The organism is Crocinitomix algicola (assembly GCF_001661595.2).
GTDB classification, from domain to species: Bacteria; Bacteroidota; Bacteroidia; order Flavobacteriales_D; family Crocinitomicaceae; genus Crocinitomix; species Crocinitomix algicola.
Genome location: NZ_LYPF02000001.1, coordinates 115343 through 173013 on the forward strand (window position 1 = coordinate 115343; position 57671 = coordinate 173013).

A 57671-nucleotide genomic window follows, 5' to 3' on the forward strand; every position below is an offset into this window, starting at 1 on the left:
TAACGGGAGATTGAAATAGTATTTCTATCTTGTTTTCTCCTAGATTGAGATAGGGTTTGATGTCAAACCTCCACCTGCGGAACATGTTATCTGTACTGTCTATTGTATAATCGTTTATTCGAATTATGGCGTAGGTATCTAATCCTCCAAATACAAGATCAATGTGTTGCCGTGAGAATTGTTCTTGATTAATTGTGAACGATTTACGATAAATCCAGTTTTCATTTTCAATCCAAGATAATTTTTGCTCATTCAGTCCTTCGTAGGGAGGCTCAATTTGTTTGTTAGCAAGTAAATCAAGATGAACGAGTCCAGGGACTTTTGCTGGTTTCCAGTTCAATTTTTTTTCATTAGCAAATTCCCATTCTCCCGTTAAATTAATTGATGATTGACCATTCAGATAAGAACTTGTAAATCCTAATAGAAGCGTTATTAATTTTAACCAATTCATACTTCCTATTTAGATATTTGGTCATGAATTGATTTAATTTTTTCTTCATTTACGCTATATTTTGGCCCCATATCAAGGTCGAAAAGTTCATTTACATTTTTTTTCGCAGTAAAATGAAGAGCGTGGAGTTCACTTTCTTTAAACTTGAGACAGTTTTTAGCATTGATTCCACTTCCAGCCATGATTTCTATCCTATTCTTGGATGCTATTTTCATGGTACGCAATAAATCTATACCTTCCATGGCGGTTTTTTCTCTACCAGAACTAAGAATACGGTTAAAACCAAGGTTGATTATATCTTCCATAGCTTGAATAGGTGCTTCGCATAAATCAATTGCGCGATGAAAAGTGGTACCTAATCCTATATTTAATGCTTCTTCAATTAAAAATAGGTTCTTTTTAATATCAATCTTATTCGCCTCGTTCAATACGCCAAAAACTACACCTTGTGCCCCCATTTCTTTTGCGATCTTAATGTCATTTCGCATAATAAATATTTCATCATCTGTATATGAAAACCCGCCAGCACTTGGTCGAATCATAACATAAACGTCGGCAGTTGAGTTTTCAACAACAGCTTTAATTAAGCCAGCACTAGGTGTTAGGCCGCCTTCGCTTAACGCAGCACATAATTCAACTCTCTTAACGTTGTACTTAGATGCAATTTTTGCACCTTCAACAGAGTCTATACAAATCTCTAAATCCATTAATTCACTATAATTTCATCTATAAACAACCAAGTTGGTTGACCGGCAGCCTCGTGTCCTGCAGGGATTTGGTCTAAGCCTTCAGCCCTTATTTTAATATATTTTGAATTAGAAGCTTTAACTGATTGGTCAATTGGGAAGCTGAACGATTTTATACTTTTTGCATTACTTAAATCGATATTTGAGTTAAAAATTGGTGATAAAGAATGCCAATTTTTTTTATCCTCACTAAGATCGACAGATACCTTTTGCGGGAAAAAGATCCATGAGTTTGCATATTGATAAAAGTTCATGCTTACTTTTTTGATAGCTTTGATATCTTTTATTTCAAGTATTATTTCCACGTTTTGGTCCCAAAATCCTTGCCATGCACCGTCTCGAAAATCTAAACTACCAATTTTACCGTCGGTTAATGCTCGATCTCGATTTGCTGCGTACGCCTCATGATAATTACATTGATAGTTTACTTTGGTGTTTAGTGCTTGATGGTGTTGGTAGGTTTGAATCAATTCATCTCCATATGGAAGGTTCCCTTTAAATGCTTGTACATGCAGCTCACCCGATCTAAATGGAATAGGAGATATGTAGTTTTGGAAAATAGTTGAATCATTTTTCCAAAAGTATTTTAAGCTTAAATCCTCCAAGTTTTTATTTAACGCGATGAAAATATTATCTGAATTGAATATCTCACTTAAAAGAGCTCCAGTAGTCTCTGGTCCGTAATTAATTTTCATTTCATCCAAAATGGGATAGTGCTGTTGAAGACGAAGGTAAAACTCCTCAAATTTTCTGTTTTTAGGATAGGTCCAAAGTACTTCAGCAAGTCCTATCATTCTCGGGAATACTTTACGATCTAATTCTTTTTCATTCTCGACATGTTCGGTCCACATATTACATTCGCCTCCGATTATATTTGATTTTGCTTTTTCAGTTAAATTCGCAGGAATAGGGTCGAAAGAATATATTTTTTTAAGGTCAATTGATTTTAAATCATAATCGAGGTAACAATGACTTGTTGGAGACATAATTGCCTTATGTCCGCTTTCAGCTGCTATTTTTCCTCCGTCCATACCGCGCCATGATTGAACAGTTGCGTTTTGTGAAAGTCCTCCTTCAAGTATCTCGTCCCAACCAATTAACTTTCTATTGTTTATGGCTAAAATTTTCTCAATCCTTTTAATAAAATAAGATTGTAATTCATGCTCGTCTTTCAAGCCTTCTTCCTTCATTTTATGTTGACATTTACTACAATGTTTCCATCGGTATTTGGGAGCTTCATCACCTCCAATATGAATGTATTCAGATGGAAAAATTTCCATCACTTCGTTCAAAATATCTTCAATAAAAAGATAGGTGCTATCGTTTCCTGCACAATAAATTTCTTTAAAAACTCCCCAGTCATTTACGACTTCAATTGGTCCTCCTGTACATGAGTATTGTGGATAAGCTGCAAGCGCTGCTTGAGCATGCCCCGGCATTTCAATTTCTGGAATAATAGTAATGTGTCTTTGTTCGGCGTATTGAACAATTTCGATGAGCTCGTCTTTTGAATAATAACCACCATATTTGTTGTTGTGGGAATCTAAACGCCAAGCACCTATCTCCGTGAGTTTTGGATATTTGTCGATTGGAATGCGCCAACCTTGGTCTTCAGTTAAGTGAAGATGAAGAACATTCATTTTATAGAAGGCCAAAACATCGATGTATTTCTTGATGACATCCTTATCATAAAAATGCCTGCAAACATCTAGCAATAGTCCTCTATGGTTAAATTGAGGATAATCTTTAATGGTTAAACAAGGTAAAAACCATTGTTTTCTTTTTTGTTTCTTGTGAAAATCATTGACAAATAATTGATATAACGTTTGAATTCCGTGCTGTAGTCCCTGGTTTGTGTACGCAGATAAAGTAATTCCTTGTTCAGTAATTGTTAATTCATAATACTCTGGATTAGCAGGCTTTTTATCAGTTGATGATAGCTTTTTTAAACAGAGGAAATTATTCGCATCACATTCTTTGTTGGATACTTTGAGTGGTTGGGTTAAACGTTCTGATATTGTGTTTTTTAAATCGTAAAGTTTTGTTTTGAAAACAGGTGCTGTATGAAGTGTGGTATTAGCATTTAATTCGAAAAATTGCCTTGAAACTTCAAGCTCTTGTGGATAAGGAATTAATGGTAATTTATCTACATCAATTAATTCAACTGAATCTTTATTATTCGAACAGCTTAATAAGAAATTAAAAAACAGAATGAAAGAGAAAAACCTTACCATTCCAACGTATAATTCGCATCAATCAAAAGGTCATTTTTATGATCTTTTAATGCCATATTAAAACCAGCGTATACACTCGAGGAGCCGTAATTTCCATATTTGTCAAGAGCTAAAAATCCAACTTGAAGATTGTCAAGGTTTTGATGTTTGTCCATGATGCGTTTAACGGCTTCTTCACAAGCCTCTTGCGGAGATTTCCCTTGTCGCATTAATTCAACAACAATTGCAGATCCAGCTACCCTTACAACGGCTTCACCAACTCCTGTTGCACAGGCTGCACCGACTTCATTATCAACAAAAAGTCCAGCACCAATGATTGGGGAATCGCCAATACGACCGTTTAATTTATAGGCCATACCACTTGTTGTACATGCCCCAGCTAAATTTCCTTCCTCATCTAAAGCAAGCATGCCAATTGTATCATGATTTTCACTGTTTATCACAGGTTGATATTCTGAATCTTTAAGCCAGTTTTTCCACGCTTCCTTTGCTTTGTCCGTAAGTAAATTCGTTTTTACAAACCCTTTTTCAAGGGCGAAAGTTAAAGCACCCTCTCCAGCAAGCATAACATGAGGAGTTTCTTCCATCACTTTACGAGCAACAGAAATGGGGTTCTCTATATGCTCTAGAAAAGCTACGGCTCCACAATTTGATTCATGATTCATAATACAGGCGTCAAGGGTTACTCTACCGTCCCTATCTGGAAGTCCTCCTAAACCGACGCTCATGTTTTCAGGATCAGATTCTGTCACACGTACACCTTTTTCAACTGCATCTAATGAAGAACCTCCGTTTTTTAAGATATCCCAAGCAGCCTTATTGGCTGCTTGTCCATGATTCCACGTAGAAATAACAATAGGCTTATTTTTACTCGGAGTGGGAGTTGCTCGTTCATAATTATCGTTATTTTGACTTGACGAACAACTTTGTGCGGTAATTAAAGATAAAGATCCTACAGTTCCAAGTTTAATAAATTGTCTTCTCGATTTCATTAGAGCTAAAATAAGTTTATTTATCAATCGATAAAAGTTAATTCAAAAGTATAATGCGAACCAGTGTCATTTGATTCAAAGTTTTTAGTTCCATTTAATTGGTCGGTGAAAACTTCAATTAATTCCATTCCGAACCCCACATCGTTTGCTGAATTTTTCCATTCACCATTATCGCTGTATTCAATATTAAAGCCTTTTTCCGTTTTATAAATTTGTATATTGATTAGGCCATTCTCTTTTTCTTTAAAAGCATATTTAAACGAATTTGAAATCAATTCATTTAATAGAAGTCCAGCTGGAACCATGGTCTTTAAGTCCATGCTTTTCAAACAACAATTTAGTTCGACATCAATTGCTTTATGACCGCTATAAGCAGTTTTTAAATCTTCAATCAGTTCATTCAAGTAATTTTCAATGTTTATGTTTTCAAAGTCATTTTGGCGATATAATTTTTGGTGAATTGAGGACATTACTTGAATTCGGTTTATAGCCTCTTGAAACTGAGATTTAGACTCACTTTTTTCAAGTTCATCTTTTTGCAAGCGGAGAAGACTAACGATGATCTGTAAATTGTTTTTAACCCTATGATGAATTTCTTTAAGTAAAATAATATTTTGATCGTTTTTAGCCTGAACAGTTGAGTGTTGCTTTAACAATTCTTGATGAGAATTATCAAAAGCTTTTTCCCAAACCAATTGAAATTTTTGATAAACATAAAGTAAATAGGCTAAAATGGATAAACACAATGTTATCTCGATGAAGAAATTTATTAATTGTTTTTGAGTGGCAGGCTGGATAATAAGGATGTGCTCATTATAGTGATAGAAAACAAAATATCCAAGGCCAATAATATTTAAGAAAATAAGGCCAAGTCCAAAGTATTGTTTACCACCCCAGAAGCCAACAAAACAGCAAATTATGATCCAAATAAAATCGACATAGTGATTCGTTTCAGGAATAGTCCAGCAAGATAACTGGGTGACAAAGCATCCAGCAAATGCATAGAACATAAATACAAGTTTTGATCTTTTAGTAAAATAGAGATAAACCATGCCTAAAACAACACAACCTACTGTGAGCAGATATGATGTCATAGAGTTAACTTCGTTTTGAATAAAAATAATCTTAAGCAAAAAAACAATTAATACAACGACAGAGCTTTGCCAAGCTAATTTTAATAGTGCTTTTTCACGATAAGATGTAGGAGAAAGATTTGATTCAGAGGAGTTCTGCACTGGCTTTGAAAGTTGGTTTTAATTATCTTCGGAATAAGGAAATCTTAAGTGACGGACTGAGGTTCCGTTGTTCTTAATTTCAAGCAATGATTTTACGCCTATTTCGATGTGTTCTTTTACGAAATTTCGTGATACGGCTGCATCACTTTTACTCGTTTTTACACCTTCAGCAATCATTGGTTGGTCGGAAACAAGAAGGAGTGCACCTGTTGGAATTTTGTTTGAAAATCCTGTAATAAAAAGGGTAGCCGTTTCCATATCTATGGCCATTGCACGTGTTTTCCTGAGATAATCTTTAAATTCTTGATCATGCTCCCATACTCTTCGGTTTGTCGTATAAACGGTACCCGTCCAATAATCCCTTTTAAATTCTCGTATTGTAGTGGATACAGCTCTTTGAAGAGTGAACGCAGGGAGAGCGGGTATTTCGGGTGGAAAATAATCATTTGATGTTCCTTCTCCACGAATTGCAGCAATTGGTAAAATTAAATCTCCAATTGCCGTTTTCTTCTTGAGTCCCCCGCATTTTCCTAAAAATAAACAAGCTTTTGGAGAAACGGCGCTAAGCAAATCCATTATTGTAGCTGCATTTGCACTTCCCATGCTAAAATTGATAAACGTTATTCCATTCGCTGTCGCATTTGGCATTGCTTTATCTAATCCTGCAATTGGAACATTATTCATTTCTGCGAATATTTCAACATACTTATTGAAATTAGTTAGTAAAATATAGTCACCAAAATCACTTAGTTTAGTCCCTGTGTAACGCGTTAACCAGTCTTTTACAATTTCTTCTTTCGTATTCATATTTGCGGAATTGAGATGATTAAATCTAAGGAAAAATTAGTTGAATATCGAATAAAATCAATAGGAAATCCCACAGTTTGCTATTAAGCGTTTGTTGAGATTTTTCAAATTAAATATAAAAGAATTAAAAATCAGATGTTTACATTTGGGTGTTGTCCATGGTAGTAAAAACTAAGGATTTAAATCTCCCTTTTCTGAAAGCAAAATGGCTACTTTACGAGTCGAATCAAATTGTTCAAACAATATTACAAGTATAACGGTTATGGGAACACTCAAAACCATGCCGGTTATTCCCCATATGGCTCCCCAAAGACTTAATGCAAGTATTACAACCAGAGCGCTAACATTTAGAGAGTTCCCCATTATTTTAGGTTCAACAATATTTCCTATGATAACTTGAATTGTTCCAACACAAACAAGGACAAGAATGGCATCGTTTATACTACCAAATTGTAACAATGCCATGAGCGCGGGGAAGATTGTACCAATCAATGATCCAATTGTTGGGATAAAATTTAAAACGAAAATTAGAAATGCCCAGAAAAGAGCGGAATCGACTCCTATAATAAGAAGAACTATGTAGCTAAAAGTACCGGTTAAAATACTGACAAAGGTTTTTAAGGCGATATAACGACTAATCGAATTACCGATTTTATTTAGTGTATTTTCTAATTCAAGACGATGGGCTTGGTTTTTGGATAGGGTTAAGATTTTTTTATTAAATATCGATTCTTCAAGGAGAATAAAAATTAAATATAATGCGATCATAAAGGTACTTCCAAACAACTCGGAAAAAGAAGCTAATAATGAAGATATATGGTCGGTAAGGTTCAAATTCCCCGCTTTGTCTGAAATATATTGTTGCAAGTCAATGTGGTATTTTCGACTGAATTGCTCGTTAAATGCATTGAGGTTTTTTTCGTAGAGCGGCAAGTTAACTTTTAAATCTTGTATGTTGGCGACTAAAACATCTACCATGAATCCTAAAAACACAAATAGAACAATGACTGAGATGATATTAAGTAACCATTTCGGAATTTTTGCGCCAATAAAGGGAATTTTATAGCCTATTTGCCTGATTTCTTTGATTAAAAACCATATCAGGATAGCTAGTATGAGTGGGATAAAGATGTTTTTACCAATAATAAGGATAAATACTATCGAAATTAAAATAATGAATAATGCCGCAACTCTTTTTAGGTCCATATAATTATTGGTATTTAGAGAGAATAGTTAATGCTATTCCTATTTTTTGATAATCAATGCTGCCGTTTAACGCTTCAAATATAGGTTTTAATTGATTCGTATTTTTTAATTTTTTCCGAATTTGTTTAATGGTATTTACTTCATATTCAGTAACAAATTGATTCAAATTTATTGGATAGTTATCCTCATAAAGTTTACATAAATGTCCGACAATAGTCGTGGTTGAAAACCCTCTTTCTTCTGCAATTGCTTCTATTGACAAGCCTTTTTCGTATAGCTCTAATGTAATTAATGTCGTATGTTTTTTAGTTGAGTTTGAGCTGGGTTTTGCCGCTTGAATTAGTTTAATCAACTCATTACCAAAGCGCTCTACTTTTACTTTTCCCATACCTTGTATTGCAAGCAATTCTTCTTTGTTTTTTGGTTGATGAGAAACAAGTTCTTGAAGGGTTGCATCATTAAAAATAACATAGGCAGGAACGCGATTTGTTTTCGCTAATTCTAACCTAAATTCTTTAATTTTCTGACTTAATCCACTCGCTTTTATCGTTTTATTTTGTGATTTTTTCGAGGTTTTAATTTCTTTCTTCTCAATGTAATCAGAAAGTTCTACGTTTTTGGAGTTAAAAAGAACTGCTTTTCCGGCCTCCGTAACTTTAAGTTTGAGGTGATCAGTATAAGCAATCTCAATGTATCCTAAATTTATTATTTGATTGATGAAATGTTGCCATGCCCTAAAAGAATATTGTTTCCCTACACCATATGTTTTAATACGATGATAACCCTTATCCATTAAATCCATAGTTTGTGCTCCCCTGAGGATATTAATCAGTAAATTCGCACCGACCTGTTCCTTGGTTCTAATTATTCCTGAAAGTGCCATTTGACAAATTGTAGTTCCATCAATAAACGCTGGAGGGTTATTACATATATCACAATTCTCGCAAGGCTCTTCTCTATATTCACCAAAATAGGAGAGGAGTATGTTTCTTCTGCAGGAAGTAGCTTCTGCATAGTTTAACATTCTTCGAATTTTTTCGTGATATGTTTCCTTGAAATCCGAATCATCCACAAAATCATTCAACATTTTGACATCCCGGTAATTATAATATAGTATTGTGTCTGAAGGTAAGCCGTCTCGACCGGCACGGCCAATTTCTTGATAATACCCTTCAATATTTTTAGGAAGATTATTGTGGATAATCCAGCGAACATTAGGTTTGTCGATTCCCATTCCGAATGCAATAGTGGCACAGATAACTTGAAAATTATCATTTATAAAACCGTCTTGAATGGCTTCACGACTTGCAGTATCCATACCTGCGTGATAATGTCGAGCATTTATGCCGTTAGAATTTAATAGTGCACTCCACGATTCTGTTTCTTTCCGAGATAAACAATAAATAATTCCACAATCATCAGGTCGATTTAAAATAAAAGTTAGTATTTCTTTTTCCTTTTGCTTTTTAGGAATTTGAGCTCGAACGGCTAAACTTAAATTTTTTCGATTGAACGATGATAGGAATAGTTGGGGTTGGTTTAGACCTAATTGTTTAGAAATATCCTCACGTGTAACTTTATCCGCAGTCGCAGTTAAGGCCATAAATGGAACATTGCTAAAACGTTTTCGAATCGCTTGCAATTGTGCATATTCCGGTCTAAAATCATGTCCCCACATGGATACACAATGAGCCTCGTCTATGGCAACCATTGAAATTGGTAGGTCCTTTAACCACGCGTTAAAAGCATGAATAAGGGTTTCTGGAGCGATGTAAAGCAATTTTATCTTTCCCTTTATGCAATCTTCTATTATAATTCTTTTTTCATAATCCGACTGGGTACTATTGAAGTAGGCCGCATTAATACCATTTGATTTAAGGGCTTCAACTTGATCTCTCATTAAGGATATCAACGGAGATATAACAAGTGTTAGCTTATCGAAGATTAGTGCGGGGATTTGAAAACAAACAGATTTACCGCCTCCGGTAGGCATTATAACGACACTATCTTGCCCGCTAATTGCATGTTCAATAACTTCTGCCTGCATCGGTCGAAAGGAATCGTACCCATACACCTCTTTCAAAATTTCATTCGGTCCTCTCATACTAAAACAAAGTTAAAAAAAAGAGGTAAGCGTCATACTTACCTCTTGAAATTCTGAATGAAGAAATTATCTATTTTACCCAAATTTTTTCAATTTTACTATTGTTTTTATCGCTAACATGCAGAAGATAATACCCAGTGGCCACGTTTTTTAAATCTATTGTTATTAGTGTTTTATTTTCGGATGGGCTTAGGTATTCTTGATGAACAAGTTGCCCAGCTGCATTATGTACATTAACCGTGATCGATTCATCAGAGCCTACGACAAGATATTCAAAATAATTACCGTTGTTCACTTGTTGTTCAATACCAAAAGGAATATTCTTAATGATATTTGCAAAATTCTTTATGGCGATGTAATTATTCTTTATTTCTAATCCGTCTCCTATGTCATTAGCTGCATACAATTGAATGGTATATGTTCCAATATCGTTAAATGAAACTACAGGATTTTGACTTGAGTTACTAGTTCCATCAGCATAGACCCAACCTGTGGCAGGTGTTATTGTCCAATTCCATTCATTTGGATCATTGGTAGACAAGTCGGTAAATGCAATATTTGTAGTGGGAGGAGCAACAAGGATATCGGCGCTAAAGTCTACATCAGGTCCTTCTTCAAATCCACCAGGAATTATATTAACTTTATAATCTTCAGTTTCGCCATACGTCATATCTTCGCATGGGTCATCCACGCCGCTTACATTATCACTGGCTTTTGCCCGTAATAAGTGTTCACCAAGAATCGCATCTTCAGGGATACTTAACATTAAGGTTGCCCCAAAATCAAATGTTTCACCTTCAATAACCTTCTCGTCTTCTTCAAATACAAAATTGTCATTAAAGTCAATCCAAATTGTTGCATACTGAGTTTCCCAGTCTGATGCGATATACAATTCATGATCATCGCCTCTTGATAAGTCCGTCATTAAATGGGTATAATCACCATATCCATCTTCTGAGCATCCTGAAGGGTTGTCAATTGATCCTAACTGAAATTCAACAAAACCATCACCGTAACCACAATACGCTTCAGGTGCACAAAATAAGTTCTCAATTGTTGTAACGGTGGTATCATTCAATAAATCACCGTCTTCAGCTAGCGCAGTATAACTTACAATAACGTGTTCCCCAGTCATTGAAAAATCTCCCGTGGTTGTAAACTCATAGGTAATGATTTCCCCTGGTGCAATTGAGGCATCAACAGTTTCTTCCACAGGTAATTCTTCATTTAAAATATAACCTACTGTAAAGCCAGTTTGAGATTCTGCTCCGAAGTTCTCGATTGAGATTTGTATTGTTTCATCCATTAAACCAGTTCCAGTGGTCGGAGAGTTTATAGCAATCACGCCTAAATCATTGGAAAACTGATGTGTTATCGTTGTTTTTAGGGTGTCGTTACCGTTGAATTCATCAGTATCCAAGTCAGTCCAAATATTGATGTCGTATGTCCCTTCTTCGGATAAATCTGCGAGTGTAGAAAAACTAAAACTTGTTGATTCACCAGCAATCAATGGTCCTGATTCATAAGTTTCTGTAATTATAGCACCATCATTAATTTGGTAGCTAATGGCAAAATCATTTTCATCTGATAGTCCAAAATTGGTTACATTAACCTCAATTTCTTCACTGTCTGTCAAAGTTCCATCTTCGGGTGATAAAAGTGCTGTAATTCCAACATCATGAAGGTAGTCACTCGCTAGTTTGAATGAAAAAATTCGCGTTTTTCTACCGGAAGACAAATATTCACCAGTGTACCAAAATGTTTGATCATCGGTCGGATCAACAGCCATATGGGCATAATCCCCGAATCGGTTAATTCCTGTTTGAATTGATGTACCAGCGACTGCTTCAACTTCTTCAATTGTCATTTCTCCAAGCGGGTCACCAGCATAACGGCCAGTATAAAACAATGAAGCATAAACTTCAGAACCTGCTTTAGAGTATGCTAGACCAATATTTCCTTGATTATCCATTGAAATACTGCCTAACCATCTGTTTTGGTCGTCAGGAGCATAAGTACTTTCTTGGTGAATTTCCCATGTTCCATCAATCTCGCGAAGCTCATACCATCGAATTCCTGCATGATTAGTCATATCAACATCTACGGTATGGTTTAACATGATTGTATTATGAGAACCCCATTCTGTGTATTGTGCGCGGTACATAAATGCGCCAGGAATACCATCAAGTTTCGCACTTGTGCCTGGTTGTTCAATATCGTTCCAAGAAGCATCAAATTGAGAATCGAACGGAGTGGTTAAAAGTGTTTGTACAAGTTCGATATTCGATGTCTCAGGAGCTTCCCAGTTAGTTTCAATTTCCCAAATTTTAATTGCATCATCAGGAATTCCCATCCAAGCATCGTCTTGAAAATAAAAAAGATTTAAATTTTTATCTTCAGAAGGCATTTCGAAATCTGCGTGAGCTGGTAAAACACTATGGAAACCACCTGTTTCGGTTCCTGCCCCTGTTCCCAAGTCAGGTATATCAAAAGCAATCATAGCGGCGGTAGGGTCACCAACAATCATTTTATCTCTTTCAAAAACAAAGCAATCGGATCCGGATTTATTTGCTGTCACGTAATATCCATCATGCCATAACCCATATTTTGGATAATCAGGAAAAGAGGCCATATCGAACGTGTACAACCAATACGCTCCTAATGGGTCAGGTGTCTGTGAAATGGCTACAGCTAGTTGGTTTCCTACACCAAAGGCGCTTAACATCCATTTATCAGCAAAACGGTCGTACATAACAATTGGGTCACCAGCATCAGAACCTACGATAGATGCAAGTGAGTTTGGGCCTGCTAAGATGTCTCCCTCTTTATTGTAAATGATATACTCTGAATTAATCATCTGAACGTAATGGTCGGGACCTGCTGCTCCAGAAGGATCAGGAGGATATGCTCCGTGATCATTACCTTCCCAATTCTGTAGCGGTGATTTTCCGGATAGTTTCCCTGGTTTTCGTTGCCACAGAGGATCTACGCCATGTGGATAAGCTTCTGAATTAGTGTATTTCTGTCGTCGAAAATTGTTGTGAACGACAGGTTCTTTCTTTTCATTGCGATAAGCTAGTGTATTTTCCAAAGACCGTAACTCTGGAGTGACTGTCATTGAAATACATTTTGAAGTGAATTTAAAAGATTCGTTCTTGTTTGTCTGTTGCGCTATTGAAAGAGGGGTAATAAACGCCAAAGTTAAAAATGTAAGTAAAGTTTTTTTCATGGATATGGTTTTATCCAAATATATGAATTTACTCGTCAACTATAAGCTTTAAAAATTAAATGATATTGCGTTCCTAAATTATTGATTAATTTCTTCTCCAGTAATATGGCGTAAAAAGTAAAGCAACAGTAAAGAGTTCTAATCTACCAAATAACATTAAAAATGACAATAACCATTTCCCACCTGGACTAATACTCGAAAACGTATGTGAAGGACCTACTTCTGATATACCGGGTCCAACGTTTCCAAGCGATGTAGCAACGGATGAAATCGCGACTTCAAAATTAGCACCTAAAGCTGTCATAATAATTGAACCTATTACAAAAACCGAAAGGTATAAGAAAATAAAAGCTAAAAGATTGAAAATGATGTGACTGGGAACGGTTTGTTTGTTCAGGTATACTGGGATTACTGCATTGGGATGCAATCGCTTTTTAAACTCTAGTATTCCGTTTTTCATAAGAATTACTACTCTAACAATCTTTATTCCTCCTGAAGTTGATCCCGCGGATGCACCAGAAAAGAGCAAAAGAAAAAATATAAAGGTGGCCAATGATCCCCATTCAGTGAAATCTGCAGATGCATAGCCCGTTGTAGTTATAGTTGATACAACCTGAAAAATTGTTTCTCTAAAAGCAGTAATTAAACTGACTTCTCCCGTATTATAATACACCACCGGCGTCAGAATGATGACTAATAAAAGTACGGCTCCGCTGTACCATTTGAACTCGTCGTTGTGCCAAAATCTTGAAAATTTACCTTTAAATCCGAAATACAGCAGGGTGAAGTTTGTACCCGCTAAAAACATGAAAATTACAATTACGGCTTCAATTAAAGGCGAATTAAATGCTTCAATACTGCCTTGTTTAGTAGAAAACCCTCCAGTAGAATTGGTTGTTAACGCGTGATTAATTGAATCGAAAAAATCCATTCCACAAAACAAGAGTATAATAGTTTGAATAATGGTTAAAAACAGATAAATAACCCAGAGACGTTTCGCAGTTTCCTTAATTCTTGGGTGTATCTTATCCTTAGTTGGTCCAGGTGCTTCTGCAACGAATAATTCCATACCACCAATGCCCAGTAGAGGTAGAATAGCAATTGTCAGTACAATTATCCCCATTCCACCTATCCATTGCGTCATACTCCGCCAGAAAAGTATACCATGAGGTAGTTCCTCAATATTATCCAAAACTGTTGCTCCGGTTGTTGAAAGTCCGGACATGGTCTCGAAAAAAGCTCCAGAAATATCAGGGATGCTGCCACTTAACAAATAGGGGAGTGTTCCGAATATTGCCATAGAAATCCACCCTCCTGTAACAATTAAGTAACCATCACGTTTTTTTATCTCTGCGTCTTTACTTTTCCGTGTTACTATTTTGAGTACACTACCCGCAATAAGTGTAATGAGCGAGCTAGAAAGTATTGGGATAAGGTCTTTTTCTCCGTAATAAACTGAAAATAGGGCAGGAGGAAGCATTAATACTCCCATAATTAAAACAAGACTGCCAATGACATTCAGTGTAACACTCGAATTTATTAACGGTCTAGGCATTATTGGAAATACTTTTCAATTAAATGAATTGATTCGGTCAGAGAAAAAACCACTGCTTGATCTCCTTCTTTTAGTTGGAATGATCCAAAAGGAATAAAACCTACCTCTTCACGAATTACACCTGCAATATTCGCTGTTTTTGGGAAATTTAGTCGGTTAATAGGTTTTTTCGTAACCTTTGAACCGGGTTTAACTATAAACTCAATGATTTCAGCGTCTACACCGTGCAAATTAGCAATTGCTGTTACATTTCCTTTTCTAACGTACTTAAAAATGTTTCCAGCGGCAATGATTTTTTTATTGATTAGTGTATCAATACCAATGTTTTGTGACAAATGTATATAATCAATGTTCTCAACGCGCGCTATTGTTTTCTTCACTTTGTGATTGGTGGCCACAAGAGAGGACATGATATTTGATTCCGAATCTGCGGTTACGGCAATAAAGGCATCCATATCACCAAGTCCCTCCGATTCTAATCCAGTTACATTTCTACCATCAAGGTTAATAACTAATGTACTTTTTAATGTGCCTGCGAGTTCTTCACATCGTTCGCGGTTTTTTTCAACCAAGGTTACATTATAATCTTCTTCTAAAAGCTTGGCAGTGTGATAACCTATACTACTTCCGCCAAGAATCATAATGTTTTTTATTTCAAAACATTCTTGACCACAAATTTCAATTATTTGATCTATTGATTCTGGATTTGATATAAAGTAAACAATATCATTTGCTCGAATAACTGTATGGGCATTTACGATGATCGTTTCTTCTTTTCTGTGGATGGCAATTGGTTTAAACGCCAACTCTGGATTGAGATAAGCACTGTCTTGAATCGATAAATCAACCAATTTTGATTTTTGATGAATGGAAATACCAAATACCGTTAACTTCCCTCCTTCAAATTCATGGTCATCAGTAAAAACAGAACGTTTAATGAGTCTCCTTATTTCTTCCGAAGCGAGTTGAACAGGCGCAATTAATTCGTCTATTCCCAAAGACTCCATAATTGCCGCATTTTCTGGAATCTTTAGTTCCAAATTATTAATACGTGCAATGGTTCGTTTTGCCCCATATCGTTTACCCAAAATCGAAACCAATAAATTGGTCTCCTCAGAAGAAGTAACTGCAATTAATAAATCACAGGATTCTATTTTTGCTTCTCTCAGTATTGAAATTGACTTAGCATCTCCCTTAATCGTAAAAATATCAAGGTTTGACTGTATTTCATTTAATCGATCTTGATTCTTGTCAATCAGATAGATATCTTGATGTTCACTAGCCATCATCTTGGCGAGATGGAATCCTACAGCTCCTGCTCCGGTTATAATTATCTTCATTACTTACGAAATAACAGTACAAATATATTCAATTCCTTTAACGTAAAATTAATATTCTGATAAATCCTTTAGCACTCCAAGGCTATCTAATTCATTTATAGTTATGGTGGGAGGAATGAAACCTTTGTTAATTTTAGTCAAAACGAAATGCCCGACAATATTTGCCTCTTTTTCACTTTTAAATCCATTTTTTCCTGAAATGGCAGGAATGTGAGGTTGATGAATGAATAGTTGGTTTTCACGAAGAATATTATAGCCCCAACTTTGATCATCATTTTCAAAGGTTTCCATATTATAGTTGGATTCCATTTTAATATGATTGTCGGAGGAACCAGAGTCAGTGCAAGAGAGTAATAGTAGAAAGTTGAGGCTTAAAAGTAAAAGTCGCATCAGTTAAACAGTATTTTGGTAAGGTATTCGGAGTTTGGTTCAGAACTGTCTTTAATTCGAATTATAAATAAACCAACTAAATCAGATTTTTTTCGTTCAATTCGAATTGTGTTTAAATCATTTTTCGAAAATATGAATGAGCTGGTCACCTCTTTGCCATTTATATCAAATACTGAAAAGTTAAATTGCTTTATTGGATTATTCAGTTTTATAAAACAATATTGCAAAGTTGGATTCGGGTAAACCTCTATTGCTCCGATACCAGAATACTTCTCGCTACTTAATGGGTTGGGTATATATTCGTAGAAATCGTCATGGTATTCACCGTCATAACCGAGACCAGCGAATATTCGACCATCCACCACTTCGGCAGAAGCCTGTGTTCTTTGACCACCGATAAAATCAGCCCGCTGCGTCCAAATATCCCCGAAATAATTATATTCCCACACATCATCTAAGTATGCCGACGCCGTTTCTCCCATCATTATGTAAGCTCTAGGAAAATTACCACATCCAACAGCTCCTAGACGAGGAACCCCAGGAAGTGAGGCTTTTTTCGTCCATTCATCGGTAACTGGAAAATATTCCCAAAAATCGTTGTAATAATTATCTTCACCTCTTCCTGTTCCAACATAGCCTTTACCCCCCATTGTAAATCCAACAGCTTCTTTTCTAGGTCCTTCAGGTAGCGGGCTAATTGAGTGCCACGAATTGGATAAAATATTATATGCGTAAAAATCATTTTTCAAACCATCAACAGTGTTACCTGTTCCAATATAAGCTACGGAATCAATAGCAAAAGCAACAGCGCCATTTCTTGCTTCTCCAATAAAATCAGCCATTTGTGTCCACGATTCTGTTTCAGGATTGTATTGCCATAAATCTTTCATGTAGGGAAGAGTACCTGATCCTAGTCCAATATAACCAAAGCCTAAGGCGCTGAATCCAATAGCGCTGTTTCTAGCTAACCCCAATCCTGTTGGACCACCTAACGCAACTTCATCGTCCCAATCATCTTGATCTAAATCGTAAGAATACATTTTTCGTTTGTTTTCTTCGATATTCACACCTGCAGTAACAAACATTTCATCGTCTAACTCAAAACTAGCAGCGGCTGCACGAGCTGGACCATTCACTGAGTCTCGTTGTTCCCAATAGTCCTGGGCAATAATTGATAAAGGGATTAAGAATAAAATCAAGAATAATTTTCTCATTCTACAACAATTTTTTTAATAAAAGTCTTTGTAGTGTTCTGTTGTGTGACGGCTAAAATTAATGTGCCAGGCGGTAAGTCTGTTCTGCTTAATTTATAAAAGGAGTTCGAGGTAGTGGTTTCAAATAATAAAGTTCCAGATAGCGTAAAAAGTTGAATTGTTTTTTTTCCGTATAACTCTTTCAAATCAATTTGCATTGCTGTTGTAAAAGGATTTGGATAACAATTTAGTTTGTTTACCTCAATATTAAAAACTGAAAGGGGACCTTTTGGAATGTATTGATAAAATGATTGTTTTTTTCCATCTGATTCTTTTCCAAGGCCTGCGTAACCTTTGTCACCAATGGAAAATGCTATGCCATTAGTTCTTGGGCCACCTGGGAACGGCGCGCGTAAAGTCCAAGTCGCACTATTGACATCATATTCCCATAGTTCATCTTTATAGCCACCATCTGTTCCAAAAACAATAAAGCCTTTGTTTCCTATTGAAAAACTACTTGGTTTTGCTCTTTCCGATCCTGGAAAATCGGGTAATGGTTCCCAAGCATTGGAAATTGGATCATAAAGATGGATGTCTTTCCTGAAAACATCATGATCAGTTCCAAATCCAACATAGGCTTTGTCATGAATCGTAAAGCTTGTCAATTGGTATCGTTCTCCACCTGAAAAAGATGTCTTTTCATGCCAAACATCGGTTTCTGGGTCGTATTGCCATAGTTCCGATATGTATGCGTTAGAGCCAATTTTCCCACAGGCAACATATCCCTTTTCTAAAAGACTAAATCCTGTGCCATGATATAACCCTGTATCACCGCCACCGGGGTAATCAGCTATTCCTTCCCACACATTTAATATTGGATCATATTTCCAAAAATCTTTAAGTTTTACTCCCAGTTCGGAGTCATCGTGTGAAAAACCGGTGCCTACATACCCCATACCCGAAGCAGCAAAAGCAACAGCGTCTCTTCTCGGTGATCCCGGAATTGAAGCTTTTTGTGTCCAAGTGTCGGCTTCAGGATCATATGCCCATAAGTCATTATGTGTTTGCTCTGCAGTATCAATTCCGCAACCTACATAACCAAACTCTTCAATGGAAAAAGCAACCGCCTTCTCTCTCTTTAATCCGCCGAACGAACTTTTTTTATTCCACGTATTTTCTTGACCAAAACTGGCGAACGCGCCAAGTATTGAGATTATTAATATAATTTGAATAGTTTTCATCATATAAAAATACTAGACTCTGAAAATTCTATAATCCTAGTCTTACCAAAGGTAGGAATTGAATTAGAATTAATTAGAAAAACTTGACGATTTTCTTAACGTGAATTTGTGAGAATTGGTTGAAAAATCTAAATATCCCAAAGTCGTTTTAATGAAGTTGAATGATTAACTTAGCTAAAAAAAATGAATATGGCTGTACGAAATTTAGAACCAAGAATTATCTGGAATCATTTTGAAGACTTGAATGAAGTTCCAAGACCTTCGAAAAAAGAAGACCGTGTAATTGAGTTTATGTTAGATTTTGGTAATGAATTGGGGTTAAAAACATTAAAAGATGATATTGGAAATGTGGTTATAAAAAAGCCTGCTACTAAGGGTTTTGAGGATAAAAAAACGGTTATTCTACAGTCACATTTAGACATGGTTCATCAAAAAAATAATGCCACCATATTCGATTTTGAAAAAGAAGGTATTCGCTCATTTATTGACAATGAATGGGTTAAGGCCGATGGTACCACCTTAGGAGCTGATAATGGAATGGGAGTGGCAGCAGCGATGGCAATTTTATCCTCTAATGATATTGAACATCCTGCAATTGAAGCATTATTCACAATTGATGAAGAAACAGGTATGACAGGAGCTAAAGAACTGGATGGTCAAATGCTTTCTGGAGATATTTTATTGAATTTAGATACAGAAGATGATGATGAGTTTTCAGTTGGTTGTGCCGGTGGAATTGACACAAATACTAAATACTTATACAAAACTGAGGAGGTGCCTTCTGGAGCGATTGGTATAAGAATTAGTGTGAATGGTCTAAAAGGCGGTCATTCCGGTATGGATATTCACTTAGGAAGAGGTAATGCGAATTTATGGATGAACCGATTGGTTTTTGAGTTAAACAAACAGTTTGATTTAAGAATAGTTGAATTAGAAGGAGGTAGCTTAAGAAATGCAATTCCTCGTGAAAGCGAAGGCGTTTTTGCTTTGCTAGAAGGAAGTTATAGTGATTTAACCAAGTCTTTTTCTGTCATCAAAGAGGCTATTTTAGCAGAGTTTTCAGTGGTAGAAGAAAAAGCCGATATTACGTTAGAGACGATTGACTCAGTTAAGAAAGAAATGGTTAGTGTAGAAGATCAGAAAAAAATATTATCCTCGATATACACGAATCCTAATGGAGTTTGGAAAATGAGTGAAAAAATGGAAGGAATAGTGGAGACGTCATCTTCTTTGGCTAAAGTCATTGTTAGAAATGGAGAGTTTGTAACACAATCCCTTCAACGAAGCATGATAGAAAGTGGTAAAGAAGATATTGCGAATGCGTTAAAAACAAATTATGAGGCGATCGGAGCGGAGGTTATACAGAGTGGGGATTATCCTGGGTGGGCTCCAAATCCGAATTCACCAATTCTCGAAGTTTTGCTAAAAAAGTATCGTGAAATGTTTGATGATGAACCTCGAGTTCAGGCTTGTCATGCAGGACTTGAATGCGGTATTTTGAGTAAACATTTACCGGGTTGTGATATGATTTCTTTTGGACCAACTATTAAAAACCCTCATTCGCCTGACGAAATGGTCAATATAAAATCGGTGCAAAAGTTTTGGAGCTTTCTGTTAGAGGTCTTGAAGAATATTCCGAATAAATAGAAGCATGAGACTTATATTTGGATTTTACTTTTTGCTTGGTGCTTTATTTAGCTGTGCTCCAGGAAATTTAAAACATCAAAGATTCGTCGTGAATAACACGTCTGAAGATACATTGGTGGTTCGAAACGGTGATATTATGAATGCCATCGATACTATTTTTCCTGCTGCTTCCCGTTTAATTTATGAATATGAAGTCTTGGATACCAAACAAGAGTATGAATCGTGTAAATGGCAAGGGGATATGCTCTCAATTGAAACTAAAAATGGAGAATTAATAAATCGGTCGGTTATTATTGAAAGCAATTGGACTTATACAATGTCTGGTGATAAAGAGCGTACGCAAAAATGTAGTTTCGTAGTGACTGATGATGATTTTTAAGATCGGTTGACTCGAATCATTTTTCCAGTTTGATCCAGGTGTATTTCATTATGGTCTGCTAAATTTCTCAAAGCATGGAGAACATCCTCTTCTTTATACGCATTTAAAGCTGCTAGAACAGTAGTAATGGGCGTATATTCTTCTTTCTTTGCGATTACGGTTAAGATTTTCTTTAATTGTGAGTTTAAAATCTTAAAGTCCGTTTTTAAGTGATTAATACAACTATTGCATCTAAAGCAATTTTCTTCATTCTTTTCTCCAAAATAGTTCAGAAGAAAATTGTTTTTACATGACGTTGTTTCCAAAAAATCTATGACAGCTTCAATCTGTTGCTTGGCTATATCTTTTCGGTCTTTATAGATGGAAGGGGGAATCGAAAAGTTGGAGTCGAGTAAACGTTCTGTAATATATGTAATTGTAGGTTTTTCAGATCTAGGAATAAAATCTACAACTTCATGTTGATGTAAGAACTGAAGTTTAGAATGAATAGTTTGAAGACTCAGCCCAGTTGCTTTTTTTAATTTAAACTCATTTAATCTGGCGTAATCTTCATAAACACTCATTTCAGTTCGAAGAATGAATTGAATAATTTTATGTAAATCTTTATCTTTTACTTGAAAATTATAAAGATCATGATTATTCCCCAAAACTTTTAAGCGACTGGGCTGCTTGTAATTTTCGGATAAAAAAATGAACCCACATAGCTCTAAAAATTTTAAAGCATTATACACCAATAGGAGGTTGAACTTATATTTATTAGCGAATTCGGCTAAATCAATTGGATAAACCTCGTTTAATCCTGCTCCAATAGCGATTTGAAAATGATTTCCCAGCGCATTGTACACTTGTTTAATAAAAGGAATTGGAGGGTATTTTGTCGCTACACTTTCTTCCAGTAGTTGAAGATCTTTTTCGTTATAATAGAGATTAGAAACCGCTTCATTTCCATCTCTTCCAGCTCTACCAGCTTCTTGGAAATAGGCTTCTATGGAATGCGGGGCATCATGATGTAGTACAAATCTAACATCTGGCTTGTCTATGCCCATTCCAAATGCGTTTGTGGAAACGATAACCCTAATTTTATTAGAGAACCAAGCTGCTTGTTTTCTTTTTCGTTCATCGTATTCAAGCCCAGCATGATAAAAATCAACTGAAAAACCCTTTTCATGAAGTTTAAGCGCTAATTCTTTCACTTTTCGACGTGTACTACAATAAATAATTCCTGAACCTTCATTGCAACGCAGGAAATGTTCGATTCTGTTCAATTTATTTGAAGTTAAACAACTATTGTAGGTTAAATTTGGACGTCTAAAAGATTGCCGAATAACGTTGTTCGATTTAAATTGCAGTTTTTCTTGAATATCGTTTACTACATCCTGAGTGGCAGTAGCGGTTAATGCTAAAAAAGTTACGTTCGGTTTAATTTTTCTAAGAGCAGCTATTTCTAAGTAAGGGGGTCTGAAATCATATCCCCATTGCGAAATACAATGGGCTTCGTCAACAGCTATTAAATTGACATTCATTTTTTCAAATCGCGCTTTGAATAATCTCGTTTTTAATCGTTCAGGAGAAACATATAAAAATTTAGTTTGTCCGTAAATAGCGTTGTCTAAAGCAATGTCAATTTGTTTTTTTGACATGCTGGAATTAACAGCTACTGCATTTACCCCTCGAGATTTTAACTGTCTTACTTGGTCCTCCATTAATGCAATCAATGGAGAAATAACAATGCATATCCCTTCGAGCATAATTCCTGGTACTTGGTAACAAATTGATTTCCCACCGCCAGTAGGGAGTAAGGCTAGGGTGTCCTTTTTTTCTAAAACCGCTGAAACAATATCTTTTTGACCCGCTCTAAATTCAGCGTATCCCCAATATTGATTTAATATGTCTATCGGATTCTTCAGTGTATTGAAATTTTAATAAACGAAATTAAGAATTCTATTCCAATGTATAATTCGAGATTGGACGTTGTCAGTATAAATTTGTCAAAAAGCTTGAACTGGAGGTGTTAATAATTCTAAAGGATTGAGATTATACCATTAGGCTTGGATTAGAATCAATAAATAATGCCTATCTTTGCACTAAATTAAAAATGGACAAATATGGCTACAGATACCGTAAATATTAAGATTACTAAAGTTGAAAAGTCCAAAATTGATCAAGTTGATTTTGACAACTTGCCTTTTGGGAAATTCTTTTCAGATCATATGTTTGAAATGGATTATGTGGATGGTAAATGGCAAGAACCAACAATTGTTCCGTTTGGTAATTTAAGTCTTCATCCAGCAACTTCAGCAATTCATTACGGTCAATCTATTTTTGAAGGAATGAAAGCACAAAAGGGTGCTGATGGACAAGTATTAGTTTTTAGGCCTGACATGAACGCTAAACGATTCAACGAGTCAGCTAAAAGAATGTCGATGCAACCCGTACCTGAAGAAATTTTTCTAGAAGGTCTAAAACAATTATTAGATATTGATCGTGAATGGATTTCAGATAAAGAGGGACTATCACTTTATATTCGTCCCTTTATGTTTGCTACTGATGATTATGTAGGTATTCGACCTTCAGAAAAGTATAAATTTTTGATTATTACATCACCTGTTGGAGCGTACTATTCAGAGCCGGTTAGAGTTAAAATTGAAACTAAATATACACGAGCTGCTGAAGGTGGTGTAGGACAAGCGAAAACGGCTGGTAATTATGCGGCATCGCTTTATCCGGCTGCATTAGCGCAGAAAGAAGGGTATCGCCAATTAATTTGGACCGACGCTAAAACTCATACGTATATTGAAGAGGCTGGTACAATGAATATCATTTTTGTTATTGATAATAAAGTGATTACTCCAGCGGAATCGACAGACACAATTCTTAAAGGGATTACTAAACGAAGTGTCCTAGAAATTGCTCAAGATTGGGGGTATGAGATAGAGGAACGAAAAGTGACAGTGGAAGAGGTTATTTCTGCAATTAAAGAAGGTCGTTTACAAGATGCCTTTGGTGCAGGAACGGCTGCTACAATTGCGCATATTAGCGCTATCGGTTATGATGGTGTTGACTATGAGTTGCCAGCAATTGAAACAAGGGAGCTTTCAAATAAGATTAAAGACTATATCACTGAATATAAAACTGGAAAATTAGAAGATAAATTTAATTGGTTAATGAAATTTTAACGAATTACATAGTAAATGGAATGAAAGGGGAGAATTTATTTTTCCCTTTTTTTATGATTGAAAATAAAACTGATGATGGTATGAAGTATGGTTTGATTGGGAAAGATATAGGGTATTCATTTTCAAAAGAGTATTTTGAAAAAAAATTCAAAACACTTGGAATTGATGCTACGTATGAAAATATTTCTTTGAATAACATAGCTGAATGCACGTCAATATTTGAAAATGATTTTAACGGTATTAATGTTACTATTCCTTACAAAGAGAAAATTATTCCATTTTTGGACGAATTAAGTCCTGAAGCGGCAACGGTTGGGGCCGTAAATACGGTGAAGATAAAAGGAGGAGTGAAGTACGGGTATAATACTGATGTATATGGTTTTAGACAGGCAATTAAACCATTTTTTAAATCCCATCATGAGCGAGCGATGATATTAGGAACGGGAGGTGCTGCGAAAGCAGTGAATTATGTTTTAGAAAATTTAGGGGTGAATGTTATTCAAATTTCACGAACTAAAAGAGATTCTAAAACCTTTGGCTACGAAGATATTAATGAAAACATGATGAGTTTTAATGGAATTATCGTGAATACCAGTCCTGTAGGAACTTATCCTAACGTTGAAGATTTTCCCCTAATACCCTATGAATATTTTACCGAAAAACATTTGGCCATCGATTTAACCTATAATCCTTTAGAAACCTTATTTTTGAAAAAAGCAAAAGCGAAAGGTGCATGGACCATGAATGGTTTAACAATGCTTCATCAACAAGCAGAAGAAGCATGGAAAATTTGGAACAATGATGAGATTTAGTTTTATTTTTTTAGTAATTGGGTTAATTGGATGTGCAGAGGAAAAGCGACAAAATTTTACCACATTAAGTGATGATGGTACAATTGTAATATCTGATGAATCAATTGAAATCCTAGAAGATATTCAGGCAGATTATGATCGGTGTAAAAAAAATGAAACGGATGATCAAGAATGCAATCAATTTACGGCAGAAGCTTTGTGTAGGTTTTATGAAGTTGATGATTTTAGATCGAACGATGATTATGTTTCATATCGTGATATAAAAGACATTGTAACATTGAACGGTGGGACATGGAAGGCAATAGGTTTGGCGACAGAGCAAGAAAACCTGGTTCAGGCGCAAGATTATGCAAATGACGCTAAGCCAACAATAGCATTTGACCCTACCAAGTCAAATCATGTGGCTATAATATTGCCAGGAGAAATGAAAACATCAGGGTCGTGGGGAATGAAGGTTCCCAATTCGGCTAGCTTTTTTGTTCACAAAGCCGATTCTTACATTAATAAAGGTTTAAGTTATTCATTTACATCTCCTGAAGGAATAATTCTATATGCTAAAAAATAGTGAATAATTCGTACAACCTTATAACTATTCTTGGTCCAACAGCAAGCGGTAAAACGCACTTAGCTTGTCAACTTGCCTCAAAAATTGGAGGGGAAATTATCAGTGCTGATTCTCGCCAAATATATAAGGAGATGGATATTGGGACAGGTAAAGACCTTGAAGAGTACGTAATTGAAGGTGTCAATATTCCAGTTCATCTTATTGACATAAAACCACCTGGCTATAAATATAACATTGCAGAGTATCATAATGATTTTCAATTGGCATTTAATGAAATAAGAGGTAGGAATAATGTTCCAATAATATGTGGAGGTAGTGGTTTATATATTGATACGGCACTTTATGGTAATTCTTTTTTAGGAATTCCAACCGATGAAAGTCTATGGGCAAGTTTGAAGATGGTATCGACACAGGAGCTCGATAAACAGTTTTCCGCATTGCCAAAAGAAATTAAATCTCAATTAAGTGGTAATACAATTCCTCGAAAAATTAGAGCAATAGAAATTTATAATTTTCTCAAAAATAATCCGACTTGGCAGCCCCTGAAAACATCCAAAATAAAACCGATAATTTTTGGTGTTAATATTGATCGAGACTTGAGAAGAGACAAAATTACCAAACGCTTAAAAAAAAGGTTGGAAGAAGGCTTGGTTGAAGAGGTTCAATTTCTCTTAGAAAAGTACTTAACCTATGAAGATTTGGAGTATTATGGACTTGAATATAAATGGGTGGGGAGCTATTTAAAAGAGGAAATCACGCGAAAAGAACTTTTTGAAAGACTTGAAATTGCCATTCATCAGTTTGCGAAAAGACAGATGACATGGTTTAGAAGAATGGAAAAGAAAGGGGCAACTATTCATTGGCTAGATGCCTCACTTCCTACTCATCAAAAACTAAATTTCATAAAACAATTAGCGTTTTGATTTTTTTAATCCTCCAATCGTATATTTTAATGTGAACGCGGACGAAGTGTTAAACAGAAGGTTTTGATTTTGATGATTCGAATAACCGATGGTTGGTTTAATATCGTAGGATAAAATTAACGGCACACCATGTTTATTGAAATCATATTCTAATCCGAACTGCAATCCAAGACCTAACCGATTTACAGAGGTTTTATTCAGGTAAGAATCATCGTAACGATGAAAGCCATTTATGCCGGCACCTAGGTACCAATTTAATCCTCCTTTGATGTTCCAAACATGCTGATAGTATATTGAACTTTGAAATTGAAATATTTGACTGTTGTTGCCGATAGAGGCACCTCCATTTAAACTAAACGATAACCTACTTCGAGGCGATAGACCCAATTGATAATTAAGAGAAGGTGCCCAACGGTTGTAATGCTCGAACTGTAATCCTAAGCTATGCTTATAAACCTGCGCATTAGAAAATGTGCTAATACTTAAAACTAGAATAAACAATATTTTTTTCATCTGAATTTAATTTAATTTATTCGAGTACGTATCAAGAATTCAATCTACTACAATTGTAAGAGGCATTTAGGATTTTTTAAGGTTTACCAGATCCCATTTAATGAACGGTCCATGGCAGAATTTTTGATATATTCGTGCAAATCAAATCAAAGGAACGATGGGAATTAGAATTTCAATTTTATTAAGTGTAATCTTATCAGTTGGGAATATCACGATAGCGCAGCTTCAGACGAAAGAATTGTCGAACGAAGTAATTTGGGCGAGCAATGAATTGTCAACAGAATATGTATACGCGGTGAACTCTATGAATGATGGAGAACATTATTCTGCGCTAGAAGATAATAAAATTGTAAAATATAGTTTTACTGATTTTGGTAAAGTAATAGACGTAATTTTTGATGGGAATAATCATGATATTGAAATTGACGACTACAGCTTTAGTGCTGATGAATCCAAACTCTTGATTTCAACCGAACAAGAATCGATATACAGAAGGAGTTCTAAATCCAATTATCTAATCGTAAATATGGCTGAAGGTATAGTTACCAAACTTTATAGTGAAGGGCGTCAAATGCTTGCAGATTTCTCACCTGATGGCACTAAAGTAGCGTTTGTATTTCAAAACAATATTTATGTTAAGAATTTAGATAATAATAAAATTGAACAAATTACACATGATGGGGTTCCAAATAGAATTATTAATGGCTCAGCGGACTGGGTGTATGAAGAGGAATTCGAACTGACAAAAGCATTTCATTGGTCGCCAAAAGGAACAAAAATCGCTTATTTAAAATTTGATGAAACCGAAGTTCCAGAATTTTCCATGGATTATCATTTTGGAGGAACATATCCTTCAATTTATACTTTTAAATACCCGAAAGCGGGTGAAAAAAATGCTAAAGTCTCCTTACATATTCACAGCCTAGAATCTGGTAATACAACAAAAGTTCAAGTAGGGGACTATGAATATGTACCAAGATTAAAATGGACAAATGATGATGATAAATTGGTTTTTTTAACCATGAATCGACATCAAAATGAGTTGCATTATGTGATGTCAACAATGAATGACAAGGGAGGAGCTGATGGAAAGATATTTTACACAGATAAAAGTGAGACATATGTAGAAGTAGATCACACCCTCTATTTCTTAAAAGACGAAGAGGCCTTATTAAAAACAAGTGAGAAAGACGGATTTAATCATATCTATAAAATTGACTTTAATGGTAAAGAAACTCAAATTACTAAAGGAGAGTGGGACGTAGTTGATTTAAAAGGGGTAAATGAAGATGATGGTAGAATTTACTATACATCGGCCGAAGAAGGGGCGATGTACAAGTCCTTATACACAATCAATCTTAAAGGCAGTAAAAAGCAACGATTATCATCGCGTTTAGGAACGAATGAAGCTGTTTTTAGTGAAGGAATGAAGTACTATATGAATTACTATTCGAATGCAAATGAACCTTATACTATAACTGTGCATAACTCAAAAGGAAAAGAGATTTCAGTTTTGAAGGATAACGCGATACTTAAGGAAAAGATAAAAAAATATGGATTTTCAACTAAAGAGTTCATCAAGATTAAAGGGGCAAAGGATTCTTTAAATGCTTTCATTATTAAACCGAGTAATTTTGATGCATCTAAAAAATATCCTGTTTATTTTAATATTTACAATGGACCAGGGTCTAATATGGTTGAAGATTCTTGGGCAGGACGTAATTTATATTATCATCAATTATTAGCTCAAAAAGGCTATATCGTTATCTCCGTAGACACACGAGGAACGATGTATAGAGGTGCTGATTTTAAAAAATCAACATACTTGCAGCTAGGTAAGCTCGAAACTGAAGATATGATTGCTGTTGCTCAAGAGGTTCAGAACTGTAAATATGTCGATAAAAACAGAGTTGGTATAATGGGATGGAGTTACGGAGGATATATGACCGCGCTGTGTATGACAAAGGGTGCTGATATTTTTAAAATGGGAATTGCTGTTGCGCCTGTCACGAATTGGAGATGGTATGATAGTATTTATACAGAACGTTTCATGAGGACTCCTCAAGAGAACGCTAATGGATATGATGATAATTCTCCAATTAATCATGTGGATAAGTTAAAAGGGGCGTTTTTACTTGTTCATGGATCCGGAGATGATAACGTGCATGTCCAAAACTCGATGGAGCTTGCTAATGCTTTAATTCATAGAAATGTTCCTTTTGATTTTTTTGTCTACCCGAACAAGAATCATGGGATATATGGAGGTAAAACACGTTTGCATTTATTCAATAAAATGCTGAAATTCACAGAAGAAAATCTTTAAAAAAAATGAACTATTATAAAATTAGATACAGTTTCATACTCAGTATTTTTTTATTTGTGAGTTGTGGGTCAAACAATGAAATTGCCCAAGGACCGGCGCCAATAGAGGAGGAGTCAAATAGTTCTAGTGGTAGTATGACCATTGGAACTGAACGACCAACAGAGACTACCGAAACAATTCGAGTAGATGGAGACGCAGAGTATATTGATTGGCTTGATTTTGAAACAGCCATGGACCGAAATGAAGATGAAAAACGTTTTATTTTTATTGATATGTATACCGAATGGTGTGGATGGTGCAAAAAAATGGATGCATCCACATTTAAAGATAAAAATGTAATCAATTATCTCGATCAGAACTTCTACGCGGTAAAATTTAACCCGGAAACTACCGATGCAGTTGCTTATAAGGAAGTGCTTTATGAAAAGAAAGTTTTGGGAAAAAAGTCATATAATGAATTGGCAATTAACTTGTTGTCAAGTAAAATGGTGTTTCCTTCCTTTGTCATTCTTAATAAAAAAGGAATCAAACGAGGGGTTCTAACTGGTTATCATGCATCTTCACAGCTAATCAATGCGTTAAAAAGATATGTCGAATAATAAGGCAACCTAATTTTTCAATAGGTGTATTGGAAATTAGAAATACAATAACCCTATGAATAAATCAAATTTTTTAACACCTGCTTTTGTCTGGATATCAATAGCGGTATACCTCATAATTAGCTTAATTTATGGATTTGCATCAATTGACACCTGGGATGATGACTGTCCAACAAGGTACTACAATACTGTAAATGCTTTTAATGAACCAATTCATTTTGTGAGTTTATGGAACAGGCCGTTATTTACATTGATTTTCGCAATACCCTTGCAATTCGGAAAATTCATGATACCAATTTTAATGGTTCTTATAACAGCTGTATCCACCTTTTATCTTTATAAAGCCCTAAAAAAACAAGGAGTACAAAATGCGGCAATGGTTGTTCCTTTTTTATTATTTCAAACGTATTTTTTTGGGATATCTAGGAATGCTGAAACAGAACCTCTGGCGGTCGCAATATTTTGTTTAGGTTACTATTTTATGGTTAAAAAAAAGTGGTTTTGGTTTGCTTTAATGGCGGGCCTGCTTCCTTTAGCAAGACTAGAGCTCTCCGTACTTTTTCCTTTTTGGGCATGGGTGCTCTTGAAAGAGAAAAAATTAAAATATATCCTGGTGATGATGATTCCGCTATTCTTATGGAATTTAGCTGGAGGAATTATAACAGGTGATTTTGCCTATCTTTTTGAAAAGACCGTGGGCGCTGACAATGAGAAAAATCGTTATGGGCATACGAGTTTTGGACATTATTTTCAGCGCTATATTTATGCTGTTGGTCCACTATTTTTCTTCTTTTTTGGGCTAGGATTACTTAAAATGCTTTTTTCTAAAATTACCCATAAAGGGTTTGTTTTATTTCAATTCGCAGTTGGTTTTTTTGTATATGTATTGTTCTCTTGGAAGTTAAATATGGGTAATGCAGCAGGGTTTATGAGAAACTTAACCCCTTTGAGTGCTTTAGCCGCAGTAATAGGATTATACGGTTTTAATTATTGGTTGGACATTCTAAAAGTCAAATTTAAAACTTCAGAAATAAAGGGAGACCTGCCACATTTTGAATTTTTGTCAGATGAAGAATTTGATCAATTAAATAGAAAAAAACGACAAGCTTATTTGAACAGTAAATCCAAATACGAATCGAAAATTGCAAAGCTTAAAAAGAAAGCGGAAAGAGCAAACCAACAGCAACGTCGCAGAGCGCTCCTTAAATATGTCCTCTTTGGATTCACCATTCTTACACTTGTAATTATCACTAAATTATATTTTACTCTTGAAATACGTAATCATCACAAGCTTCTAGAGGATACAGAGTACAATCTAAACCTTTATTTAGTTCTGGCTCTTGTCGGCTTAACTTTGATTCTATTTATATGGAGTAGATTTAAAACGCTATCTTCAATCGTGCCAATGTCAATTGTAGCAATTGGAATTATTATGTTCACTAGCTATACGGAGCCACCAAACACTGAGCTAACTGAGGAGAGAGCGATGATGACAAAAATTTCAGATACTTTTCAACATGATTTGATTCTGGATAAAACCAAATATGTGAACCATATTTGGTTTTACTGGGCGAATGATTTAGATAAATTTTCGGAAGAATATAAAGGCGTGACCATGCAAAATCTTGATTCGGCTGAAGTTGGAAGTATTTGCGTGTGGGAAAATCACTATTCTCATCGATTAAGTGGAGATGTGAAGCCAGAATATTTTAGTAAACATCCTGAATGGGTAAGAGTCTCTTATTACGTGGGGAACTCAACTGGATTTCGTGCTGTGATTTATGAGAAAATTGACATTGCTAAAAAGGATGCAGGTCAAGAGGCAATTTTGAATTATGCTAAAGTAGATTCTACCCACTCAGATACATATATATGTCTAGGTACATTTCTAAAGGCTAGAGCGGAAAGTAAAAACGAAGCATTTATCTACTTTAATAAGGCTATAGAAATCGATTCACTCAATCATAATGCATGGTTCAATAGAGGAATTGCTCAATTTGAAAAACGAGAGTTGAGAAAGGCAAAACAAGATTTTAGAAAAACCATAGAAATTAAACCTAAATGGTCGGATGCATGGGTGAATTTAGGTGCCGCTCATTCGAATTTAGGCGAAATTGATAGTTCAATTTTTGCTTATAGCAAAGCAATAGAATACAAGGATAAAAAAGGATCTGCCTATCGAAATAGAGGGAAGATGTATGAAGCAAAGAAAGATACAATGGCGGCACTTGGTGATTATTCAAATTATTTAAAAATTCAAAAAAATGATTACACTATTTTATGGCAGCGTGCTAGACTTTATGCAGGTCTAAGTAGTTGGAAAGCAGCGGTAAGTGATCTGAATAGAATTGTAAAATTAAGACCAGAAATAAAAGATGCGTGGTTATTGTTGGGAGTAGGTTATTATGAATTGAAGAATAAAGATGAATCTAAAAAAGCATTACTTCGTGCTAAAGAGTTAGGACATCCAAATGCCGATGTGTATATTGCAAAATATTTTTCACAAGAATTGAAATAATGATTACAAAACTTTCCGTATTAATTCCTGCTTATAATGAGGAAAATACAATTATCCGATTATTGGATAAAGTTGTAAATGTTGAACTAATTAATGGTATCAAAAAAGAAATTGTCATTGTTAATGATGGATCAACTGATGATACTTATGATAAGATTCAAGAATACATTAATCGTAAAAAAGATACGGATATTAAATTATTCAATCAAGATAAAAATAGGGGGAAAGGAGCGGCTATAAATCGAGCTATTCAAGAATGTACAGGTGATTATCTTATCATTCAAGATGCAGATTTAGAATACGATCCAGAAGAGTACAACCTCCTGTTAAAGCCGGTTTTTAAAGATAATGCAGATGCGGTTTATGGGTCTCGGTTTGTTGGAGCAAATCCTCATCGAATTCTTTTTTATTGGCATTCTAAAGGGAATAAATTTTTGACAGGATTATCCAATATGATGACGAATTTAAATCTTACGGATATGGAAACCTGTTACAAACTCATTCGATCGTCAATTGCAAAAGAGATTACTATAAAAGAAAATCGTTTTGGAATTGAACCTGAGATAACTGCAAAATTAGCTAAGCGAAAATCAATTCGAATTTACGAAGTGGGTATCTCTTATTATGGTAGGGGATATGAAGAAGGGAAAAAGATCGGATGGCGAGATGGGTTTAGAGCAATTTACTGCATTATCAAATATCGGTTTTCAAATTGAAAACACTTGTTTTGTTGCATGTATGCAATTAAGGTTTTCAAAGAATATGCGATGATTTGATCCTTATTGAAACAATAATTCTCTCCCTTTCATATGTTTAAACATTTAACGTAAAAAAATCCATAAAAAAAGTGCTATTTCTCTGCTCTAAATGAGAAAAAAACGACTATCTTAGGCGGAATTATCAATCTCGAAATTTTAAAATACAGAAAATGAGCGAAGTAGCAAAAATAGAATTAGAAGGAAAAGTTTTTGAATTACCGATTATAACTGGTTCTGAACAGGAAAAGGCATTAGACATCTCAAAACTAAGGTCTGAAACAGGTTATATTACGTTAGATAGAGGGTTCAAGAATACTGGTTCTTGCCAAAGTGCTATCACGTTTTTAGATGGAGAAAAAGGTATTTTAAGATATAGGGGGTATCCAATCGAGCAATTGGCAGAAGAGGCATCGTTCCTTGAGGTAACTTATTTAATACTAAAAGGTGAATTGCCAACAGCTGAACAATTGAAGGATTTCGAAGAGAATATTGATAACCATACTTTGGTTCATGAGGATATGAAAAGATTTTTTGAGGCATACCCTGCGCAGGCGCATCCAATGGGAATTTTAGCTTCAATGATTTGCTCAATGTCTACTTTTTATCCAGAGTCTCAAAATCCGAATAGATCTAAAGAAGCTTTTGAGTTATCGATAAATCGTTTAATTGCAAAGTTACCAACGCTTGCGGCAATGGTTTACAAAAACGCGGTTAGGCACCCTTTCATGTACCCTAAAAATGATTTAGGATATATTGAGAACTTCATGTACATGATGTTTGGAATGCCAACTGAAGATTACGAACCAAACCCAGTAATTGCTAAAGCGCTAAATAAATTGTTAATTCTTCACGCTGATCATGAGCAAAATTGTTCAGCATCAACTGTACGAATTGTAGGGTCATCCCAGGCAAATTTATACGCTTCAATTTCTGCTGGAATTTCAGCACTATGGGGACCGCTTCACGGTGGAGCCAATCAAGCAGTAATCGAAATGCTTGAAATGATTGAAAAAGATGGAGGAGATCTTGATAAATGGATTGAAAAAGCAAAAGATAAAAATGATCCGTTCCGTTTAATGGGATTCGGACACCGCGTTTATAAAAACTTTGATCCAAGAGCAACAATTATTAAAAAAGCATGCGATGATATTTTAGGAGAGTTGGGAATTGAAGATCCAACTTTAGATATTGCAAAACGACTTGAAAAAGTAGCTTTGGAAGATGAGTACTTCGTGAAAAGAGGTTTGTATCCTAATGTAGATTTCTATTCTGGAATCATTTATAGGGCAATTGGTATTCCAACCGAAATGTTTACTGTAATGTTTGCATTAGGACGATTACCAGGTTGGATTGCTCAATGGAGAGAAATGTTGGATAATGGAGATCCAATTGGTAGACCAAGACAAGTATATGTTGGTTCAACAAAAAGAGATTTTGTTCCAATCGAAAAAAGATAGTGAGAACTTAATATAGAATGAAGGCTGATTTTAAGATCAGCCTTTTTTTGTGCCTTAAAATCTAATTTACTCCGTAAAACCTAAAATTTTAGGCATAAAAAAACCGGAACTCGCTTGCCCCGGTTTTTCTAAATAATTTAAAAACATCTTGAAAATGACTTATCATGAAACAATACTAAAGATCATTCTCGTACTTATTACAATTCAAGTCATGTTTTCCCCTAAAAGAAATAACACTTTTTTTAAAAAATGTTTAAAATATATCCAAACTACCTCTATATCGTTGAATTATACACGTTCAATTATGGTCGCGTAACCTTGACCAACGCCAATGCACATGGTCACAAGAGCATATTTTTTATTTGTTTTTTGCAATTCTATTGCTGCCGTTTGTAAAATACGTCCACCAGTCATTCCGAGTGGATGTCCGATAGCAATTCCACCACCGTTAGGATTTATTCTTGGATCATTGTCAGCAATTCCTAATTTTCTCGTGCAAGCAAGAACTTGAGCAGCGAAAGCTTCATTTATTTCTATGATATCCATATCGTCCATTGTCAAACCAGCGCGTTCAAGTGCTTTTTCAGAAGCAAATACAGGTCCAATACCCATAATTCTAGGTTCAACGCCGGCAACAGCAGCAGATACTATTCTCGCCATTGGTTTAAAATTGTTTCTTCGTACAGCTGATTCTCCAGCAATTAACAAAGCAACAGCTCCGTCATTCAATCCTGAAGCATTTCCCGCAGTAACTGACCCTCCTTCTTTTTTGAATGCCGGTCGAAGTTTACCAAGAATTTCTAATGTAGAATTAGGTTTAATAAATTCGTCCTCTGCGAAAATAATAGGATCCTTTTTGCGCTGTGGAATTTCAACAGGAACAATTTCTTCAGCCAATCTTCCATTTCTTTGTGCTTCACTGGCTTTCATTTGACTCCAAAAAGCGAATTGATCTTGATCTTCTCTTGAAATATTGTATTGTGCAACTAAATTTTCTGCCGTTACACCCATACCATCCGTGCCATACATTTCATGCATTTTGGGATTTATAAATCTCCATCCAAATGAAGAGTCGTGCATTTCAGCATCTCTACCGAATGGTTTTGACACTTTTGAAATCACCCAAGGTCCTCGCGTCATATGTTCAACACCTCCCGAAATATAGATGTCTCCAGCTCCATCTTTAATAGCTCTCGAGGCATTAATCGTTGACGCCATTCCAGATGAACATAAACGATTAACTGTTTCTCCTCCTATGGTGTGAGGAAGGCCAGCAAGTAAAGAACTCATTCTAGCAACATTTCTATTGTCTTCACCAGCTTGATTTGCACAACCAAAAATAACATCCTCTATTTCTTTAGGATCGAAGTTTGAATTCCGGGCAATGAGCTCTTTCATTACAATAGCACCTAAATCATCAGTGCGAATAGGGGATAAGGTCCCGCCAAAATTTCCAACTGCCGTTCTAACGGCGTCTATAATAAATACGTCTTGCATAGTCGTTTAATTTTCTCTTTCAAATGTAACAACTATCCCTTAATTCGGGTGACTTTGTTCGATTCTTCTTCTGTTTTTATCACTACATAAATTTAATTAAGTTTATTTGTTGTTATGATTCAGTTTTTAAATCGTTACGGGTTGTTAGTGTTAATTGTAGTTCAATGTTTACTATGCATTCCTTCCCTTTTATACTTGCCAATCGCTTTGGATGAACCCTTTTCTATTTTTCATGCTCAGCAACCTTGGGAGGTTTTATGGGAGGAGATCCCTAAAGGTAATAATCCATTAGGTCACTTTGTACTCTTAAAAATATGGATGTCATTTGCGGGAACTGCTCCGTTTTCTTTGAGATTATTTTCTCTTTTGATACGAGTTCTCACTCTAATAGCAATGTTCGAGCTTGGAAAAAAAATATTGCCAAAAAAGTTTGTTTTTAGTGCAATTTTAGTTTTTATCTTTTTAAGAATCAATCATTATGTAGCAGTGGAGGTGAGAATGTATGGTTTGTTTACCCTGTTTTTTGTTTTAATACTGAATGACTTTCTCAATCTTCTTGAACGTAAGAAGAACGCCAGATTTGTCTATCAACTCGGTTTGTGGAATGTTGGTTTATTGTATGTTCACTATTTAGGCGTACTTGTTTTAGGGTTTGAGTTACTTATGCTTATTTTGTTTGTTAAGCACCTGGATAAAAGTGTTTTAATACATTTTTGCTTAACATTAATTATAAGTGTTGTTCTTTATTATCCGCAATTATATATTTTATACAATCGAATTAATTCGGTGGGCGAACAAGGAACTTGGGTTGAATTACCCTTGTTGAGGGATCTTTGGATTAATTTGATAAAAATATTCAATAACGAATTCGCTTTTTACGCTACTCTTCTTTTAATCGTTTCTTTTGCGTTTTTTAAAAAGGCGAACCCTTTTTATTTTAAATCTTGGAAAGAACGTTTTATTCTTATTTGGTTTTTACTTGGTTATTTCGGAATATTCTTCTTTTCCTATATTTATCAACCTTTTTTCACGATTAAATATCTTCAGTTTTTGTCCGTTCCAATGATTTTTATTTTGATGATAATTGTAAAAAACTGTCTTCCGATGCAGAAAAAAGAGTACAGCGTATTTTTATTTTTAATACCATTTCTTTTAAGTTTTAAATTAATTCCAGATATCAACCGTAATCCTGACCGATTAGTAGGCTTCGTAAAAGAGGAGTTTATTAAGAATCAAACAACGGTCTATTATTGTCCACCGCACTATAATTATGAATTGGCTTATCATTGGAATAGCGAATCGTTTAATTTATACAGTAATCTTGAAGAATTTTTGGAAAAGGAAAATATCTATGCGGTCTACGATTGGGCTGAAGTGCTTGAAAATAGATTTGGTTCTAAACGAAAGATATATATAGATTTTGATGCGAAATTTTTGTATCCAAATAATAATATTCTTGAAGAATTAAATGCAAATTGTACTTTTGTTAAATCGGCTGAATTTAAAGGAGATTTTCGTGTTTATATTTATGAAAATTAGGACTGTTTTTAGCGATTATAGATTTTATTAAGTAGATTTAACCCAAACCATGCAAAAAGCAATTCGAGTCAATATTATAGGTGCAGGTAATGTTGCTACCCATCTAAGTAAAGCACTATTCGCTGGAGGTGTAGATATAGTATCAATTTTTTCGAGGGATTTCATTAATGCCCGTGTTTTATCACGACAATTTGGAGCAAAAGCCGTTGATAATATTCAGGATGTTGAACGCAATGTAGATTTAAATATCATCACGGTAAAGGATGATGCGATAGCGAGTGTGAAAAATCACCTTCCTAAATCAGTTCCTGTAGTTCATAGTTCGGGTTCAGCATCCATTCATTTATTAGAAGGCTTTAATGATTATGGGGTATTGTATCCGCTTCAAACATTTTCCAAACAACGTGCTTTAGACATTGCTTCCATTCCCTTTCTAATTGAAGGCAATTCGATAGAATTTGAGCAATGGATTATTAATTTTACGGAAGATTATCTTTCAGAAAATGCCCATCGTGCAAATACTAAAAAACGAGGAGAAATTCATCTGGCAGCAGTTTTTGCTTGTAACTTCACAACACAGCTTTTGGATGAATCTGATTCCTTATTAAAATCTTCAGGTTTAGATATAAGCCTTCTGCACCCACTTATTAAAGAAACACTAGAAAAGGCCCTCGAACTCGGCCCGCGTGAGGCTATGACTGGTCCAGCTAAACGCGGAGATAATGCTACAATTGAAAAACACCTCAATCAACTGCAAGATGAGGAGTTAAAAACGATCTATCAATTATTATCAAGTCGAATAATAGCTAATTTTTAATGAGTTTATTTGTTAGGAATAATATAATCTTATTATCCTTAATTGGTTTATTTTTACTGGTTAATGTTTTGGTGATTGAATCTTTTCCAATTGCTCTTGATGAACCATTTTCGATATTTTATGCTCAACAAAACTTGGGTGATTTGTTGGAAATGTTCAAAGGGGAGAATAATCCTCCATTACATTTTGTTCTCTTACATTTTTGGATTAAAATATTTGGCATATCCGCATTTGCAGTGAGAAGTTTATCTCTTGTTTTTGCTCTATTAACTATTCCTGTTGTATACAATTTTGTAAAAAAAATAGCTGGGAGAAATTCTTCTATAGTTACAGTTGTATTTTTCGTGTTTTCAAATTTTTTACATTATCACAGCATAGAGGCCAGGACTTACTCTTTACTTTTCTTTTTGTACTCAATAGTGCTTAGTTCTTTATACTCCGTTATATTTGAAGGAAGAAGAAAGTCGATCTATGTTTTAATGCTGGGAAACTTGTTCTTACTGTATTCCCATTACATTAGTGTACTAATCATTCTTACTGAGTTTATAGTTATACTTGTTTTCATTAGAAAACTAAAAATAAGTCTCTTAAAAGATCTTGTTCTGAGTGTCTTTTTAATGGTTGTAGGTTATATTCCAGGAATCTATCTTCTGTTCATAAGATTAAATGATGTGAATTCAAATGGGACTTGGGTACCTTTACCTGAATTCTCAGAGCTGTATGGTAATATTCTTCGTTTTATGAACGGGAAATTTTCGTTTATAGGAATCTGTTTAATATTCGTTGTTTTGCTTTTTTATAGAAGATTTAGGTTAACTAAGTTTAACTTGATTCCACTGGTAAAGGAAAGTCGCTTATATATTTTATTGATGTTTGCTTCTTCTTACTTTGGGATGTTCATATTTTCGTACTTATTTGAACCAGTATTTTTAGATAGGTATTTAATATTTACAAACATTCCACTAATCATATTAGTAGTCGTATTATGCCAAGATCTAATGAATGACGTTTTGTCAAAAAGGTTTTTATTTATTCTTTGTTTGCCATTAATTACTTTTTTTGATTTTATCCCGGATAATAATCGAAACCCAGATAACCTTGTTGAATGGATACATAATAAGTCGAATGAAAAAAGCAGTATAGTGATCTCTCCTCCATACTTCCAATATACATTTTTATATCATTTCGATCGAACACTTTTTTCAAACTACAATAACTTGGAGGGATTAAAATTTTTAAATAATATACATCCTTGTTATAATGGTATTGAACTAAAAAATATCGATTTAAACAAATCTGTCTTCTATATAGATATGGATACGAGATTTACATTGGGAGATAACACAATTAAAAGTAGTTTAATAGGGGATGCTTATGAATTAATTGATAGCTCTATATTTAAAGGTGATGCCATAGTATATTACTTCAAACTTTAAGAAGTTTGTTATTCCTTAAAAATTTTTACATTTTGAACTTTACCATTAGTTTGTATATTTAATATGTAATATCCGGAAGAAATATTTGAAGTATTTATCGTTAGATTATTATAACTTATACTTTCGAAGATCACTTTACCGTTTAAATCCAATAACCTAATTACGAATGTATCATTAATTCCTGTAATTGTAATTTCATCTTTTACTAAAGTTGGATATATTGTGAGGTTTTCTATTTTTTCTTGATTTTTGAGATCAAGAGTAATCACATCGTATTCTAAATCTGTAATCGAGAATGTACCCGCAGAATTAACTGCATCATTTCGGAAGATTATTATATTACTTCCCCCAGGAGCATCAAAAGGTGAAGTTCCTATACCTACTAAACCCTCATCGTAACAAAAATCAAGTGCCTTGATGTAATCATTTCCAAGCTCTCCAAAATTCCTAATATAATCAAAAGCAGTATAGTAAGTGTAGAGTATTTTATTGACAAATGCATCGGTGTACCCTTCAGCTATATCTACAGAACCCCAACTGGTTGTAGTTCCTGCATAGTAGATATCATTAAAATTATTAATCGCTAGGTCATTTATAATATCTCTCCCAGGCTGAGAACCTGACCAAGTTGTATCTGCAATTACATGTAAATCAGAGGTGTCAATTTTGTAAACCCAAAAATCCATACCACAGTCACATTCTTCAAAGTTATTATAGCTTCTACCTCCACCTATGAGATAATAATTTTCTCTAAATTTAATTGAATTGAAAATATCTTCATTTTCTTTTCCCGCCAAAATTTTTGAACCAAGGTTTCCGTTAAAATCATATTTCAAAAGAATTCCATCAAGATTACCGGCTCCTTCAGAATCAGTTGATCCTACAACCACAATTGAATCACCATGAATCAATAAATCGGTGGCGAAGTCAGTACCTTCTCCACCATAAGTTTTAGACCACAATTCTAGTCCATTTTTATCAACTCGAACAATGTGAATGTCCGTACTTCCTTCGCCATAACTATAAGTCTCACCGACTAATACAAAGCCACTATCGGGCATTTCTTTCAAGGCATAAGCTTTATCCCAGTCAGTCCCACCATAGGTTTTTTCCCATAATGGGTTGCCATTAATATCTGTTTTAATTAAATAAAAATCAAATCCACCTTCTCCATAACTGTTTGTATATCCAGCAACTGCATAACCTGAGTCTTGCGTAAGAACGATTCCTTCTCCCCAATCAGATCCTTCACCACCGTAATTATATGACCATAAAAAATTTCCAACAGAATCTATTTTCATTAAAAAGACATCAGCATTTTCCGAACCAAAACTACTTGAACTACCGGTAGCGATATATCCCGTGTCTAAAGTCTGTTTGATATCCCTACCATAATCATATCCTGTATTACCATATGACTTTAGAAATACGGTGCTTTGTGTAAATGAATTATTAGTAACCATTACCATTAAAACTACAATAATCAAATGTTTTATTTTTTTTCTCATGATTATAAATTAAAATGTGCAGAGAAGTTTATGCTTCTTCCAAAACCAATTTTTTTAGATAGGTTGCCAATCATATTAAATGTACCTAAAGAAAAATAACTATTTCCTTTAGTCCACAAGTTAAGGTTGAGGCCCCATTGAAGACCTCCAAACCCACCGTAAGCTAGACGAGTAGAAGCGGAAAAAAAATCATATGGCTCATAATAAAGGCCTCCAAAAACATAAGGGAAATAGTCTGACGTAAGAATGGTTTTAAACCCTAGTGTATATTGAATTTTTTGATCACTGTTGCGAATAGGAGACTTTTGCAATACGAATTCGATAGGTAATGCAGCGAAATTTCTTCCAATTCCCTCATAAATCCCTAACGTATCAATAAAATTATACTTTTTTGTTTCTCCTTCTGGTCTATTAAGAATTTCATTTACATTGAATCCTGTGTAGACACTGGTCGAATCTATAGTATATTGATGGTTATTTTGATTCCAACCAATAAAACCTAAATTATTCACTTTTAGATTTAAGAATTGGCGACGACCTTTTTTCGATTCGAAGAAAAAATTGTAATTCAAGTCAATACTCACACCACTGCCTTGAAATCCTAAATAGGGATAAAAACGATCTGTTCGATATCCTGCACCTTGAGCATGTAGAATAAGTGAGTCCGATCCATTATAAAGCCAAGTGTCATTCATTCTAGCTTCAATTGCTTTTGATCCAGAAACGTAATTAATTTTGACACTTGATTGTGTAGTTCTATCAAAAATTCCGATTCCAAATTTTTGATAATGGAGGTATTGAAAATGAGCAAACGAAAAATTTAGTGTGTCATTGATTGAGCCAGCATTCCCAAACATCGCTAGCTTATATAAATCCGTTGGTATATTGGCAGAAACTAAATGATGGTCAGCTATTGAAATGACTAAACCGTATTTCTCATTTTTAATTGGATGAATGTTTGGATTGAAATGTTCGATTTGTTGTTTAGCTTCACCACCAAGTCGATTGTTCTGATCCATTCGGTTGAAATTCTTATCTTTTATTGCTTGAGTTATCGTTCCTCCAAAGATAAATTTATCAGTAAAATTATTATTCAACCGATTACTTCCATAGTAGTTTTGCGAACTTATTTGTAAACGATTTTTATCAAATGTTGTATCGTTGATAACAGGTGAAATCTCTTGCGTAACTCCTGTTAAACTGAGTAAAAAACTTAGGTATAAAATATTTCTATTCATTAGAGTTGGATGCGTAAATTGAGATTAGACTTTAAGTTAAAATCTAAATAAGATGCTGCACTTATTTTGATTTTTTCATTGTTATACGAGTTGAAGCTCACATTGAGGATAATTTTATTTGCTTTTACAAGATTTGACATATTATTCGAAGTGATATTAAAATTCACTGAACCTTCTTTCGGAGTGGTTACAATTGTTGCTTCGTTGAAAATACCAGCTTGGAGCGGTGGGGTCGCGTAAATGGTATCTATCACTACTTGGTCTTCATTTAAAATGAATAAGGAAGCGTCAGCCTCTAAAGGGAAACCATTGGTGTAGTTCAATGTGGCATAGGCGGTTTGGGGATCAATAGTTGTATTTGTGAATCCGTTTACTTCAAATGTGTCTTGTATTGTTAAATCGTTAGCTCCAAAGTTTAAAGGGAATTCTCCATCGAGATAGAGTTCCATTTTTGATCCAGGGAAGAATTCGTCATTGCCACCGGTGATGTTTCCGAAAGGATTGATGTCTAATTCATAACCAATTATTAAAGAGTCACTCAAATTTTCCAGAAACGATAAAATGTTACTGTTACTATTGTTAATGTTTATGGGGTAGTTGGATGGTTCAAAATCATAATAACCACCACTTGCAGGGTTGATGTTCAATAGTGTGTTTTTTTCTGTAAAATCAAATTCTGAAAAGCTATTCGTTCGCGTATTAATGCCTGACAATTTAGAGATTTTTGCTTGCGCTAAAAGGTTAAAGCCGTTTTTTATTGCGATGTTTAATTTTATAGAATCAAGTTCTACCGAGCCGGCCATTAATTTCTTTAACGGTGCTAAACTGAACCCTGTTGTATCAGAGAAATGATATTGACCAAAATAACCTCTTGCGTAATTGGGTACAAGGTCTTTAAATTGGAAAGAAAAGGAAATACTATCGTACTGGGTGATTGTAAATGTTTCAGATTCTTCATTGGACTGAACTAAAATTTCTATTGCCAAGGTATTGAATGCTGATTCATCAATACCCCTTAAATCCATGGATTGGTAGGCCATATCAATTAAGTCTTCAGCTTTTGAAGGTGAGTCAACAGAGCCGGCATCAAGGTAGTAGGTTCTTTGTAAGATTTCTCCATCTTTTGTGATGAAGGGGAATTTTGCTACAACTTTTGTTTTTCCTGGCCAAGGTGAAGAAATTTTGGCATCAGCAAATCCAGATTCGATGATGACGTTTTTAAGCTCAATGTCGCCTAATTCAAACTCTTGATCATAATTGTCAGGCATAGAAAAAGAAGGACTTACTTCAATCGAAGGAATTCCGATTGCTGTCTTAGTCGTAATAGTTGTATCCGGCATTTTGATTAAAGTGTCTAGTGAAAATTCTAGCACGGATTCACGAATGATTAATGAGAGATACCCTTCATCATTCGTCATCAAATTTTCTTCAGGAACGAAATCGGCCATTGTTAAATGTCCATAAGCTATTGGAGCACTCCAATCCGTGTCCCAAATTGTTTTTTCTTTCTTACATGAAATTAAACAAATAAGGCTGGCTGTAAGCAGGAGTTGTGAAGCGAATTTAAGCATGATTCTTTCTTTGAATGTTTACGAAAATAAGAAATAATTGGTTGGTTGTTTAGCATATAGAAGGATTACTATTCATATAGTGATGTTAATTAAACATTTTAGAGCGAGGTGAATATTGGGTATAACCTGTTTTGGTTGTCGAAATAAGGTTTTTATCTTTGTAAAAAAAATAAAATGGCGAAGTATAGGTTACTGACAAAAGAAGAGTTGGAAACTTTTGAAAAAGAGTTTGTAGATTATTTGGTTGTCAACGGAATAGCTGCTGATGATTGGGTGAAAATGAAATCTGAGGAACCAGATAAAGCCGAAAAAATCGTTGATTTATTTAGTGATGTAATTTTTGAAGGTGTTTTACGGAAGGTAAAGTTTTTAGAGTTGCACACAGATCAGTACATTCAATGTATTCAATGTTTAGATGAAGATATGAATACGGTGATTTTAAGTAGTAAAAATAAAAGTTTTAGTTTAAAAGAATTTGACTTGAATAAAACGTCCGAGTTTGTGCGCGAAAACTTTGACCTTCACAGTGGAACAAAGCCTTATTCAAAGCGCAGGGAATTGGAGATTTTTGAGCTAACAGAAAGGGGTTATCAAATAACAACGGGTGATTTATTTAAATCGTTAATTTTAGCTACGGTTTAGATGGATGTTGCTGTAATTGGTGGAGGGGCCGCAGGATTCTTTTCTGCTATTCATGTGAAATATAATCATCCGGATGCTTCCGTAGTCATTATTGAGAAGTCTAATAAATTTTTGTCAAAAGTAAAGGTTTCGGGTGGGGGGAGATGCAATGTAACAAATGTTGAGCATCGCATTTCTGAATTGGTTAAAGCTTATCCAAGAGGAGGAAAGCAATTAAAAAAATTGTTTCCAACTTTTTCAACCCCAGATACAATGAAGTGGTTTGAAGAGCGAGGTGTTTCTCTTGTCGTTCAGGATGATAATTGTGTTTTTCCTGAATCGCAAAATTCTCAAAGTGTTATTAACTGTTTTTTGTCTGAAGTAAATCGATTAGGTATTACAATTCAGACAGGTATAAAGGTTAAAGGTATAGAGCCAATTGAAGATGGTAAGATTCGTTTAACTATGGACGAAGAGGTAGCTGTTTTTGATAAAATTATTGTTGCCACAGGAGGTTCGCCGAAGCGTACTGGTTTAAGTTGGTTGGAGCAAGTTGGTCATGAAATTGTTGAGCCTGTGCCCTCTTTATTTACATTTAACATGCCTGAGGAAAAGGTGAAAGATTTAATGGGAGTGGTAGTGGAAAAAACGATAACAAAAATTCCCGGTACGAAGCTAAAATCGGATGGGCCATTATTGATTACCCATTGGGGAATGAGTGGTCCATCAATTCTGAAATTGTCCGCTTTTGGCGCAAGAATTTTAAGTGAAAATAAGTATAAATTCAAGGTTCAAGTAAATTGGGTTAATGAATTGAATGATAGTGTAGTGTTTGATGAAGTGCAACGATTGGTTAAGGAATATTCTTTAAAACATTTATCTTCCATTCGCCCTTACTACTTACCTGAAAGATTATGGCGGTTTTTATTGGACAGGGTAGGTCTAAATCCTGATAAAAAGTGGAATGAACTCGGAAAAAAAGGAATAAATAAAATAGTGACTATTTTGACCAATGATTTATACGATGTTAATGGCAAAACTACATTTAAAGAGGAGTTTGTGACTTGTGGAGGAGTAAGCTGGGAAAGTATCAATACCAAGACCATGGAAAGCAAAGTGGTTCCTAATTTGTTTTTTGCTGGAGAGGTTTTAGATGTCGATGGCATAACAGGGGGGTATAATTTTCAAGCAGCATGGACAACGGCTTTTGTAGCAGCAAAATTCAATGTTGCCTAATTTTCGCGTTAAGGATTGCAGCGATTGTTTGAGCTCTCCATTCGTCCGTCTGAGACGAATGGAAGCGAGTGCGGAAAGCCTGCCGATAAACGAGTATACGATGTTTAGAGGAACGCCCAGAAACTAAGCTTCGTAATCAGCATAGGTTTTTAGAACTTTTTTACTTGCACAATTTTTAGTGATAAAATCTTTGGAGAGTTTTGGGTTGCGAGCAGGTGAGTACTCCCTGCCGTAATAAATAATTTGGACATGTAATTTGTTCCATAATTCTTTTGGAAACAATCGTTTGGCATCTTTTTCGGTTTGAACAACTGATTTTCCATTTGTGATTCCCCAGCGTGTTAAGAGGCGGTGAATATGAGTGTCTACTGGAAATGCAGGGATGTTAAAAGCTTGCGCCATTACAACCGAGGCTGTTTTATGGCCAACCGCTGGTAATTCTTCCAATGCACCCATGTCCTTAGGAACTTCGCCATTGTATTTATCAATTAAAATATGGGATAAACCATAGATTCCTTTTGACTTCATTGGAGACAGTCCACAAGGTCGTATAATCTCTTTAATTTCTTCAACAGAAAGTTTTACCATGTCAAAAGGGTTGTCGGCCCTTTCAAAGAGGAGAGGTGTGATTTGATTGACCCTTTTATCCGTACATTGAGCTGATAATAAAACAGCAACTAAAAGTGTGTATGGGTCCTTATGATCTAGAGGAACTTCGACAACCGGGTAGAGTTTTTCAAGTTCATCAATAATATAGTTTACTTTTTCTGCCTTATTCATTCTCCTTAATTTTAAAACCATTTTTTATGAAGTTTAAAAACTCCTTAAAAACATTTTTTTGGGTGAAGACAGCTTTTGCAATTTCTGTTTTACTTTGAATTATTTTTTGGTCAGTTTGCGTATTCTTTTGATTTTCGATCGGCGCATTTTTTCGCTCCTCTGCACGTTCCTCAGCTGTTTTAAGCCCCATTTTCTGGTCTGATTTATCAAAATTTGCCTTCGCCTGTTTTGCCCATCCCATTTGCTCTTGGGCGAGTGCTAGGTTGTTGTACGCAATACCGTCAGTGGGATCTAATTCTACGGCTTTTTCATAATCTTTAATTGCGCCTTCATGATCTTTCATTCTGGTTTTTAAATAGCCGCGACTTTGGTAACGAAAACTATATTTAGGGTCGTATTTTACGGCGTTGTTCATGTCCTTCAAGCTCAAGTCGTATTTTTCAATGTTTAAATAAGCAATACCACGTTGAGACAATGCGTTTGCGTCTTTCGGGTCGATTTTGAGGACTTGAGTAAAGATTTTAATGGCCTCGAAATGGTCATTTTCCTTAACTTTGTTCATGCCCATGGCAAATAGTTCGTCTTTTGTCATGGTGCAAATTTAATTAAAAAAGAAATTTTGAATGGTAAATTTAGATTATCCTATTTATAGGAAGTATGTAGGGGTTAATGTTTGGTTTAAAATCATAAATAATCGAGAGTTTATCGAATTAAAGAAAGTCGGGCAAAGGTTGGTTGTTGAACATGTAAAAGCATTGCAATATCCAGAAATGTTACGGATTCAAGATATGATAGAATGTACTGAAGGTCGTTGGGAGCTAGCAGATAGTAGGGAAGTGGAGGTACTTTTGTCGGAACGTTAATTATGCCCACTCCACAATTTCTCCACGGTTAGCGAGTAACATTTCAGGTTGAATGGATTTCTTAATTTCGGCTTCTAAGGCTTCAATCATTCTTTTTTTTACAAAAATTCGGTTTGAAATTAAACTTACTTCACGCACAGGGTTAATTTGTGCAAAGGGCTTTACGAGTTTGGTTTTTTTTGGTGTTAAGTTTCCTAGAGCTAATTCAGGTAATAAGGTAATTCCCCCTTCAATATCTACTAGCTTAATTAAAGTTTCAATAGAGGCACTCTCATAATGAAAAGAGGTTTGATCGGTTGATTCCTGCAGTTCGCAAAGGTTTATTACCTGGTTACGAAAACAGTTCCCATTGCTCATCAGCCATATTTTATTGTCCTTCATTTGTTGTATTGCAATGGAATCGTGATTGGCAAAGTCATGATTTCGGTTGCAATAGAGGAGGATTTTTTCATAATACAAAGGGGTAGTAACAAAACCGTTAGCTGGGAGAGGAGTCGATAAAATGCCTACGTCAATTTGATCTTCATTGATAGCCTTCAAGATATCATCAGTAAGTAATTCTTTTACATGGATGTCAATACCGTCGTATTTTTTTGCGAATTTACCAATAAATGTTGGGAGTAGATATGGAGCAATTGAAGGGATTATACCAATTCTTAACTCACCGCTTAAAGTATCTTTATTAATTTGAATAAGTTCTTCTATTCGTTTGGTTTCGGCCATTACTCTTTTTGCTTGTTCAATAATGATACTTCCAATGTCTGTGGGGGTAACAGGTTTTTTTCCACGGTCAAATAAGGTGACATCCAGGTCATTTTCAAGTTTTTTGATTTGCATGCTTAGCGTTGGTTGTGTAACAAAACAATGCTCTGCTGCAACAGAAAAGGACTTGTGTTTTTCTAAAGCTATAAGGTATTCCAGTTGAATCAAACTAATCATATAGTAAATATAGTTAAAATTTATGTTCAGATAGAAAATATCAATTTGATTTATAGATGTAAAATCTTTAACTTTGAACATATACGAAATTAAAGCACAGAATTATGAAAAAAAACAGCATCGGATTAGATATAGAAAAATCATTGAAAACAGTTGAGCAACTCAATATTCTTCTTTCAAATTACCAACAGTTCTATATGAACTTAAGAGGGTTTCATTGGAATGTTAAAGGATCCAATTTTTTCGAATTGCACCTAAAATTTGAGGAGCTTTACAATAATGTAAATATTAAAGTTGATGACATTGCGGAAAGAATATTGGCTTTAGACGGAGTTCCATTACATAGTTTTACAGACTATCAGGCAAAATCAGAGATTAAAGAAATAAAAGGATTGACGGATGGCAGTGAAATGGTGGGTCAAATTCTAAATGATTTTAAATTATTGCTTGAATCCCAACGTGAAATTTTAAACTTGGCTGGGGAAAATGGAGATGAAGGTACTGTAGCGTTGATGAGCGAATACATTACGGAACAGGAGAAAACAGTGTGGATGCTAAAATCGTATTTACATTAAATTAAATTCTTATACCATGCGGCGCAAAAAAGTATAGTTTTGCAAAAAAAATATACGCATGTACTCTAAAGAAGAGGAAAAAGAAATTAAGTTACAGTTTTGGGGAAGTTTAAATTCAAAATTTGAAGCAACCAAAGGTGTGCATGGAAATAAAGTGGCTTGGATGAGTTTTAATACTAAAATCAAGTCACTTTTTTTTAGAATGGAGGCCGATCGAGAAGGGGCACGTCTTTGTATAGATATTCAATTTTTGGATGAAAGTATGCGGGAATTGTTTTATGAACAATTTACTGAGTTTGAAAATATTCTTCAAGAAAGGTTTAGCAATAACTTGGTTTGGTTACCAAAGTTTGAACATACCAATGGTCGAACAATCGCTCGAATTTATTCTGAACGAAGAGGAATAAATATGTATAATCGTGATGATTGGGATGAAATACATAAGTTCCTACTTTCAGAATTTGTAAAGCTTGAAGCTTTTTGGGCGGAATTTGGCGAGGTATTTTGGAATTTAAAAAACTAAATTTACTCAATAATTATGGTATGAATGGATTTGGTTTGACCACCGAAGATTCCAAAACCATCACTGATATTTGAAAAAACCTGAACTGGTTCGGCAAAGACGTTTCCGCTAACGCTGCGGTGTTTATCCAATGTTACGAGGTATTTATAAACTTCTTCGCTGTATTTTATAACGGTAATTTTATAAAAACCTTCACTGTAGGAAGGGTGCATATAGTCAGTTTTACCCCTAAAGGTTATTTTTTTGCCATTGTGAATTTTATCGTCAAAAAAGAAAATATTTGAATATTTTTCGTTTGAGTCGAACTCTTTATCACCGTTCACTACATAGGGTTCGATGGTATAAAAACCAAAATTTTCGTAGAGTGCTGTATCCCCCTCAAATTCATAATAACTTCCATTTGAAATCATTACCGCATAATAGTCTTCTGTTGTACCGTCGTCATCAAATGAAAGGTCAATTTGCATTTTATAATCATAATCAGAGTATGCTGTGTCAATTATGACTTCTGTTAAAGGTGTAGGAACTGAGCTCTTAGCTTTTACAGATGGAAATCCAGGAGCACTCACATCTAAACTATACATTTCATTCACCACAGGTAAAGGAGTGTTTAAAATATAATTGCCATATGACAGATAAATGAAATCGCCTAAAACCTCACCATTGCTTTTTTTTAATGTAATATCGGCGTTTTCGATATAAGGTAAATCATCATTTGATAAAACTGATCGGCTTTCAGAAATTTGAAGTTTCCAAGTGGAATCTTCAGTAAAAATTCCATTGACTACAATTCTTGGGTCCTGTTCTTCCGCAGTAAACGGAATTTCTTTTTCACACGAAAAGAATACTAACGTCGCGATTAAAGGGATTAAGTTCTTGAACATTTTTTAAAATTTAAATCCGTAACTAACAGATGGAATTATTGGGAATAGGCTAATTTGTTTCAATACTTTTTTAGGATTATTTTTTACATATCCATATTCAATATAAAATGGATTTTGACGGCTGTATGCATTATATAATCCAAAACTCCAAGTTGCTTCACCCCATTTTTTGGGTTTGTGGATGTTAACACCCATATCCAATCTGTGGTAATTAGGAGTTCGATAGTTATTTCTCGACTCAATGTGTACAACCTCTTGCCCTCCTGTTCCATAAGTTTCATTTGGATTTATCGCATTGTATTTTTGTGTTCCAAGTGTAACAGCATTTCCTGTACCATATACCCACACTAAACCTACGTCCACTTTATCGTTAAATTTATGAGTGACCACTATACTGATATCATGTCTTCGGTCGTAACGATATGGGAAAACCTCACCATTATTAATGTTTTCGAATTGACGGTTGGTCCACGACAATGTGTAACCGATCCATCCCGTTGTTTTACCTGTTTTTTTCTCTAAAAGTACTTCAGCCCCATAACTGGTCCCTTTACCTGATTCAACTAAATTTTCCCAATTTTGGTTCGATCCAAAAAAACTGGCTCCATCTTGATACTCGATTAAGTTTTCCATTAATTTATAATAACCTTCGGTACTAATTCTAAACCCTTTAGAAAGTTCGCGCGTATAACCTGCAGCGACTTGATGTCCATATTGAGGAAGTATTTTATCGGTTGCCGGCAACCATAAATCAGTCGGTAAACCAACGGATGTGTTAGTGAGTAGGTGTAAAAACTGCGCCGTACGCGCGTATGATAGTTTTAACGATGATTTTTCGTTTAACATATAGTTAAAAGAACCACGAGGTTGTAATGCTTGATAATATTCCTGACGTACAACGAAATTTGAAAAATGAAGCCCAATATTCGCACTTAAGCGTTTGGTAATTTTCATTTCATCTTGAACATAACCATAAAATTCATGCGCATAAGTAACTTGGGATCCGTAGGATGTATCTATTTCAGCTCCGCTTTGCCCAAGTTGAAGTTGGTTAACACCGGGTTTAAAGGTATGGTAGGTTTCTCCAACTCCAAATTGAATATTATGTTTAGGGTTTAGGTAATAAAAGAAATTCATATTACCACCCCAATCGTGAATGCCAGATGTATAATCAAATTCAAAATGTTCTTTTGGATTATCTATGTTTGCGGGTGTATAGTTCTTGTTTCCAAAGCCTGTATTAAATTGGTATTGACTATAATTGATTGTCGTATTCATAAAAAGCTTAGGACCAAATTGATGATTCCAACGTAGTGCCATTATTTTATTTCCCCATTTCATCCCGGCATTTGTTTCGTCAATGTAGCTTCCCGCGTCAAACTTATCTTTCAAGTAAAACTTGTCATCTCCACCATAAACACTCAGATATATTCTGTTTTTAGCATTGATGATGTGGTTGACTTTTGCATTCAAATCATAAAAGAAATAGCCAAGTGTTAATTTTTCATTCCCACCACTTTGTTTGTTCGCAATGTTTATTAATGGTCGTGCTAAGATATCAACATATGTCCTTCGGGCTGAAATCATAAACGATGTTTTGTCCTTAATGATTGGTCCATTCAACATCAGTTTCGAAGAAATTACGCCAATGCTCCCTTCGCCGTGAAGTTTATTCATATTACCTTCATTCATTCGGATGTCAATTACCGAGGAAATTCGACCACCATATTCGGCAGGAAATCCACCTTTAACAAGTTTTACTTGATTAATGGCATCGGCGTTAAAAACTGAAAAGAAACCAAATAAATGATTGGCATTGTAAATTGGAACACCATCCAATAAAATTAAGTTTTGGTCCGGACCACCACCACGCACATAAATCCCGCTTGAGCCTTCACTCCCAGATTGAATTCCTGGTAATAACTGAGCGGTTTTGATAATGTCTTTTTCTCCCAAAAGCACAGGTAGAGATTTAACTTTATCCATTGATATTTTAATCGTACTCATTTCTGTGCTTTCCTGTTCCTTTTTTTCTCCAGTAACAACAACTGCATCAAGTTCCTTGTCGTCTTTTAAATAAATGTCGAGACTTATATCTTGGTCTAAAGTCACCATTTTTTTCTGCGGTTCCTTTCCTACAAAACTGAACATAATTGTATGATTCCCTGCCGGTAGTGTGACACTGTAGAATCCATAAATATTCGACATTGCACCGATTTTTAAAGAATCATTGTATACTCTCGAAGCAATTAAAGCTTCTTTAGTCTCGGCGTCTTTGATATAACCGCTTAACGTAAAATTTTGTGCTTGGGTCAATAGACTAAAACTAATACAGCAAAGGATAAGGACCTTTTTCATTTATATGGTAATTGAATTTGTTTTGCGGTTGCGAACGTAAATATAGACCATTTATTGAATATCAAATGTTAAGAAAAACACATTTTTATACTAATCTAGCTTAAAATTATAATGTTGATATATTAGATTTTTAATAATTCTATTTTTGAAATCAACTTTATTAACCAGTTCTAAATGCGCAATCTGATTACACTATTTTTTATTTATTTTTTTTCGTTTTCTTTTGGTCAAGTCAAGGAAGACAAGATTCCGAATAATGTTAAAAAGTCAATTCCTAGGTTGACACAGCATTTAATTCGAGGAAAAATTTCGCAAGAGGAAAAGGCATTAGCCATTTATACTTGGATTACCAATAATATAGCATTCGATTACAATAGATTATCAAGTAGTAATTATTTGATAGGTGTGAGTCCAAAAGACGTTCTGAGAACAAAAAAGGCCTTGAGTGATGGCTACGCCGAACTACTTATGGCCATGCTAAAAGAGGCTAGGATTGAGGCTGAAACAGTTACCGGATATGTTCATGATGCTGCATGGAGTCCAGGCGAACTCACATTAGAATCCACACATGTCTGGGTAGCAATGTTGATAGATGGAGAATGGAAGCTATGTGATCCTGCATGGGATGCTGGTTATATTGGTCGATTGCCATATCATAGCAAGCCTTATCAACCCAAAAAATACTTGATTAATATTGAATGGTACAAAAAAGATTTAAAACGAAAAAAAATAGAAGAAAAACGGAAAAAAACAGAGGATACTAGACTTGAAAATTACAATAGTAAACCTAAGTACAAGGATAAAATTGGTTTTGTTCAAGACCCCGAACTTGCTTATTTTATGGTGGATGTTGATTCATTTGCGTTAGATCATTTACCCTTGAACCCCATTTGGCAGTTACGCAAAGATTATGTAAGTATAAATGATTTTGCGTTAAGTCGAGATAGCTTAAAATTAAGGTTGTCACAATTAGAACCGGTTAATAACTTAGACTTTATAAAGGAAATTGAGAATTATCGTTCTAAAGATTATTTACATCAATATTTAGAAAATGGGGAGAAGGGCTTTGAGTATAATCCGTTAAATCCAGGAATAAAAATGTTGAATTATTATAATTTTTTATACTTAGTTCACAGTAAAAATTTACAAAAATATGCGCGTGGCAGCGTTTATGAAATTGAAGAGCAAAACTATCCCTTTTTAACTTCCATTAATGATACAATCATAAAGTACACGAAATTATATCGTTCTTTTGAAAAGGACATTTATAAAAGCAGGAAGCAACTGGATAAAAGTAAATATAAAGCGGCTCAGTTGTCCGATAAAGCCAATACGAAATTGATTACTAAAATTGCTTCTGAAAATGAAAAATTATTGAAGTATATCGATGGGAATGATGATCGTATTAAATCGAATGAGGAACGATTGGAGGAAATGATCGAAGATATTAATGCAGATTTTCCATATGTTGGTAACTATAGAGATCCAAAAGATTTAAAAGAACAATACATAAAACCATGGCAAGATACGATGCAAATGTATTTTGATAGTTTGGAATTTATAAAAGTGAATTTGCACGAAAAAAGAAATAAAACATCGTATAATACACTTTTGTCTGATGTTCATTATTTAAACTACCTTTTGTCCAAAAATGGTGAATTTATTCAATTTAAATCCTATTCAAATAATGAAACCATTCAATTAGTAGATAGTATAATTTCGGCAAGAGCTACACGAGCAGTTGGTTTGTACAAAGATTCTTTAAGGTCCGAATTAATTCAAAAAGATGTTATGAGTTTAATTAAAGGGGCTAAAACTTACGCGCGATTGGCTAAATCAAATTTTAAATCACTTGAAAAACAAGGTTTAATCGGGGATATTCGACCATACGAAGGTTGTGTGCAAGCCAAATTGTATGATATTGTTAATCTAGCAAATCAAATCAATATGAATAGTGAATCGTTTAACAAAATGTTAGTACCAGAATTAAAAGGAAATAAAGAATTAAAGCAATTAACAGGTTTAATTGAAGAACAAGTAGAATTGAACGAAGAGAAAAATGAATTTATACAGGAACAGGTGGAAAAGTCACATGAAAGATCAATAGATTTGGTAGAAGACATTCAGGACAATTCTAAAAAATGGAAGCAAAAATATAAGGAATAGTTAAGAGGAGTAGGAGGTATTAGTTAAATAAAAAGCCCAGCATTTTTTTAATACTGGGCTTTAATTTTTTATCAAGTCAGATGATTAATAATAAATCAATCTTCTTACTTTCGCTATATATTTCGCTAATCGAATAACTTGTTTAGTGTATCCATATTCGTTGTCATACCACGTGTATAGAACGATGTTCTTTTTATCCGGTGACACTAAAGTGGCAGGAGCATCAAAAACAGAACAGCAAGTATTACCGATGATGTCATTTGAAACTAATTCTTGATCAATTGAGTAGAATATTTGGTTAACTAAGTTACCATTTAACGCAGCATCTTTAACCACTCCATTTACCTCTTCTAATGAAACTTCTTTATTTATGGTCAAATTTAAGATTGCCAAAGAACCATTTGGTGTTGGTACACGAACTGCATTTGCCGTTAATTTATCTTGTAAGTCAGGAATTACCTTAGTAACTGCTTTACCTGCACCGGTAGAAGTAATGACCATGTTTATGGCAGCTGAACGACCTCTTCGTGGTTTTTTATGAAAATTATCCAAAAGATTTTGATCATTCGTATAAGCGTGTACCGTCTCAATATGACCTTTCTCTACACCGAATTTATCATTGATAACCTTTAGGATAGGGGAGATAGCATTTGTTGTACAAGATGCAGCAGAAAAAATTGATTCTCCTTCAATATCCAAATCAAAATGATTAATTCCATAAACAATATTTGGAATTTCTTTACCTGGTGCGGTCAACAAAACTTTATCAACTCCCTTGGCTTGTTTGTGTCTGTTTAGTGCTTCTCTATCTGTAAATACGCCTGTGTTATCAATTACTAAGGCGTTTTGAATTCCGTACTTCGTATAATCAATATCTTCAGGTGCACTGGCTTCAATCATTTTAATGATTTGTCCATTAACAACTAAAGCTTTATTTTCATAATCACAAGTTACAGTTCCTTTAAAATCGTTGTGTACAGAATCGTTTCTTAACAAAGCAGCACGTTTAGTGATTTGGTCATCTGAGGCATTACGAGTAACAATTGCTCTTAATCTTAGTTGCTGACCTTTTCCTGCTTGTTTGATTAATTCTCTCGCTGCTAATCTACCAATTCTTCCAAAACCATATAAAACAACGTCTCGTGGTTCAAATTTATGGTCAGTGTTTCCTAGTAAGTCCGCCAATTTGTTGGATAAGAAATCTTTTTTAGAGTTGAATTTATCTCCTTCTTGTACCCATTCGTGGGCCAATCGACCGATATCGATTTTTGCAGGAGCCAATTCTAAATCAAATAACGCTTCAGCTAATGCTGCTGTAGTTGATATGAAAATTTTTTTTCCAACCACTTTTTCTGCGTATTCGTGTAAATTGATAATTTCAGAATTAGTTGTATCCGTAAGATGATTTCTGAATAATACCAGCTCAATTCCTTTTTCGTACAATAATTCACCTACATAATTTGCAAGCTTTACAGCTGCCTTTTCATTGTCGATGTAATTCTGAAGTTCTTTCTCGTAACCTACTGATGATTCCATTTATATATTATTAAAGGATTAAATTTCTGCAAATTTAGTTTGATAAATGCTATTTCAAAAAAATACGCGGACTTATTCTTCACATTTTACTAAATATCTCACGATTAAAAACATGTTAAACGACTATATGACAAGTTTAATACATTTTTAAGAGAAGTGTTTAATTCTTAGATTAAACTTTAATTATTTGAAAATCATCAATCCACCAATCTAAAACTCCACTTACACAAAAATGAACCCTAAGAATTGGATCCGTACCACCTAGGTAATCTGGTAGGGTGAAGGAGGTTGTTTGATTGTACCAAACATCACCTCCAGAGAAAGTTTCAATTGGTATTGTTATCGTAAAGTCACTATTTTTTATTTGTACTCCAATTCCGTCTGTAGTTATAGTCTCATTCGAACGGTAATCAAAACTTAATTGATAAGTTCCTCCAGGTGTTAAGTCACTTAAGTTAATGTATTGTTGAATCCACATTTCCCAACATCCAGATGCGTTATTGTGATGAAATTTCAAACTTTTACTTCCCTCAGATGCCATTGTTGGGTCTAGTTCTATATTGTTTAATGGTTCACTAATATTATTTTCAATTACTGTCCACTCAGTTGGTTCGCTTTCTCCTGATTCGAAATTTCCATTCCTAACAATTGAAATTGTTTCGGTTGTAACACTTTCAATATTACTTCCACTCGAAATACCTTTATTATTTTCAACATATACGCGATAATAATATGTCGATAATGGATCAAAATTAATGTCTGTAAATTCAACTTCGTCAGAAGAGGTAGCAACATGAATTAATTCACCATTTAATTCATCTATTCCTGAGGAATTATGCTTGTAAAGTTTATAAGATTCAAACTTATCATCATCACTAGCGGACCAATTTATTTGAATCCCTTCAGCATCTTGTGTAACCTCATTTAAAGTCACGTCAGTTGCTGGTCGATTACAAGAATAGAGGACGGTTAAACCTAAGAATGTAAAGATTACAGATGTTTTCCGTAAGAATTTATAATGATTAATCATGGTAATTGGGTTATTAGGTTAAAATGCAATATAAAAAAAATCCCGCTTTTATTAAAAACGGGATTTAAATCAAATTATTGTAAGGCTTATCCTAAATAAGCTTTCAAAAGTTTATTTCTTGATGTATGTCTCAATCGACGAATTGCTTTCTCTTTAATTTG

General features: G+C 34.7%; 48 protein-coding genes (2 of these 48 running past the window's edge). 20 read left to right on the plus strand and 28 right to left on the minus strand.

Annotated features, from left to right (window positions below; genetic code table 11):
- From A8143_RS00510 to A8143_RS00575, 14 genes are all read right to left on the minus strand, one after another.
- A protein-coding gene (locus tag A8143_RS00510) for a glycoside hydrolase family 2 protein (protein WP_070136934.1) crosses the window boundary here: on the minus strand, positions 1–451 show its start. Its footprint begins 1832 nt before the window's first position; only the first 451 of its 2283 coding nucleotides appear in the window; its start codon is at positions 449–451; its stop codon lies off the left edge, out of view.
- 5 nt (positions 452–456) lie between these two features.
- Positions 457–1158 (minus strand): copper homeostasis protein CutC, encoded by a 702-nt coding sequence (locus A8143_RS00515; protein ID WP_070136936.1) that lies wholly within the window; start codon positions 1156–1158, stop codon positions 457–459.
- Complete coding sequence (locus A8143_RS00520) at positions 1158–3431, minus strand: beta-N-acetylhexosaminidase (RefSeq protein ID WP_070136938.1); 2274 nt, start codon at positions 3429–3431, stop codon at positions 1158–1160. The genes A8143_RS00515 and A8143_RS00520 overlap by 1 nt, the downstream gene beginning before the upstream one ends.
- Positions 3425–4423: an isoaspartyl peptidase/L-asparaginase family protein gene (locus tag A8143_RS00525; RefSeq protein WP_070137387.1), complete on the minus strand. Its 999-nt coding sequence runs from the start codon at positions 4421–4423 to the stop codon at positions 3425–3427. The genes A8143_RS00520 and A8143_RS00525 overlap by 7 nt, the downstream gene beginning before the upstream one ends.
- A 23-nt stretch (positions 4424–4446) precedes the next feature.
- On the minus strand, positions 4447–5517 hold the full coding sequence (locus tag A8143_RS00530) for a sensor histidine kinase (RefSeq protein WP_070136940.1): 1071 nt from the start codon (positions 5515–5517) through the stop codon (positions 4447–4449).
- A 159-nt stretch (positions 5518–5676) separates the two neighbouring features.
- Positions 5677–6465 carry an AMP nucleosidase gene (locus A8143_RS00535; RefSeq protein ID WP_070136942.1) on the minus strand — a complete coding sequence of 263 codons (789 nt, stop codon included), beginning with the start codon at positions 6463–6465 and terminating at the stop codon, positions 5677–5679.
- Positions 6466–6636: 171 nt separating this feature from the next.
- Positions 6637–7671, minus strand: a complete 1035-nt coding sequence (locus A8143_RS00540; RefSeq protein WP_070136944.1) for an AI-2E family transporter — start codon at positions 7669–7671, stop codon at positions 6637–6639.
- A 4-nt stretch (positions 7672–7675) separates the two neighbouring features.
- Positions 7676–9775 (minus strand): DNA helicase RecQ, encoded by a 2100-nt coding sequence (gene recQ / locus A8143_RS00545; protein WP_070136946.1) that lies wholly within the window; start codon positions 9773–9775, stop codon positions 7676–7678.
- A gap of 70 nt (positions 9776–9845) precedes the next feature.
- Positions 9846–13004: a GEVED domain-containing protein gene (locus tag A8143_RS00550; RefSeq protein ID WP_070136948.1), complete on the minus strand. Its 3159-nt coding sequence runs from the start codon at positions 13002–13004 to the stop codon at positions 9846–9848.
- Between the two features lie 85 nt (positions 13005–13089).
- Entirely contained in the window at positions 13090–14559 is a 1470-nt protein-coding gene (locus tag A8143_RS00555) for a TrkH family potassium uptake protein (RefSeq protein ID WP_070136950.1), read from the minus strand.
- Entirely contained in the window at positions 14559–15899 is a 1341-nt protein-coding gene (gene trkA, locus A8143_RS00560) for a Trk system potassium transporter TrkA (protein ID WP_070136952.1), read from the minus strand. The genes A8143_RS00555 and trkA overlap by 1 nt, the downstream gene beginning before the upstream one ends.
- Before the next feature lie 48 nt (positions 15900–15947).
- Positions 15948–16208 carry a DUF4907 domain-containing protein gene (locus A8143_RS00565; protein WP_070136954.1) on the minus strand — a complete coding sequence of 87 codons (261 nt, stop codon included), beginning with the start codon at positions 16206–16208 and terminating at the stop codon, positions 15948–15950.
- 80 nt (positions 16209–16288) lie between these two features.
- Positions 16289–17503: a kelch repeat-containing protein gene (locus A8143_RS00570; protein WP_070136956.1), complete on the minus strand. Its 1215-nt coding sequence runs from the start codon at positions 17501–17503 to the stop codon at positions 16289–16291.
- Positions 17500–18726: a T9SS type A sorting domain-containing protein gene (locus A8143_RS00575; RefSeq protein ID WP_083261157.1), complete on the minus strand. Its 1227-nt coding sequence runs from the start codon at positions 18724–18726 to the stop codon at positions 17500–17502. Before A8143_RS00575 ends, A8143_RS00570 begins: the two co-directional genes overlap by 4 nt.
- 186 nt (positions 18727–18912) lie before the next feature.
- Here A8143_RS00575 and A8143_RS00580 point away from each other — a divergent pair, with 186 nt between their 5' ends.
- On the plus strand, positions 18913–20370 hold the full coding sequence (locus A8143_RS00580) for an aminoacyl-histidine dipeptidase (protein ID WP_317040023.1): 1458 nt from the start codon (positions 18913–18915) through the stop codon (positions 20368–20370).
- Between the two features lie 4 nt (positions 20371–20374).
- Positions 20375–20749 (plus strand): hypothetical protein, encoded by a 375-nt coding sequence (locus A8143_RS00585; RefSeq protein WP_070136962.1) that lies wholly within the window; start codon positions 20375–20377, stop codon positions 20747–20749.
- Here A8143_RS00585 and A8143_RS00590 read toward each other — a convergent pair.
- The gene (locus A8143_RS00590) at positions 20746–22656 is read right to left on the minus strand and encodes a RecQ family ATP-dependent DNA helicase (RefSeq protein WP_317040026.1); all 1911 of its coding nucleotides are present in this window, start codon (positions 22654–22656) and stop codon (positions 20746–20748) included. The two genes, A8143_RS00585 and A8143_RS00590, sit on opposite strands and share 4 nt — an antisense overlap.
- A gap of 198 nt (positions 22657–22854) precedes the next feature.
- Here A8143_RS00590 and A8143_RS00595 point away from each other — a divergent pair, with 198 nt between their 5' ends.
- The 4 genes from A8143_RS00595 to miaA are packed head-to-tail and all read left to right on the plus strand — an operon-like array spanning position 22855 to position 26225.
- A complete protein-coding gene (locus A8143_RS00595) occupies positions 22855–23925 on the plus strand; it encodes a branched-chain amino acid aminotransferase (RefSeq protein WP_070136966.1) in 1071 nt (356 codons plus the stop codon).
- 20 nt (positions 23926–23945) lie between these two features.
- On the plus strand, positions 23946–24737 hold the full coding sequence (locus A8143_RS00600; RefSeq protein WP_245676446.1) for a shikimate dehydrogenase family protein: 792 nt from the start codon (positions 23946–23948) through the stop codon (positions 24735–24737).
- Complete coding sequence (locus A8143_RS00605; RefSeq protein WP_070136968.1) at positions 24724–25302, plus strand: hypothetical protein; 579 nt, start codon at positions 24724–24726, stop codon at positions 25300–25302. Before A8143_RS00600 ends, A8143_RS00605 begins: the two co-directional genes overlap by 14 nt.
- Positions 25302–26225, plus strand: coding sequence for a tRNA (adenosine(37)-N6)-dimethylallyltransferase MiaA (gene miaA / locus A8143_RS00610; protein WP_217494766.1), 924 nt, complete (start codon positions 25302–25304; stop codon positions 26223–26225). Before A8143_RS00605 ends, miaA begins: the two co-directional genes overlap by 1 nt.
- On the opposite strand, the gene A8143_RS00615 is transcribed toward miaA, so the two are convergent.
- A complete protein-coding gene (locus A8143_RS00615; protein ID WP_070136972.1) occupies positions 26214–26738 on the minus strand; it encodes a hypothetical protein in 525 nt (174 codons plus the stop codon). The genes miaA and A8143_RS00615 overlap by 12 nt on opposite strands.
- Positions 26739–26895: 157 nt before the next feature.
- On the opposite strand from A8143_RS00615, the gene A8143_RS00620 reads away from it, so the two are divergent.
- The 5 genes from A8143_RS00620 to A8143_RS00640 all read left to right on the plus strand — a co-directional run bounded on the left by A8143_RS00620 (position 26896) and on the right by A8143_RS00640 (position 34393).
- Positions 26896–29061, plus strand: a complete 2166-nt coding sequence (locus tag A8143_RS00620) for a S9 family peptidase (protein ID WP_070136974.1) — start codon at positions 26896–26898, stop codon at positions 29059–29061.
- 5 nt (positions 29062–29066) lie between these two features.
- Positions 29067–29660: a thioredoxin family protein gene (locus A8143_RS00625; protein ID WP_070136976.1), complete on the plus strand. Its 594-nt coding sequence runs from the start codon at positions 29067–29069 to the stop codon at positions 29658–29660.
- A 55-nt stretch (positions 29661–29715) separates the two neighbouring features.
- Positions 29716–32178, plus strand: a complete 2463-nt coding sequence (locus tag A8143_RS00630; RefSeq protein ID WP_070136978.1) for a tetratricopeptide repeat protein — start codon at positions 29716–29718, stop codon at positions 32176–32178.
- The gene (locus A8143_RS00635; RefSeq protein WP_070136980.1) at positions 32178–32894 is read left to right on the plus strand and encodes a glycosyltransferase family 2 protein; all 717 of its coding nucleotides are present in this window, start codon (positions 32178–32180) and stop codon (positions 32892–32894) included. Before A8143_RS00630 ends, A8143_RS00635 begins: the two co-directional genes overlap by 1 nt.
- A gap of 212 nt (positions 32895–33106) precedes the next feature.
- Positions 33107–34393, plus strand: coding sequence for a citrate synthase (locus tag A8143_RS00640; protein WP_070136982.1), 1287 nt, complete (start codon positions 33107–33109; stop codon positions 34391–34393).
- A 288-nt stretch (positions 34394–34681) separates the two neighbouring features.
- Here A8143_RS00640 and A8143_RS00645 read toward each other — a convergent pair whose 3' ends face one another.
- Positions 34682–35890, minus strand: coding sequence for an acetyl-CoA C-acyltransferase (locus tag A8143_RS00645; RefSeq protein ID WP_070136984.1), 1209 nt, complete (start codon positions 35888–35890; stop codon positions 34682–34684).
- Between the two features lie 114 nt (positions 35891–36004).
- Here A8143_RS00645 and A8143_RS00650 point away from each other — a divergent pair, with 114 nt between their 5' ends.
- Genes A8143_RS00650 through A8143_RS00660 form a run of 3 tightly spaced genes read left to right on the plus strand, consistent with a single transcriptional unit; the run spans position 36005 to position 39682 of the window.
- Positions 36005–37429: a glycosyltransferase family 39 protein gene (locus A8143_RS00650; RefSeq protein ID WP_070136986.1), complete on the plus strand. Its 1425-nt coding sequence runs from the start codon at positions 36005–36007 to the stop codon at positions 37427–37429.
- 49 nt (positions 37430–37478) lie between these two features.
- Positions 37479–38246: a Rossmann-like and DUF2520 domain-containing protein gene (locus A8143_RS00655; RefSeq protein ID WP_083261159.1), complete on the plus strand. Its 768-nt coding sequence runs from the start codon at positions 37479–37481 to the stop codon at positions 38244–38246.
- Positions 38246–39682, plus strand: coding sequence for a glycosyltransferase family 39 protein (locus A8143_RS00660; RefSeq protein ID WP_070136988.1), 1437 nt, complete (start codon positions 38246–38248; stop codon positions 39680–39682). The genes A8143_RS00655 and A8143_RS00660 overlap by 1 nt, the downstream gene beginning before the upstream one ends.
- Positions 39683–39690: 8 nt before the next feature.
- Here the strand turns inward: A8143_RS00660 and A8143_RS00665 are convergent, their stop codons facing one another.
- From A8143_RS00665 to A8143_RS00675, 3 genes are read right to left on the minus strand one after another with little or no spacing between them, the layout of a single operon-like run.
- On the minus strand, positions 39691–41190 hold the full coding sequence (locus A8143_RS00665) for a T9SS type A sorting domain-containing protein (protein WP_070136990.1): 1500 nt from the start codon (positions 41188–41190) through the stop codon (positions 39691–39693).
- 2 nt (positions 41191–41192) lie between these two features.
- A complete protein-coding gene (locus A8143_RS00670; RefSeq protein WP_070136992.1) occupies positions 41193–42428 on the minus strand; it encodes a DUF5723 family protein in 1236 nt (411 codons plus the stop codon).
- Positions 42428–43999: a hypothetical protein gene (locus A8143_RS00675; protein ID WP_070136994.1), complete on the minus strand. Its 1572-nt coding sequence runs from the start codon at positions 43997–43999 to the stop codon at positions 42428–42430. Before A8143_RS00675 ends, A8143_RS00670 begins: the two co-directional genes overlap by 1 nt.
- A gap of 174 nt (positions 44000–44173) precedes the next feature.
- On the opposite strand from A8143_RS00675, the gene A8143_RS00680 reads away from it, so the two are divergent.
- Both A8143_RS00680 and A8143_RS00685 read left to right on the plus strand, forming a co-directional pair.
- On the plus strand, positions 44174–44641 hold the full coding sequence (locus A8143_RS00680) for a DUF6495 family protein (RefSeq protein ID WP_070136996.1): 468 nt from the start codon (positions 44174–44176) through the stop codon (positions 44639–44641).
- On the plus strand, positions 44642–45856 hold the full coding sequence (locus A8143_RS00685) for a BaiN/RdsA family NAD(P)/FAD-dependent oxidoreductase (RefSeq protein WP_070136998.1): 1215 nt from the start codon (positions 44642–44644) through the stop codon (positions 45854–45856). It abuts the gene before it with no gap.
- 123 nt (positions 45857–45979) lie between these two features.
- Here the strand turns inward: A8143_RS00685 and nth are convergent, their stop codons facing one another.
- Positions 45980–46636 (minus strand): endonuclease III, encoded by a 657-nt coding sequence (gene nth / locus A8143_RS00690; RefSeq protein ID WP_070137393.1) that lies wholly within the window; start codon positions 46634–46636, stop codon positions 45980–45982.
- On the minus strand, positions 46629–47228 hold the full coding sequence (locus A8143_RS00695) for a tetratricopeptide repeat protein (protein WP_070137000.1): 600 nt from the start codon (positions 47226–47228) through the stop codon (positions 46629–46631). Before A8143_RS00695 ends, nth begins: the two co-directional genes overlap by 8 nt.
- 31 nt (positions 47229–47259) lie before the next feature.
- Between A8143_RS00695 and A8143_RS00700 the strand changes: the two genes are divergently transcribed.
- Positions 47260–47499 (plus strand): hypothetical protein, encoded by a 240-nt coding sequence (locus A8143_RS00700; protein WP_070137002.1) that lies wholly within the window; start codon positions 47260–47262, stop codon positions 47497–47499.
- Here the strand turns inward: A8143_RS00700 and A8143_RS00705 are convergent, their stop codons facing one another.
- Positions 47500–48519, minus strand: coding sequence for a hydrogen peroxide-inducible genes activator (locus tag A8143_RS00705; protein ID WP_217494767.1), 1020 nt, complete (start codon positions 48517–48519; stop codon positions 47500–47502).
- A gap of 23 nt (positions 48520–48542) precedes the next feature.
- Between A8143_RS00705 and A8143_RS00710 the strand changes: the two genes are divergently transcribed.
- On the plus strand, positions 48543–49013 hold the full coding sequence (locus tag A8143_RS00710) for a Dps family protein (RefSeq protein ID WP_070137003.1): 471 nt from the start codon (positions 48543–48545) through the stop codon (positions 49011–49013).
- A 58-nt stretch (positions 49014–49071) separates the two neighbouring features.
- On the plus strand, positions 49072–49536 hold the full coding sequence (locus tag A8143_RS00715) for a DUF4268 domain-containing protein (protein ID WP_070137006.1): 465 nt from the start codon (positions 49072–49074) through the stop codon (positions 49534–49536).
- 2 nt (positions 49537–49538) lie between these two features.
- Here the strand turns inward: A8143_RS00715 and A8143_RS00720 are convergent, their stop codons facing one another.
- Positions 49539–50420: a DUF4249 domain-containing protein gene (locus A8143_RS00720; protein WP_070137008.1), complete on the minus strand. Its 882-nt coding sequence runs from the start codon at positions 50418–50420 to the stop codon at positions 49539–49541.
- Positions 50421–50423: 3 nt separating this feature from the next.
- Positions 50424–52778, minus strand: coding sequence for a TonB-dependent receptor (locus A8143_RS00725; RefSeq protein ID WP_070137010.1), 2355 nt, complete (start codon positions 52776–52778; stop codon positions 50424–50426).
- Positions 52779–52952: 174 nt separating this feature from the next.
- On the opposite strand from A8143_RS00725, the gene A8143_RS00730 reads away from it, so the two are divergent.
- A complete protein-coding gene (locus tag A8143_RS00730; protein ID WP_070137013.1) occupies positions 52953–54944 on the plus strand; it encodes a transglutaminase domain-containing protein in 1992 nt (663 codons plus the stop codon).
- A gap of 84 nt (positions 54945–55028) precedes the next feature.
- Here A8143_RS00730 and A8143_RS00735 read toward each other — a convergent pair whose 3' ends face one another.
- The 3 genes from A8143_RS00735 to A8143_RS00745 form a co-directional block, all read right to left on the minus strand.
- The gene (locus tag A8143_RS00735; RefSeq protein ID WP_070137015.1) at positions 55029–56480 is read right to left on the minus strand and encodes a glyceraldehyde-3-phosphate dehydrogenase; all 1452 of its coding nucleotides are present in this window, start codon (positions 56478–56480) and stop codon (positions 55029–55031) included.
- Between the two features lie 172 nt (positions 56481–56652).
- Positions 56653–57510: a fibronectin type III domain-containing protein gene (locus tag A8143_RS00740; protein ID WP_070137017.1), complete on the minus strand. Its 858-nt coding sequence runs from the start codon at positions 57508–57510 to the stop codon at positions 56653–56655.
- An 86-nt stretch (positions 57511–57596) separates the two neighbouring features.
- Positions 57597–57671, minus strand: the 3' portion of a protein-coding gene (locus tag A8143_RS00745; RefSeq protein WP_070137019.1) for a sigma-70 family RNA polymerase sigma factor. The gene runs 792 nt beyond the window's last position; only the last 75 of its 867 coding nucleotides appear in the window; the start codon falls outside the window, past its right edge — the gene reads right to left on this strand; its stop codon occupies positions 57597–57599.

Excerpts from the sequence above, each read along its gene's own strand:
- A8143_RS00515 (WP_070136936.1), bottom strand. The coding sequence starts at position 1,158 with ATGGATTTAGAGATTTGTATAGACTCTGTTGAAGGTGCAAAAATTGCA.
- A8143_RS00520 (WP_070136938.1), bottom strand. The coding sequence starts at position 3,431 with ATGGTAAGGTTTTTCTCTTTCATTCTGTTTTTTAATTTCTTATTAAGC.
- A8143_RS00525 (WP_070137387.1), bottom strand. The coding sequence starts at position 4,423 with ATGAAATCGAGAAGACAATTTATTAAACTTGGAACTGTAGGATCTTTA.
- A8143_RS00530 (WP_070136940.1), bottom strand. The coding sequence starts at position 5,517 with ATGACATCATATCTGCTCACAGTAGGTTGTGTTGTTTTAGGCATGGTT.
- A8143_RS00535 (WP_070136942.1), bottom strand. The coding sequence starts at position 6,465 with ATGAATACGAAAGAAGAAATTGTAAAAGACTGGTTAACGCGTTACACA.
- A8143_RS00540 (WP_070136944.1), bottom strand. The coding sequence starts at position 7,671 with ATGGACCTAAAAAGAGTTGCGGCATTATTCATTATTTTAATTTCGATA.
- recQ (WP_070136946.1), bottom strand. The coding sequence starts at position 9,775 with ATGAGAGGACCGAATGAAATTTTGAAAGAGGTGTATGGGTACGATTCC.
- A8143_RS00550 (WP_070136948.1), bottom strand. The coding sequence starts at position 13,004 with ATGAAAAAAACTTTACTTACATTTTTAACTTTGGCGTTTATTACCCCT.
- A8143_RS00555 (WP_070136950.1), bottom strand. The coding sequence starts at position 14,559 with ATGCCTAGACCGTTAATAAATTCGAGTGTTACACTGAATGTCATTGGC.
- trkA (WP_070136952.1), bottom strand. The coding sequence starts at position 15,899 with ATGAAGATAATTATAACCGGAGCAGGAGCTGTAGGATTCCATCTCGCC.
- A8143_RS00565 (WP_070136954.1), bottom strand. The coding sequence starts at position 16,208 with ATGGAATCCAACTATAATATGGAAACCTTTGAAAATGATGATCAAAGT.
- A8143_RS00570 (WP_070136956.1), bottom strand. The coding sequence starts at position 17,503 with ATGAGAAAATTATTCTTGATTTTATTCTTAATCCCTTTATCAATTATT.
- A8143_RS00575 (WP_083261157.1), bottom strand. The coding sequence starts at position 18,726 with ATGATGAAAACTATTCAAATTATATTAATAATCTCAATACTTGGCGCG.
- A8143_RS00580 (WP_317040023.1), top strand. The coding sequence starts at position 18,913 with ATGGCTGTACGAAATTTAGAACCAAGAATTATCTGGAATCATTTTGAA.
- A8143_RS00585 (WP_070136962.1), top strand. The coding sequence starts at position 20,375 with ATGAGACTTATATTTGGATTTTACTTTTTGCTTGGTGCTTTATTTAGC.
- A8143_RS00595 (WP_070136966.1), top strand. The coding sequence starts at position 22,855 with ATGGCTACAGATACCGTAAATATTAAGATTACTAAAGTTGAAAAGTCC.
- A8143_RS00600 (WP_245676446.1), top strand. The coding sequence starts at position 23,946 with ATGAAAGGGGAGAATTTATTTTTCCCTTTTTTTATGATTGAAAATAAA.
- A8143_RS00605 (WP_070136968.1), top strand. The coding sequence starts at position 24,724 with ATGATGAGATTTAGTTTTATTTTTTTAGTAATTGGGTTAATTGGATGT.
- A8143_RS00615 (WP_070136972.1), bottom strand. The coding sequence starts at position 26,738 with ATGAAAAAAATATTGTTTATTCTAGTTTTAAGTATTAGCACATTTTCT.
- A8143_RS00620 (WP_070136974.1), top strand. The coding sequence starts at position 26,896 with ATGGGAATTAGAATTTCAATTTTATTAAGTGTAATCTTATCAGTTGGG.
- A8143_RS00625 (WP_070136976.1), top strand. The coding sequence starts at position 29,067 with ATGAACTATTATAAAATTAGATACAGTTTCATACTCAGTATTTTTTTA.
- A8143_RS00630 (WP_070136978.1), top strand. The coding sequence starts at position 29,716 with ATGAATAAATCAAATTTTTTAACACCTGCTTTTGTCTGGATATCAATA.
- A8143_RS00635 (WP_070136980.1), top strand. The coding sequence starts at position 32,178 with ATGATTACAAAACTTTCCGTATTAATTCCTGCTTATAATGAGGAAAAT.
- A8143_RS00640 (WP_070136982.1), top strand. The coding sequence starts at position 33,107 with ATGAGCGAAGTAGCAAAAATAGAATTAGAAGGAAAAGTTTTTGAATTA.
- A8143_RS00645 (WP_070136984.1), bottom strand. The coding sequence starts at position 35,890 with ATGCAAGACGTATTTATTATAGACGCCGTTAGAACGGCAGTTGGAAAT.
- A8143_RS00650 (WP_070136986.1), top strand. The coding sequence starts at position 36,005 with ATGATTCAGTTTTTAAATCGTTACGGGTTGTTAGTGTTAATTGTAGTT.
- A8143_RS00655 (WP_083261159.1), top strand. The coding sequence starts at position 37,479 with ATGCAAAAAGCAATTCGAGTCAATATTATAGGTGCAGGTAATGTTGCT.
- A8143_RS00660 (WP_070136988.1), top strand. The coding sequence starts at position 38,246 with ATGAGTTTATTTGTTAGGAATAATATAATCTTATTATCCTTAATTGGT.
- A8143_RS00665 (WP_070136990.1), bottom strand. The coding sequence starts at position 41,190 with ATGAGAAAAAAAATAAAACATTTGATTATTGTAGTTTTAATGGTAATG.
- A8143_RS00670 (WP_070136992.1), bottom strand. The coding sequence starts at position 42,428 with ATGAATAGAAATATTTTATACCTAAGTTTTTTACTCAGTTTAACAGGA.
- A8143_RS00675 (WP_070136994.1), bottom strand. The coding sequence starts at position 43,999 with ATGCTTAAATTCGCTTCACAACTCCTGCTTACAGCCAGCCTTATTTGT.
- A8143_RS00680 (WP_070136996.1), top strand. The coding sequence starts at position 44,174 with ATGGCGAAGTATAGGTTACTGACAAAAGAAGAGTTGGAAACTTTTGAA.
- A8143_RS00685 (WP_070136998.1), top strand. The coding sequence starts at position 44,642 with ATGGATGTTGCTGTAATTGGTGGAGGGGCCGCAGGATTCTTTTCTGCT.
- nth (WP_070137393.1), bottom strand. The coding sequence starts at position 46,636 with ATGAATAAGGCAGAAAAAGTAAACTATATTATTGATGAACTTGAAAAA.
- A8143_RS00695 (WP_070137000.1), bottom strand. The coding sequence starts at position 47,228 with ATGACAAAAGACGAACTATTTGCCATGGGCATGAACAAAGTTAAGGAA.
- A8143_RS00700 (WP_070137002.1), top strand. The coding sequence starts at position 47,260 with ATGGTAAATTTAGATTATCCTATTTATAGGAAGTATGTAGGGGTTAAT.
- A8143_RS00705 (WP_217494767.1), bottom strand. The coding sequence starts at position 48,519 with ATGTTCAAAGTTAAAGATTTTACATCTATAAATCAAATTGATATTTTC.
- A8143_RS00710 (WP_070137003.1), top strand. The coding sequence starts at position 48,543 with ATGAAAAAAAACAGCATCGGATTAGATATAGAAAAATCATTGAAAACA.
- A8143_RS00715 (WP_070137006.1), top strand. The coding sequence starts at position 49,072 with ATGTACTCTAAAGAAGAGGAAAAAGAAATTAAGTTACAGTTTTGGGGA.
- A8143_RS00720 (WP_070137008.1), bottom strand. The coding sequence starts at position 50,420 with ATGTTCAAGAACTTAATCCCTTTAATCGCGACGTTAGTATTCTTTTCG.
- A8143_RS00725 (WP_070137010.1), bottom strand. The coding sequence starts at position 52,778 with ATGAAAAAGGTCCTTATCCTTTGCTGTATTAGTTTTAGTCTATTGACC.
- A8143_RS00730 (WP_070137013.1), top strand. The coding sequence starts at position 52,953 with ATGCGCAATCTGATTACACTATTTTTTATTTATTTTTTTTCGTTTTCT.
- A8143_RS00735 (WP_070137015.1), bottom strand. The coding sequence starts at position 56,480 with ATGGAATCATCAGTAGGTTACGAGAAAGAACTTCAGAATTACATCGAC.
- A8143_RS00740 (WP_070137017.1), bottom strand. The coding sequence starts at position 57,510 with ATGATTAATCATTATAAATTCTTACGGAAAACATCTGTAATCTTTACA.